The sequence below is a fragment of the Microbispora corallina genome (genome assembly GCF_016863035.1).
Lineage (GTDB): Bacteria > Actinomycetota > Actinomycetes > Streptosporangiales > Streptosporangiaceae > Microbispora > Microbispora corallina.
In genome coordinates, this window is record NZ_BOOC01000031.1 from 1 (window position 1) to 55,576 (window position 55,576).

A 55,576-nucleotide genomic window follows, 5' to 3' on the forward strand; every position below is an offset into this window, starting at 1 on the left:
GCTAGAGCCTCACAGTCGGCCGGGTGCAGGTCTCCCCCGTCACGTCCACCGTCAGTTCCACCGCGCCCGGCCGACGGCTGACGTACGAGCGGTCCACTCGACATGGATCACCGTGAGATGTGGCGGCCGCGAGTGTCGGGTTTGCCTGACTTGCGGAAGAAGTAGGTGGTGATCTGGTCGCGCCACTCCCCCGCGCAGCGAATCTGTTCGGCGAGAAGGTCCGTCACCCGGGCGTGCAGGGACGGGTCGACCAGGCCGGCGGCCTCCTCCCATCGCCGTCCGGCCTCCACCGCCTGCCCGGCACCCGCGAAATGGGTGTCGTAGATGTGCTGGATGACGGTCGATCCGCTGTGCAGCACGTGGCCGTACGGGACGTGATGGAAGAACAGCAGCAGGTCGTCGGGGCACCGGTCGAGTGACTCGTACACCTCCGACCACGCCGGCGGGTACTGGCCGCTGAAGCCGGTCCCGGTGGCGCGGGTGCGGTCCACGCCGACGCCGTCCCGGTCGGCGAAGTGGTAGGTCCCCCACGGCGTGTACTCGTATCCGTCCACGTCGGGCCCGTAATGGTGCCCGGGGCGGACCATGAATCCGACGCCCAGGGGCGCGGTGTACCGCTCGTAGGTGCGCCACGAGTCGTCCATGATGGTGTGCAGGATGTGCCGCAGCCGCTCCGTTTCTCTGGTCGCCGCAGGCTCCGTGTCCCCCGTCGCCGCCGGCGTGAAGGTGAGGTCGATCCACTCGTCGAGGATCGCCGCCGGGTCGGTCCACGGCGCCCAGGCGAGCCGGCCGAAGGCGTACAGGTTGGCCTGGGCGAGCGGGTGGCCGGTCCAGTAGGGGTCGTCGCCCACGTTGGAGACCCCGACGAGCCCTCCCCCGTTCCCGGAGACTCCCCCGGCGACGTCGGCCACGGCCGGTCCGTCGGGTCCCCAGGGGCGGAAGCCGAGCACCTCGCGCCACATCGGGGCGAGGTAGCAGACGTGCCGCTGCTGTCCGGTGTACTCCTGGGTCACCTGCAGTTCCACCGCCAGGTGGGTGGCGGGCATGGCCGCGATGACCGGTGACACCGGCTCGCGCGCCTGGAAGTCGATCGGGCCGTGCTTCACCTGAAGGATGACGTTGTCGCGGAACCGGCCGTCGAGCGGGGCGAAGTGGTCGTGCGCGGCGCGGGCCCGGTCGGTGGAGCGGTCCCGCCAGTCCTGCCGGTGGTTGTAGACGAAGGCGCGCCAGTGGACGACGCCGCCGAACGGTTCCAGCGCCTCGGCCAGCAGGTTCGCGCCGTCGGCGTGGTCGCGGCCGTACGCGAACGGGCCGGGCTGCCCCTCGGAGTCGGCTTTGACGACGTACCCGCCGAAGTCGGGGATGGTGTCGTACACGCGCTCGGTGACGTCCGCCCACCATTTGCGGACGTCCTCGTCGAGTGGGTCGGCGGACGGCAGCCGCCCGAGGGTGACGGGCGAGGCGAAGCTCACGGACAGGTGGACCCTGATCCCGTACGGGCGCAGCACGTCCGCGATGGCGGCGACGTCGCCGAGCCGGTCGGTCAGCAGGAGGGCCTCTGTGGCGTGGACGTTCACGTTGTTCACGGAGATCGCGTTCACCGCGCACGCGGCCAGCAGCCGCGCGTAGTCCCGCACTCGTGCCAGGTCGCCGCGTGGCGCGCCGTCGCGCCAGAAGAGGGATCCGCCGGCGTAGCCGCGTTCGACCTGGCCCATCACGGGGTGGATGTCGACGTTGTCCCAGTGGTCGAGCATGCGCCGCCGCATGGTGGGCGCGTGGCGTTCGGGTGGCCGCTCTTCTGTGAAGGCCCTTTCGCCGAGTCGTACGACGTGGAACAGGCCGTAGAGCAGTCCGGCGGCGTCGTCGGCGAGCACGGTTGTGACGCCGTGGCGGCGGGCGGTGAGGTATCCCTCGCCGCCGATCGTGTTTGCGGGAGGCCCGGTGGTGCTCCGGAACTCGTCCAGGACCGTCTGGGCGGGGCCGGGCAGCGGCTCGGCCGTGGTGAGCGCGAGCACCAGATCGTACGGCTCGTTCCGGGTGTGGCGATGTACGTGTCCGCCGTACCGGGCGCAGGCGCGCGCCGCCTCGTCGTGCACGGTCTCGGTCAGGAGGCCGTCGCCGAGGACGAGGGTGCGGCGCGAGCCGATGGGGCGGAACGCCTCGGGGGGCAGCCAGGCGGGGTGTGTGCCGGGTGGGTCAGGGCTGGTCATGCGGTTTCGCTGCCGGGTTTCCCTGGACGGTGAACCTTTGCGTGACTTCGGCGATGAGTGGGCGGCTGTTCAGCAGCAGTGCCGCGGCGAACATCGAGGCCAGCAGCGCCGGCGCGGCCTCGGTGGCCACCAGGGTGAGGCCGGCCGCGGCGATGAGGAGGAGGGCGTTGCCCATGGTGACCCGGGGTGAGGAGAACAGGAAGTAGGCGGCCAGGCGGGCGACGTCCCTGGCGCGGAAGGCGAACAGCGATGTGATCACGAGGGCGTTGGCGCCCCAGACGGCGGTTGCCAGCGCGATGAGGACCAGCAGGATGGCCCACCATCCGGGGACGCCGGCGGCGCCGAAGTTGACGAGTGTCGATCCGATGACGGTCAGCCAGGCCAGCGACGGGAGCCAGAGTTTCATCACGCCGCGGACGTTCATCCGGTAGCCGCGCCGGAACGCCGTGGCTGGGTGGAGATCCGTCAGGTCGAGGCGGCGGTGGTGCACCGCGTAGAGCGCGGCGGACAGCGCCGGTCCGGCGGGGAGCGTGCAGGCCGCGGCCAGCGGGAGGTTGGCGGTGTCGTGGTCGAGCAGGACGAGTCCGATGAGGCCGGGCGCGGTGGTGGCCAGGACGAGGAACTCGACCACGAGCAGGGTGTAGGCCAGGGCGGAGGCGCGGGAGAGCGGTCCCTGCCCGAACTGCCGGATCGACGTCTCGGTCATGGGGCGGCTCGGTGGTCGGGGCGGAGCGGGGCCGGGGGGACGTGGTCGGCCGCGTGGAGGGTGGCGTGGGGGGTGGCGCTGGGCATCATCGTCCTTCACTCGCCGTCGGGTGAGGCTCGGGCCGGCCGTGGGACAGGCACGGCCGGCGGGAGCCGGTCAGCCGTGCTCCTTCTTGTAGCGGTCGTAGGCGTTGTTGACGAGGTTGATGTAGGAGGACATGTTCTTCGCCTCGAGTTCCTTGACGTAGGCGTCCCATTCGTCGAAGCTCCGCTTGCCCAGGATGAATTCGAGGGTGTTCTGGGTGGCGTGGTCCTTCAGTGGGGTCTGCCACAGCGCGGCCTGTTCGCGTTCCTCGTCGTTGAGCGGGTGCGGGGGCGCGACGGGCATCGCCTTTCTCGCGTTCATCGTCTTCTGCCATTCGATCTCCTCGTCGGAGAAGGTCGACTGGAGCAGTTCGGTGCTGCCGCCGTAGGCGAAGACGCCGTTGGAGAAGCCGAAGTCCTTCTGCAGGTGCTTGGGTGCGCCGGGGTTGAGGCCGACGAAGTCGACGTCCTTGGCCAGGTGGAACTTGCCGGACGCGTCCTTGGTGTACGTGGTCCCTTCGACTCCCCATTTGGCGAACACCTGGCCCTCGTCGGAGTACCAGAGCCAGTCGATGAACTGCATCATGGCGACGAAGTTCTTGCTGTCGCGGGCCTTCTTGGAGATCATGATGCCGTTCTCCAGGCGGGTGTCGTTGGAGTCGGCCTTGATGGGCCCGAGCGGCCCGACGGGTACCGGGATCTTGACGATCGTGGCCTTGGGGTTCGCCTTCTTCAGGGGCGGGCGGTACTCGTTGACCAGTGTCTGGGCGTTGCCGCTGATGACGAAGGACTTGCCGGAGACGAGCTTCTGGATCGCCTGGTCGTCCTGCTGCGTGAAGCTCTCGGGGTCGAGGAGCTTCTCCCCCACCAGGGTGTGGAGGAACTGCAGCATCTGCTTGTACTGGTCCATCGCGCCGGTGAAGGCGAACTTCTGGGCGGCGGGGTCCCAGGTGATGCCGGTGGTGAAGCCCCAGCCGCCGCGGGCGCCGCTGCCCAGGCCGAAGACCTGGTTCAGCATGGCGCCGCCGGGGGTGGGGATGGACCACCGGTCGGAGTAGGGGTAGGAGTCGGGGTACTCCTCTTTCATCGCCTTGAGCATGCTGTGCACGTCGTCCCAGGTCTGCGGGACCTCCAGCCCGAGCTTGTCGAGGACGTCCGAGCGGACCTCCAGGGTGTAGTCCGCCCAGTAGTCCTCGTGGAGGCCGGGGAGCAGGTAGAAGCGGCCGTCGGCCTGCCGGAGCGTGTCCAGGTCGGGCTGGAGCTTCCACCTGGCGATCTTCTCTTTGAAGTTCGGCATCAGGTCCATGTAGTCGCTGACGGGCAGGACGGAGCCGGAGGCGACGAAGGGGACCTCCTGGCCCGGGTAGGTCTTCGGGATGATCACCGGTGCGTCGCCGGCGCCGATGAGCAGGCTGCGCTTGTTCTCGTAGTCGCTGAGCGGCACCACGTTCGGCTGGAGGGTGACGTTGGTCCGTTTCGTCAGCTCCGACCAGAACAGCCAGTCGTTCTTGATCGGGTAGAACGGGTGGTTGTTGTAGAGGATGCCGAACGAGAGCGGGGCGGTGGCTTTGAACGGCTTGCCGACGGCGTAGTCGGCCATCGCGCCGTCCCGGTTGGCGGCGAAGTCGTCGCCGTTCTTCGTGCCGCCGGAGTCGCCGCCGCTGCTGCAGGCGGCGAGTGCGAGGAAGGCTCCCACGCCGACCATCGCCTGACGCCGGTTGATCTCATACATGTACGGGGGGTCCTTTCCCTTGGGGGGACGGGCTGGGGGAAGCGGAATGAGAGGTCCGGCGTGTCATCCCTTCACCGCGCCGAGCATGACGCCCTTGACGAAGTACCTCTGGACGAAGGGGTAGACCACCAGGATCGGGATGACGGTGAGCACCATCGTCACGGACTTGATGTTGGTGGCCACGGTCAGGTCGGTGGCGTCGGCGCCGACGGACGTGCCCGTGGTGGCGCCGGCGATGAGGTTGCGCAGGTAGACGGTCACGGGGAACAGGTCGCTCTGGCTGAGGTAGAGGAAGGCCGTGAACCAGGAGTTCCAGAACGACACGGCGTAGAACAGGACCATCGTGGCGAGGACCGCTTTCGACAGCGGCAGGACGATCCGGAGCAGGATGCCGTAGGTGCTCATGCCGTCGATCGCGGCGGCCTCCTCCAGTTCGGTGGGCAGGCCTTCGAAGAACGCCTTCATCACGAGGAGGTTGAAGACGCTGATCGCGTTCGGCAGCACGATGGCCCAGATGCTGTCCTTCAGCCCGAGGCTGGAGATGAGGATGTAGTTGGGGATGAGGCCGCCGGTGAAGAACATGGTGAAGACCGCGACCCCGATCAGGAACGTGCGGCCCTTGAGGTGTTTCTTCGACAGGACGTACGCGTAGCACGTGGTCATGACCATGGCGATGGCCGTGGCGACGACGGTGTAGACCACCGTGTTGCGGTAGTTGATCCAGAACGTCGGGTCGGAGGCCACGTACTCGTACGTGCGGAAGGTGAACCCGACGGGGACGAGGTTGACCTTGCCGGAGCGGATGGCGAACTCGTCGCTGAGGGACCGGGCGACGATGTTGACGAAGGGGTACAGGGTCACGACCGCGACGCCGGTCAGGATGATCGCGTTGACGATCCGGAACACGCGGTGGCCCCGGGTCGTGCCGACGTTCACCACAGGCTCGTCCCCACCGTGCGCCGGGAGATCAGGTTCGCCGACATGACGAGGGCCAGCCCGATCACGGCCTCGAACAGGCCGATCGCGGCGGCGTAGCTGAAGCTGTTGGAGACGATGCCCATCCGGTAGAGGTACGTGGAGATCACGTCGGCGGTGGGATACGTCAGCGGGTTGTAGAGCAGCAGGATCTTCTCGAATCCGACGGCCATGAACGTGCCGATGTTGAGGATCAGGAGGGTGACCGCGGTCGGCCGGATGCCGGGTAGGGTCACGTGCCAGACCTGCCGCCACCGGCTCGCGCCGTCGATCCGGGCCGCCTCGTACAGCTGCTCGTCGATCGTGGTGAGCGCGGCGAGGTAGATGATGGTCCCCCAGCCGACCGTCTGCCACATCTCCGAGGAGACGTAGATGGTTCGGAACCACCCCGCCTCCTGCAGGAACGCGATGGGGTCGGTGCCCATGGCCCGCAGGAGCTGGTTGACCGGCCCGTCCACCGACAGCAGCTCCATGACGAGTCCGGCCACGACCACCATCGACAGGAAGTGCGGCAGGTAGGACACCGACTGGACGAGCCGTTTGATCCTCCGGCCGCGCAGCTCGTTGATCAGCAGGGCGAGCACGATCGGCGTGGGGAAGCAGAACAGCAGGGTCAGCACGCCGAGGACCACGGTGTTGGTGAACACCTGCCAGAACGACGGGTCGTTCAGGAACATCCTCACGTAGCGCAGCCCGACCCATTCCTCGCCGAGCACGCTGCCGCCGGGCTCGAACTTCCGGAAGGCGATGACGTTCCCGATCATCGGGAGGTATCGGAAGACCAGGAAGAACAGCAGCGGGAGGACGGCAAGCGAGTAGAGCTGCCAGTCGCGGCGCAGCGCCTGGCGCCAGGTGCGGCGCGGCGGGCGCCGCGCACGGGAGGGGCCGGGTCGCGCGCGTCCGGGATCCCCGGCGTCCGGTGACACGTCGATCGTTCTGGTCGTGCTCATCCTTCTGTGCCTCCGGTGCCCTCCGGCGGATCACGCCGACGGCCGCGGCCACCGCTCGTGACCGGCCCCGCGCCCGGGGCCGAGAGGGGCTGCGGCGCCGCCGTGTCACCCACGCCGACCGGAGGAGAGGGTGACGCGACAAAAAGTTTCGGTGATCCTCAGTAATATTGCGGAAATATAGGCTCACGCCAGAGTCCCGTCAAGGCCGTAGTCAGCCGCCTTTACTCCGGAGTTGAATAAAGCACGCCCGGCCTGGTCTCGGCTTATGTCCGGCCCGGTTCGGTGCTAGAGTTTCGCGAAAATTTCGGAAACAACGAGTGGAACGCGGAACGATGACACCCCCTTCTCCAGCCCGCGGCCCTCGCCCTGCCACCATCGCGTCCATCGCCGCCGAGCTCGGCGTGTCGGTGACCACGGTCTCCAAGGTCCTCAACGGCCGTCCCGACGTGGCCCCCGCCACCCGCAAGCATGTGGAGGCCGGCCTCGCCCGCCACCAGTACCACCGCCGCCTCCGGCGCAGGCCGCTCAAGGGGCATGTCGACCTCGTCTTCCATCAGATGAACTCCATGTGGTCGATGGAGATCATCCGCGGGGTCGACGCCGTCGCCACAGCCGCGCGGATCGAGGTCGTCCTGTCCCAGCTGAAAGGGGCGCACCGGCCGCCGGAGGAGTGGCTGGACGGCGTGCTCGATCACCGGCCTCTCGGCGTGCTGTTCGTCCTGTGCGGCCCGTCCCCGCCGCAGCAGCAGAAGCTGCGGCGGGCGCAGATCCCGTTCGTCGTCGTCGACACCGACGGCGAGATCGCCGAGTCGGTGCCGGTGGTCGGGTCGAACAACTGGGACGGCGGGCTGCTCGCCACCCGCCACCTCCTGGAGCTGGGTCACCGCCGCGTCGCGGTCGTCTCCGGCCCGAAGGACGTGCTGTGCAGCAGGGCGCGGGTCGCCGGGTTTCGGGTCGCCCATGACGAGGCCGGGCTGGTCGTCGACCCGGACCTGGTCAGGTACGGCAACTTCTACGTCGACGCCGGATACGAGCACGCCATGGACCTGCTGACGCGCCCGGACCGGCCGACCGCGATCTTCGCCGGGTCGGACCTGCAGGCGCTCGGCGTCCTGCGCGCGGCCCGGCGGCTCGGGCTCGACGTCCCCGGGGAACTGTCGGTGGTCGGCTACGACAACGTGCCGGTCGCCGACTGGGTCGAGCCCGCCCTCACCACGGTGGACCAGCCGCTGTGCGACATGGCGACGGTCGCGACCCAGATGCTGCTCGACCTGGCCCGCGGCGTGGAGCCGGCCACGAGCCGGATCGACCTCGCGAACGAGCTCGTCGTCCGCAAGAGCACCGCACCCCCCGGCTGAGGAGCACGGTGAACACTTCCTCCCGCCATACGGGCGGGTCCCACTGCTCGGGGTTGTAGTCCCCTTACGCGAGGCCGCCGACGCGGTCCCGGAAGGCCCGCATGCGAGGGTCTGCCACTCGGGTCGTCACCGCGTTCACGACGAGTCAGACGCCGGCGGCGGCATCCTGCCGGGTTCCCGCCGCCGCGTCGGCGGGGACGTCGGGCAGGCACATGGTGATGCCCTGCGGCACGACCTTGATCGTCACTTTCGTGACCCGCTTGCGGGCGCCGCCGTCGAGCTCGTACTCCATGGGCTCGGACAGTTTCACGGTGATCTTCCGGGCACGGGTGATGCGGACGAACGGAGACTTCTCGGCCTTTCCGGCGCTCATGCGGCCGAGCGTGCGGGCCCACTGGATGGGGCCGTCGGCGGTGGTCACGCCCACCTCCAGCCAGCCGTCGTCGAACCGGGCGTCCTCGAACACGTCGATCCCGCCCGTGACGGTGCCGACGTTGCCGACCAGGACGCAGCTCGCGTCGCCCTCGAACCAGTCGGTGTCGTCGATCTTGATGGTCATGGGCGCCGCCGCGCCGCCGACGTGCCGGAGCCCGGTCCAGAAGTACGACAGGCGGCCGAGGCGGTCCTTGAGGCCGCGGTCGGCGTCGGCGATCATCTCGGCGTCGAAGCCGACACCGGCCATGACCGCGAAGTGCTCGCCGTTGATCTTCCCGAGGTCGATCTTCGTACGGCGGCCCTCGAAGCCGATCCGGACGGCTTCGGCGATGTCCTCGGGGATGGACAGGTTGCGGGCGAGCAGGTTAGCGGTGCCGGCCGGGACGACGGCCACGGTGGCGTCGGTGCCGGCGAGCGCGTCGACGCAGCGCTGGACCGAGCCGTCGCCGCCCCAGACGAAGAACAGGTCGGCGCCCTTGTCGAGGGCCTCCTTGGCCTTCTTGGGGGCCTTCTTGCTCTTGGGGACCTCATACCAGAGCAGGTCTTCGATGTCGTATCCCGTGATCACCTTGCGCAGCTCGTCGAGCCCGCCGCCGAGGGTCTTCTTGCGGTGGGCGATGACGGCCACGCGAGGCCGCTTGCCGGGTTTGTGTGCGGCGTCCTTGCCGGGGGCGGCGTCGGTCGCGGCCTCGGCCGTGTGGCCGGCGGCCGGGTCAGCCGTGGCGCCGCCCTTGGCGCCGGTCTGTCGATCAGCCGATTTCACCATGGGCCCACCGCTACCCGATCTCGGCGCGGTTAGGCCCCCGCTCACCGGTCCCTCTCCTCCCCCCGATCCGGGCCGCCGGGCCCCGCCTCCATTCCGTCTCCCCGGCGCGCTCCCCCGGCCCGCCGGTTGTCAGGACAGGTCGTAGTCGAGGGTGTAGTGGTGGCCGTCGTCGGTGATCGTGATCTGCCCCTCCCCTCGCAGGCCGGCCAGCTCGCCCGTGCCGGACGTGGCGACGATCTCCCAGCGCATCCACGGCTTGCCGTCGTCGCCGCCCGCGCTGTGCTGCAGGACGAACGTGCCGGTCCGGCCGCCGAGCGTCCCCTCGACGTGTTCGATGCCGACGTAGGCCGCCGGGCCGGCGGACGTGGTGACGGTGAGGATCTCGGTGGCGCTGGTGCCGTTCAGGTCGCCGGTGAAGGCCTTGCTGATGCGCACGCGGGCGACGGTGGCGCCGGGCTTCTCGTCGGAGGCGACCTCGTCCCAGCCGGTGATGTCGAAGGTTCCGGAAGCGTGATGGGTCATGACCTGAGCGTGCCGTACGTTCCTGTCACCTTCCGTCAGGTACGGCGGGCGCATCGCCCAGGGCGGCCGCCATGGTGACGACGTCCTGGTATTCCCGGATGTGGATCACCTTCCCGTCGCGGACGCGCAGCACGGTGACGAACGCCGCGGCGGCCCGGCGGCCGGCGGGCAGGACGGTGCCGGCGAGCGTGTACTCCGCGACGATCACCTCGGGGTCGGCGGTCTGGTGGACGACGACGTCGCGGAACTCCTCGAACCGGACGGGCAGGGCGGCGCGGGCGGGTCGCGCGAAGGCCTCGAACGCGGCGCGGCCCTCGATGCGCCGGGGACGCCCCGGTGGGCTGAACGGCCATTCGACGACCACGTCGTCGTGCAGGTGGTCGTAGGCCATGTCGCCGGGCGCGTGGTCGAGAACGGAGCGCTGCCAGCGCTCGAACGTCTCGCGTGCGGTGGGCGTCATGCCGTCGTCCTCTCCCGGGAGTGGGCGGGGTGCCGTATAGTCGGAGTCGTGACTCCGCTTAGAAGATACGGAGTAGCTACTCCGTTTGTCAATGGCTGAGGGCCGGGCGCTGCGCGCGGACGCGCGGCGCAACCGGGCGAGGATCCTGGAGGCGGCGGAGGCCGTCTTCGCCGCCCAGGGCGTGTCGGCCTCGACGGAGGACGTGGCGCGCCGGGCGGGCGTCGGCATCGGCACGGTCTTCCGGCACTTCCCCACCAAGGAATCGCTGGTCGAGGAGGTCTTCCTCGGCCGGGTGCGCATGCTCGCGGACAAGGCGGCGGCGCTGTCGGAGGCCGACGCGGGGACGGCGTTCTTCCGCTTCTTCGCGTACGCCGTCGAGCAGGCGGCCACCCAGAACGCGTATGCCGACGTGCTCGCGGAGGCTGCGGCGACGGGCGGCACGGGCGGCGAGGAGGGGGCCGCGCCGTCGGCGGTGGGCCGGGAGCTGGCGGCGGCCCTGGCGGAGCTGCTCGCGCGGGCGCAGCGCGCGGGAGCCGTACGGGCGGACATGGGGGTGGCGGAGCTGGTCGCCCTGCTCATCGGAGCGTCGCGGGCGGCCGAGCACGTGGGTCCGGAGGTGCGGCGGCACACGCTCGACATCGTGTTCGACGGCCTGCGCCCGCATGAATGACGGGGGCGTGAGCGGGAGAAGAAAGTTTGGGCGAATGCCCCCAACCCGGCGACCTAACTCCGTTTCATGACAGATGATCGGACGTATGGTTTCTCCTCGGCCGGTGGCGCCGGCGATGTCCGGCGGATCTGACGCGGCGCTCCCCCGGGGATGCTGACCTCGCCGTTCCCCTCCGAGGACGGGCGGAGGGCGGCTCAACGGCTGTTCGGGTCGGGGGCGACGGCGCCGCGGCGGGCACGGGCCTTCGTCCGCTGCCAGCTGGGGCGGTGGGAGATGCCGCACCTGGCCGACACGGCGGAGCTGCTGGTGTCGGAGCTGGTGACCAACGCGATCCACGCCACGAACACGGCGGCCGGCCCTCCGGTCGCCTCGTCGATGTTCCCGGTGGCGCTGCGGACGGTCGCCCTGCGCCTGCGGGTCTCCCGCGGCCCGCGCCGCCTGGTCATCGAGGTGTGGGACGGCGGGGAGGGCGAGCCGGTCCCCGCGCGGGGCGGCGCGCTGGACGAGCGTGGCCGGGGCCTCGCCCTCGTGGAGAACCTGGCGGAGAGGTGGGGCCACTTCAACGCCCCCGACCGCGGCAAGATCGTGTGGTGCGAGCTGTCCGTCAGCCGTCCCGCGCCCCTCCCCTCCCCCGGCGTCCGCGATCCTGAAGAACCCGGTCCTGAAGAACCAGGTCCCGGCGCGCCCGGTCCGCGCCGCGGTCCGGTACGGCCGGCCGCCACCACCGCCACCACCGCCACGGACGCGGTTCCGGAGACCGCGGCCGCCGGGCGGATGGCGGATCCCGTCGCAGCGCCGCCGCCGACCGGAAACCGCGAGGAGGGCGAGACGCCGGGGGCGCTGCCGCGGCGGGTCCGCAGCCGCCCGAGAGCCGAACGGGCCGAAGGCCCGGACGCGGCGACGCTGCTGCGCGTGCTGGAGGGCCTGCGCGCGCTCGAGTGACGCCCTCCGCCGTACGGGTCGGGCCGGGGGAACGTGTCAGGGGACGACGGTGACCGGCCACCGGCCGGCGCGCACCAGCCGCACCGCGACCGAGCCGATGAAGCGGTGGCCCGCCTGCGCGGAGGCGCCGACCACGACGGCGTCGGCGCGCAGTTCGTCGGCCACCCGGGTCAGGACGGCCGAGGGCTCCCCCTGCTCGGTGCGGAAGGCGTAGGGCACGTGGGTGTCGGACTCGGCGGCGAACCGCTCCACCCTCTCCCGCAGTTCGGTCGCGTACTCCTCGCCCGCCTCGATGGCCGACACAGTGGCGGCCGGCAGCAGAGTGGTCACCGCGCCGAGACCGGTGACGTGCACGAGGACGACCTTGGAGCCCTGCCGGCGGGCCAGCCCCCAGGCGTACGCGGTGGCGCGCAGGGAGGTGTCGGAGCCGTCGATGCCCACGACGATCACTTGGGGGCCGTCGGTGCCGATCTCGAAGGCGCTCATGTCTGTGAGCCTACGACCACAGGGTTCGGCCGTCGTCACGCCCCGGGAGGTGAGGGCGGTGCGCCCGGCCGGGGAGCGCCGGTGGGCCCGGCGCGGGTTAGAGGGGCCGGGCGGACGGGGAGTCCAATAACCAGTTGCGGAAATGTCGGGGGCGTTCGTTAGGGTCTCGGTTCGTGGCTGACCAACCCATGATTTTCGCTCGCGGCCTGGTCAAACGCTTCGGGGACTTCACCGCCGTCGACGGGATCGACCTGGAGGTGGCGCCGGGCGAGGCCTTCGGCTTCCTGGGGCCCAACGGGGCCGGGAAGTCCTCGACCATGCGCATGATCGGGTGCGTGTCCGTGCCCACGGCCGGTGAGCTGAGGATCCTGGGCATGGATCCCGTACGGGACGGCACCCGGATCAGGGCGCGGCTCGGGGTGTGCCCCCAGCTGGACAACCTGGACCCGGACCTGACCGTCCGGGAGAACCTGACGACCTACGCGCGCTATTTCGGGCTGTCGCGGGCGGAAAGCCGCAGGCGGGCCGATGAGCTGCTGGAGTTCGTGCAGCTGAGCGACCGGGCGGGCGGCAAGGTGGAGCCGCTGTCGGGCGGGATGAAGCGGCGGCTGACGATCGCGCGGGCGATGGTCAACGAGCCCGACGTCGTGCTGCTGGACGAGCCGACCACCGGTCTCGACCCGCAGGCGCGTCACCTGCTGTGGGAGCGGCTGTTCCGGCTCAAGCAGCGCGGCACGACGCTCGTGCTGACGACGCACTACATGGACGAGGCCGAGCAGTTGTGCGACCGCCTCGTGGTCATGGACGGCGGGCGGATCGTCGCCGAGGGGTCGCCCCGCGCGCTCATCGAGACCTACTCCACCCCCGAGGTGCTCGAGCTGCGCTTCCCGGACGGGCTCGACGCCAATCCGCAGTACGCGGCCAGGCTCGAGGGGGTCGGCAAGCGGGTCGACCCGCTGCCCGACCGGGTGCTCGTGTACGTCGAGGACGGCGACGTGGCGCTGGCCGAGGTGCACCGGCGGGGGCTGACACCGTCCAGCGCGCTGGTGCGCCGCTCGACGCTGGAGGACGTGTTCCTGCACCTGACCGGCCGGACGTTGGTGGACTGACATGGTGGTGGCGAGAGGCTCGCTGCACCCCACACTGGCGGTGCTGGGGCGGCATCTGACCTTGTACCGGCGTCTGTGGCAGGCGTCGGTGTTCTCCTCGTTCGTCCTGCCGGTGCTGTTCCTGCTGAGCATCGGAATCGGGGTCGGCGGCTACGTCGGCACGGTGCAGGGGGTCGACTACCTGTCGTGGATCGTGCCGGGCGTGCTGGCGTCCACGGCGTTCCAGCTGGCGATGGGTGAGTCCACCTACTCGGTGCTGGGCGACTTCAAGTGGGTGCGCGCCTACCACGCGATGCGGGCGACGCCGGTGCAGCCGGTGGACATGGTGCGCGGCCACCTGCTCTACCTGATCTTCCGGGTGGAGGCGTCGGTCCTGGCGTTCCTGCTGGTGGTGGTGTTCTTCGGCGGGCTGCACTCGCCGTGGGCGCTGGTGACGCCGCTGGTGTGCGCGCTGCTGACCGCGGCGACGGCCGCGCCGGTGATGGCGTTCGCCGCCCGGATCGACCACGACAGCTACTTCGCGATGCTGTTCCGTTTCGTGCTGATCCCTTCGACGCTGTTCGCCGGGGTGTTCTTCCCGGTGGAGCAGCTCACGTTCGGGCTGCGCCTGCTGGCGTACGCGTCCCCGTTGTGGCACGCGGTCGAGCTGTGCCGGGCGGCGACCCTCGGCCGTTCCCCCGCCTGGCCGGTTCCCGTGCACGTCGGTTACCTGCTGCTGTGGGCCGCCCTCGGGCTGTTCCTCGCGGTGCGGTCCTTCCGCCGGAGGCTCGAAGACTGATGATGACGACACTCGTGGTCTCCCGGGTCTCCCCCAATCGGGTCGGCGCCGTGGTCAACCGCAATGTGGGGGCGCTGCGCTCGGGGCCCGCGTACTGGATCGTGCTGGTGTCGGGCTTCTTCGAGCCGCTGCTGTACCTGCTGTCGATCGGCGTCGGAGTCGGCGCCCTGGTCGGGAACCTCACGGTCGGCGGGCGGACGATGGAGTACGCCTCGTTCGTCGCCCCGGCCATGCTCGCGGTGTCGGCCATGTCGGGCGCGCTGTCGGAGACGACGTTCAACTTCTTCTTCAAGCTGAAGTACATGAAGACGTTCGAGGCGGTGCTGGCGACGCCGGTGCGGCCCATCGAGATCGCGGTCGGCGAGCTGATCTGGGCGATCGTCCGCGGCTCGGTCTACACGGCGATCTTCCTGGTCGTGATGGTGGCGCTGGGCCTGACGTCGCCGGTGGGGGCGCTGGCGGCGTTCCCGGCGACGGTGCTGGTGGGTCTCGGCTTCGGCGGCGTCGGCATGGCGATCAGCACGCTGATGCGCGGCTGGCAGGACTTCGACCTGCTCAGCACCGGCCAGTTCGCGTTGTTCCTGTTCTCCGGGACGTTCTCCCCCGTGCAGAACTACCCGGCCGGGCTGGAGATCCTCATCCAGGTGACGCCGCTGTACCACGCGGTCGAACTGGTGCGCGGCCTGTGCATCGGAGTGATCGAGCCGTCGATGCTCGTCCACGTGGCGTACCTGGCCGCGATGGCGGTGGGCGGGCTCTGGTTCGCGGCCCGCCGCCTGGAGAAGACCCTCTGCGAGTGACGGCCGTCCCGGTCCGCCGGCACCACAAGCCCTGACACCGCATCGTCTGACCCCCGCGTGCGATGACCCCGCATACGAAGGGGACGGCCGGGGGCGTGGGCGGCCTGCCTGGTACACGCGCTTGGTACACGCGCTTGGTACACGCCCGCGAACGAGCGCCAGTGCCGTGACGGCTTCCTGCGCCGGAGCCGGGAGGTGCTGCGGCCGGAGCCGGGAGGTGCTGCGGCCGGAGCCGGGAGGTGCTGCGGCCGGAGCACCGCCCACGGCACACCCAGACACGCACACCCAGACGCAGGCCGATCGCACGCCCGGTGGCGATGGGCACGCCCCCCCGCGCCGCCAGCCGCACAGGCCTGGCGCACGCCCGGTGGCACGACGCGAGGGGGGCATACTGCGAGACATGTACGAGGAGCGGACCTCGCGGGTGCCCGGAGCGGTGGTGTGGCGGCGCACCTCCGACACCGCAGCCACCTCCGACACCGCAGCCACCTCCGACACCGCAGCCACCTCCGACACCGCAGCCACCTCCGACACCGCCGGAGACGCCCGGGTGCTGCCCGACGGCTGCATGGACCTGATCTGGGTCTCCGGCGAGCTGCTCGTGGCCGGGCCCGACACCGTGGCCCATCTGGTCCCCCACCAGCGGGACGTGCGGTACGTCGGGTTGCGCTTCGCGCCCGGGACCGCGCCGGCGCTTCTCGGCGTGCCGGCTGTCGAGCTGCGCGACCGGCGGGTCCCGCTCGACGACCTGTGGCCGTCCGCGGAGGCACGGCGGCTGCGGGAGCGGGCCGGAGAGGCGGCCGATCCCGCGGCCGCACTGGAGGACGCCGTCCTCCCGCGCCTCGCCGCCGAGGGCCGCGGCACGGTCGTCAGGGGTGAGCCGACCCTCGTGGACGCGGTCATGGCCGGAGTGCGGGACGGCCGGTCGGTCCGGGAGACCGCGGCGGACGCCGGGCTGAGCGAGCGGCACCTCCACCGGCGGTGCCTCGACGCGTTCGGGTACGGGCCGAGGACGCTCGGCCGGATCCTGCGGCTGAACCGCGCCCTCGACCTCGCTCGCGGCGGCACGCCCTTCGCGGACGTGGCCGCCGTCACCGGGTACGCGGATCAGGCCCATCTGTCCCGTGAGGTCAGGTCGCTGACCGGTGTCCCGCTCTCAGTCCTCCTCGCCGCTCCCTGACCCGGCCCGGCGGGCGGGCGGTTCAGGAGGCAGGCGGTTTAGGAGGGCAGCGGGGCGAACAGGTCGACGCCGTTGCCGTCGGGATCGTGGACGACGGCGTAGCGCTGGCCCCAGAACGCGTCCCACGGTTCGTGGTGGCCGTCGTACCCCGCTTCCACGAGGGACGCGTAGAGGCGGTCGACGTCCTGCGGGCTGTCGCACCGGAAGGCGAGGCCCACCCGGGCGCTGCCGGTGGGCGGGGTCCACGCGGGGTCGAAGCTGTGGATGGTCTCGATGGTGTCCCACGACAGCCGCAGACCGCCCGGCAGCCCGGCCTCGACGTGCGGCTCGGTGTCGGCCTCGGCGGGGACGTCCAGGCCGAGGCGGCGGTAGAACGCGAGGGATTTCGCCATGTCGGCCACGATCAGGCCGATGACGGAGAACTCGATAGCCATGCCCGCCACCGTAGGGCCCTCCGCTGGGACGCGTCTTGAACGTATCGGACACACCGAACCGGCGGACGAGATCACTCGGCGATGTCGGGGATGTCCTCGACGGCGAAGGGGGTGACGGTCACGACGGCGGCGACGGGGATCGGGCCGTAGATGTGCGGGAACGCCTCGCTCATGCCGTCCGGCACCTCGAACCTGACCGGGGCGCCGAGCCGGTCGACGTCGATGTGCAACAGGACGAGGGGCTCGGCGACGTCGCGGTAGAAGCGGCGGGCGACGCCGAAGGCCTGCTCGAGGTCGGCGGAGGCGTGGATGAAGCCCTCCTCCTCCAGGGTCCGGCCCAGCGTGGACACCCGGTACTCGCCGGCCCGGACGGCCTCGGCCCAGTCGCCGGCGAGGGCGAGATGGAAGATCATGGGTCGAGCCTACGGCCCGGCCGGATGGAGGCGAGCGCGCGGGCCACCACGTCGCGGGCCCGTTCACGCGACTCGGGGCGGGCCTCCACCACGTCCTCCAGCCACAGGCCGGACAGCAGGGTGGTCACGAAGCGGACCTCGGAGCGGCCGCTGGGGTAGCCCGCCCGTTCGAGGACGTGCTCGACGATGTCGTCGCACCCGTCGGTCCAGGCGCGCGCGATGCTCTGCAGGGCGGGGTCGCGGCCGGCCTGCAGGTAGAGCTCCCACAGGCCGAGCTGGCGCGGCCGGTCGAAGGCGTACGCCTCGGCGAGGACGTCGGCCAGCGCGTCGAGCGCCCCGGGCGGCAGCGTCTCCAGCGAGGCGCGCATCTGGGTGAGCTCCCGCTCGACGAGCAGCGCGAACGCCGAGGCCAGCAGGTCGTCGCGGCAGGAGAAGTAGTAGGAGGTGGCGGCGAGCGGCAGCCCGGCCCGCTGGGCGACCGCGCGGTGGGTGACGGCCGCGAAGCCGCCCTCCCCCATGAGGTCGACGGCGGCGTCCAGCAGGGCCTCGCGGCGGCGCACCGCGCGTTCCTGCGGCCGTCGCCGGGTGCCCCGCTCGCGCTCGGCGTCCCCGACGGACCGCGAGGCCGCCCCCGCAAGCCCCTCCGACACCGGCTGCCTGACCGAGGGCGTGACCGAGGCCGACGGCGGCTGCGGGGCCGGGGGCGAGGCCGACGGCGACGCCGGCTGCGGGGCCGGCTGCCTGACCGGGGGCGTGAGCTGGGTGGTCCGGTGCTGGTCCGGCACGAGCTGGTCCTCCGCTCCGTCCATCTGCGCGTCACCCCTGCCGGTACGGCCGGGTGGTTGGCCGCCGCCCAGCTGTGATCGCCCGGCGGTTTGCCCCACCTTCGGGTCAAACGCCGCCGAGGTCAAACGACACCGTTCACCGTTCAGTGCGAGCCGGCCAGGTTGAGGACGACCACCCCGCAGATGATCAGGACGATGCCGGCGGCCTTCGTGATGTTCATGCTCTCACCGAGGAACACCGTGCCGATCATGGCGATGGCGGCCGTGCCGATGCCCGCCCAGACCGCGTACGCGATGCCGACGGGCATCTTCAGCTTGAGGGCCCAGGCCAGCAGGACGAACGAGGCGATGTATCCGATGGCGACGACGACGGTCCAGCCCAGGCGGCTGAGCCCGTCGCTCAGCTTGAGGGCGGAGGTGGCCATGACCTCGGAGGCGATCGCGGCGACGAGCAAGAGCCAGGCCATGGGGACCTCCCGTTAAACGGTACGCTTGTCCCACTTTAGATGGCTCCCCTTCTTCCGGCGAGAGGACCCCCGACCAGGCGCTCCAGGATCGTGGCAGCTCACTCGGGAGGTCGTGCCGCCATCCACACTCCCGCATCCGCTGCACGAACTCCTCGTTACTCGCTGCGGTGAGCGGATCGGCTTGAGCTTGTACCCTCGGCGTCCCCGTGAAGCTTGCCCGTCACCCGCTGCACACGCTCGTGGCCGGAGTCGATCTCCCGCACCTGGCGCTGCGGCCCAGGCCGGGAGACCCGTTCCGCCACAGGAGGCAGAGGCGCAGCCCTGCTGTGAGACCCGACGCCTCTCATCGCGATGCGTCTCCAATCGTCGGCGATGCGCCTTCTACAAGCGGGGGCAGGCCAAGTACGCCGGAAAGGGCTAATAGGGCTGGCCAGGGCAGTTCAAGGGGTCTGGCCTGGGTGCTGGTTCGAGCTTGGGGATGTACGTGGAGGACGACGGGTGCTCATGGACAATGAGCCGCCCGAGTCCTGGCCGTGGAGCAGCGCAGGTCCTATTTATTCCTTAATGTTCGCTTCTTCCCTATCTGGAAATGAGCAGGTGTAAGGCGAGGGAGGGAGGGGTGGGATGCGGATCGTTGTGGACCTCACCCGCTGCCAGGGCTATGCGCAGTGCGTGTTCCTCGCGCCGCAGGTGTTCCACCTGCATGGGGAGGAGGCGCTGCTGTATGACCCGGCCGTTCCCGACGATCAGTTGGAGCGCGTGCGCCAGGCCGCGGCGGCCTGCCCGGTCCAGGCCATCCTCCTCGGCGAGGAGGTGAGCGCGGGTGGCCAGTGACCTGCGGGAGGGCCGGATCGTCATCGTCGGCGCGTCGCTGGCCGGGCTGCGGGCCGCCGAGGCGCTGCGCGAGGAGGGTTTCACCGGCTCGCTGACCGTGGTGGGGGATGAGCCCTATCCGCCCTATGACAGGCCGCCGCTGTCCAAACAGGTGCTGCTTGGCCTGGCGGCGGCGGACGCCACCGGGCTGCCGATGAGGCGCGACCCGGACGCCCACTGGCGGCTCGGGGTGCGGGCCACCGGTCTGGATCCCCTCGGAAAACGGGTGATGCTGGCCGACGGCGAGTCGCTGCCCTTCGACCGGCTGCTGATCGCGACCGGGACCCGGGCGCGGCCCTGGCCCAACCCGGAGGAGGCCGCTCTTGACGGGGTGTTCACCCTGCGCACCTGCGTTGACGCCGGACGGCTGGCCGAGCGGCTGGCCGCCACGCCGCGGCGGGTGCTGGTGATCGGCGGCGGCTTCACCGGCTCGGAGATCGCCTCGGCCTGCCGGGAACGGGGCCTGGAGGTCACAGTCACCGAGCGCGGGCCCGCACCCCTGGTGGGCGCGCTCGGCGGCACCTTGTCGAAGCTCGCCGCTGGAATGCAGCGAAACCACGGCGTGGACCTGCGCTGCGGGGCGACGGTCACCGCCCTACGCGGAGACGCGAACGGCCGGTTCACGGGTGCGGACCTGTCCGACGGCAGCCACCTCGACGCGGACGTGTGCGTCGTCGCGCTGGGGGCGGTCCGCAACGTCGAATGGCTGGCCGACTCCGGGCTGGCAGCGGGCCCGCGCGGGATCGCCTGCGACGCCGGGTGCCGGGCCTTCGACATGTACGGGATCGTCAGCGACGACGTCTTCGTCGCCGGTGACGTTTCCCGCTTCCCTCATCCGCTGTTCGAGTACCAGATGCTCTCGTTGGAGCACTGGGGCAACGCGGTCGCACAGGCCGAGGTGGCGGCCTACAACATGGTCAATCCGGGGCCGCTGCGGCGTCCCCACCTTGCGCTGCCGACGTTCTGGTCGAGCCAGTTCGGGCTCAACATCAAGTCGGTGGGCGTCCCCGCCTTCTCCGACCAGATCGTCCTTGCGCAGGGCTCGCTGGAGGAGCGCCGTCTGGCTGTGGTGTACGGCTACCGAGGCCGGGTCACCGCCGCGGTCACCGTCAACATGGCCAAGTCGCTCGAGTACTACCAGCACCTGATCGAGACCGCCGCCCCGTTCCCGCCGGCGCCCGGCGCGGCGGACCGTCCGGCCGCAGCCGAGCTCACGCTTCCCTCCGATGTGCCAGATCCGAAGGGCCTTTCGCACAGTCCCACCGTCGCGCTCACCGGTCACCTTCCCGACCGCCGGCTGACCGTGGTGCGGCCTGACTGACCCTTCCGCCCGTCCACGAGGAGCCGAGACCATGACTGCCGACACCCTGCTGGGACAGATCACCGACTACGCCAACCGCCCCAACCCCTACCCCCTGTACGCGGAACTGCGCGAAGCCGGTCCCGTGGTGCGGCAGGCAGACGGCAGCTACCTCATCGGCACCTACCACGAGATCACCGCCCTGCTCCACGACCCGCGGATCAGCGCCGATCCCCGCAGCCGTCCGACTGCCCCCGTCGACCTGCCTGAGGAGGCGCCGCAGCCTCCCTTCCTGCGGCTCGACGACCCCGAGCACCACAGGCTGCGCACCCTGTGCATGCGACCGTTCGGTCCCCCGCACAGCTCCGGCCGGATCGATGCCATGCGCGCCCAGATCACCGAACTCACCGAAGAACTGATCAAAGGGCGCCAAGGCCGCACCCGGATCGACATCGTCGACGACTTCGCCTACCCGCTGCCCGTCACGGTGATCTGCCGGCTGCTCGGCGTCCCGCGCGAAGACGAGCCGCTGTTCCGGCAATGGTCCGACGCGATCGTCGCCTCCGCCGACGTCACACCCGAGGAGGACACCACCGAGCGAGACAGGGCCGGCCGGCAGGCCCGGATCGAGATGGGCCGGTACCTGGTGGACCTTGCCGAGCAGCGTCGCGGCCATCCCGGTGACGACATGCTGTCCGCCTTCATCAACGAACCGGACCCGGCCATGCGGCTCACCCGCGAGGAACTGGCGGAAACCGCCATCCTGCTGCTCATCGCCGGACACGAGACCACGGTCAACCTGATCACCAACGGGGTCCTCACGCTGCTGCGCCACCCCGATCAGCTCGACCGGCTGCGCCGCGACCCCGGCCTGCTGCCCGGAGCGGTGGAGGAACTGCTGCGCTACGAGCCCCCGGTGCACATGCGCGAGCGCACCCCCCTCGCCGACGTCGACGTCGCCGGCTTCCGTATCCCCAAAGGCGCGCCCCTGGTGCTCGTGCTCGCCTCAGGCAGTCGCGACCCCAAACGGTTCCACGAGCCTGACCGGTTCGACCCCACCCGCCCGGACAACCAGCATCTCGGCTTCGGCAGCGGCATACACCTGTGCTTTGGCGCACCACTCGCACGGATCGAAGCCCACACCGCACTCGGCGCGCTGATCCCCCTCCTCGGCACCGCAACCTTGGCCCAGGACCCGCCCCCCTACCGTCGCAACGCCATGCTGCGCGGACCCCGCCATCTCCCCATCGAGGTGCAACCACTCGCCTGACCATCGGCGCGAGCCGGCTGCCGATGGCCGCCGAGCCGCCGCGGCGGCTGTATGGGCTTCCTGGCCGTGTGATCGCCGTTCCAGGCGAGCCCGCCATTGCCTCCCGCTGCTTGCCCTGGCGGGTCACGCGCCGGGCCAGCTCCACCACCTGGCGCTTGCGATTGCGTTGGCCGCGAGTCACGCGGCCGTGCGCTGCGCCGTCGTCGACGACCCCGATCGCCTCCGCCCGGCGCTCGGCCCGGCGCAGCTTCGCCAAGGTCCGGCCGATCCGTCAGCGCAGCACCCCGCCCAGATCGGCCGCGTTGGCGACCCGCGTCCGCCGCGCCTCGACGGCTGCGGAACGGCGGGGACACTTGGCGTAGGGGTCGAATGCGTGTTCTACTGATCTCCATGCGTCGCGACGCGTCCCCCGGCCCGGCGGCCGGTCCCCTGGTGCGGCCTGCGCAGCAGCAGGCGCTGCTCGACCAGAGCCCCACCCGCCCGCGGATCGAACGGCAGGCGGTCACCCGGGTGTTCGACGGCATCACCTGCTATGAGGTGCCCGCCCGTACGGCGATCGACCACGTCCCCGAGGCCGCCGAGCTGCCGTTCCGGTGGGCGGCGAGCCCCTACCGCGGGTGCGAGTCCGGCTGCCGATACTGCGCGGGCCGCCGGGGCCACCGCTACCTCGGCCTCGACCCTGCCGAAGACTTCGCGACGAGCATCGTGGTGAAGACCACCCTGGCCGACCGGCTGCGCCGTGAGCTGGCCTCGCCCCGATGGGCGGGCGAGCCGGTCGCGCTCGGGGTGGCCGGCGACTGCTACCAGCCGGCCGAGGAGACCTACCGGCTGATGCCGGGGGTGATCCGGGCGCTGGCCGACGCGGCCAACCCGTTCACCGTGCTCACCAAGAGCCCGCTCGTCCTGCGCGACCTCGACCTGTTACGCGACGCCGCGAAGGTGACCGAGGTCGGGGTGCTGGTCTCGGTGGGCTTCGTGGACGACCGCGTACGGCGGGCGGTCGAGCCGGGCGCCGCGAGCCCGCAGCGGCGCCTGGAGGTGTGCGCCGCCCTCAACGACGGGGGTATCCCCTGCGGGGTGCTGATGGCCCCGATCCTGCCGCTGATCACCGACTCGGCCGACCACCTTCAGGCGACGGTCCGGCGGGCCGCCGAGGCGGGGGCGGTCAGCGTCACGCCCGTCGTGCTGCGGCTGCCCTCGGGGGCCCGCGAGACGTACCTGGCCTGGCTGGAGCGGGAGCACCCGGGCCTGGTCCCCCGCTACCAGGCGCTGTACGGCAAGGGGCAGGTGGCCGAGGAGGGCTACCGGCGCCGGGTGGCCGAGCAGGTGCGGGCGCTGGCCGAGGCGTACGGCATCGGGCGCTCGGCCCGCCGCTGGCGCCGCCGCCGCACGCCCACCCGCCAGCTCGCCCTGGTCTGAACCCCCGCCGGCGACGGACTTGCGTGCCGCTCGCAGTTAACTTATAACTTGAGTAGGAAGTTTCCTTCAAGAACTCTCGCAAGAGGAGGTTGCACGATGCTCCTGACGTCGATCGACCCCTTCGTCCAGGAGTTCGAGCGCCAGTTCGACCGGCTGGCCCGTTCGGCCTTCGGTGCGACCGACAGCGGCCGCGGGGTCATGCCCCTGGACGGGATCCGCCGCAAGGACGAGGTCGTGCTCCGCTTCGACCTGCCGGGCGTCGACCCCGGCAGCGTCGAGGTGACCGTGGACCGCGGCGTACTGAGCGTGACGGCCCGCCGCGAGGAGGAGCTCGCCGCCGACGACCGGATGTTCGTCAGGGAACGGCTGATGGGCCAGTTCACCCGCCGCGTCTACCTGTCGGAGCACCTCGACAGCGAGCGGATCGAGGCCGACTACGCCAACGGCGTGCTCACCCTGCGCATCCCCGTCCTGGAGCAGGCCAAGCCACGCAAGATCGAGATCCGCGGCGGTGACCGCAAGGCCATCCGCGCCTGACCGGCCTTCGTCCCTCGGCACCGCCGAAGTCACGGGCCGGCGCCCCCACGGCGCCGGCCCGCCGTCGTACCCAGGACCCGATTGGAGGTGACGAGTGCTTCCCCTGCCCATCGACGACGAGCACGCGCCGCTGTACTCGGTCGGCCAGGTGGCCGACATGCTGGAGGTGCAGCAGGCGTTCCTGCGGCGGCTCGACGAGTTCGCGGTCGTGCGGCCCCACCGGTCCGCCGGAGGGCAGCGCCGCTACTCCCGCCACGACATCGGCCGGGTCCGGTACGTCGTGGGCCTCGTCGGCGAGGGCATGACGCTGAACGCCGTCCGCCGCATCCTGGAGCTGGAGCAGGAGGTGCGGCGCCTCAACGCGGAACTCGACGAGGCCCGCCGGTTCCTCGCCGGCCCGAGCGCAGACCCGAGCGCAGACCCGAGCGCAGACCCGAGCGCAGACCCCCGTCGAGACTCCGGCACGGACTCCGGCACAGGTCGCACATCCGACTGACGCCGGCCGACACGCCCCGGGGACGAGGCCGGCCGCGGCGGGGGGCTGGAAAACCGGTCGACCCGCGGGAGAGCCGGCCGGTAGCGTCCCCGGCGTGAACGTCCTCAGCGATGCCGACCTCGACCGTTTCGTCGCCGAGGGGTACCTCAAGCTCGAGGAGGCCTTTCCCCGGGCCGTCGGCGACCGCATCCGCCGTTCCCTGTGGGAGCGGATGGGGCTGTCCCCCGATCGGCCGGAGGAGTGGACGCGGCCGGTGGTCTGGACTCTCGACGACACCGGGGAGGGCCCGTTCGGCGAGGCGATGGGCAGCCCGCGGCTGGCGGCCGCGCTGGACCGGATCGCCGGCGGCTGGGTCCCGCGCGGCGCTCCCGGCATGACGCCCGTCCGCTTCCCCCACCCCGACGACTCCGGCGACACCGGCTGGCACATCGACCAGAACGACCCCGGCCCCGAGGGCCGCTGGGGCGTCGTCACCGCCCGGCCGCACACGCTGCTCCTGCTGTTCCTGTACTCCGAGGTCGGGCCCGACGACGCCCCCACCCGCATCCGCGTCGGGTCCCACCTCGACGCCGCCCGCGTGTTGGAGCCGTACGGCGAGAAGGGCCTGGAGTTCTTCGCCTCCGGGCCTCTCCTGGACGAGGCCAGCGCCCACCGTCCCCTCGCGTACGCCACCGGGCTCCCGGGTGACGCGTTCCTGTGCCACCCGTTCCTGGTCCACGCCGCCCAGCGGCACCGCGGGACCCGGCCGCGGTTCATGTCCCAGATGCCGATCTTCCTGTCCCGGCCGCTGACCGCCGCGGACCCGACGCCGCTCGGCCGCGCCGTACGGGCGGCGTTGAGCGGCTGACGGGCGGCCGACGGCGCCAGGCCCCGGCGGTCTCAGAGCGCGGTCTGAGAGCGCGGTCTCAGTCTCACGACCGGGTGAGCGTCCCGGTCACCACGGTGGCGTTCAGCTCGTCGGAACGGGCCAGGCGCGGCACCAGCCAGGCGGCCGCGACGGCCTCCAGGGCGGCCGGCGCCTGGCGCTCGCTCGTCTCCAGCAGCAGGCTGCCGCCGGGGGCCAGCCACGCCGGGGCTTCGGCGATCACCCGCCGCACCACGGCCAGGCCGTCCGTCCCGCCGTCGAGCGCGACGTGCGGCTCGTGCTCGCGGGCCTCGGCCGGCAGCAGCCGGATCTCCCCGGTCGGCACGTACGGCGCGCAGGCGACCACCACGCCGGCTCGTCCGCGCAGGCGGGCGGGCAGCGGCGCGTACAGGTCGCCCTCGTGGACGTGGCCGCCCAGCGCGGCCAGGTTGCGGCGGGCGCAGCGGACGGCGGCGGGGTCCACGTCGACCGCGTGAAGCTCGACCCCTCCGACGGCGGCGGCGATCGCCGCGCCGATCGCGCCGGTCCCGCAGCACAGGTCGACGACGACGGCGCCGGGCCGGGCCAGGGCCTCCGCCTCGGCGACCAGGAACTCGGTGCGGCGGCGGGGGACGAACACCCCGGGATCCACGCTCACGCGCAGGCCGTGGAACTCGGCCCAGCCGAGGACCTGTTCGAGCGGCAGGCCGGCGGCCCGCCGTTCCACCATGGCGGCGACGTCATCGGGGGTGCGTGCGGTGGCGACGATGAGCTCGGCCTCGTCCTCGGCGAACACGCAGCCCGCGGCGCGGAGCCTGTCGACGACGGCGGTGAGGGGGCGAGGGGATGGGGAAAGCGACATGAGAGCCTTTCGGAAACGCCGAAGGATGCTCTCCCGGTCCCCTTATGCCTGGAGGACCGTGCGGTCGTGAGAGGAGAGCACCCGACCTGCCAAAGCGGTAATGGGTCTCACCTCCCTAGGCCGACGCGTCCGGACCGACGTCCGGCGACGGCAACAGTACCAGCGACCGGAAAAGGCCGTCGCCGTCGGGGGTGACCTCCAGTGCGCGGGTGCCCTCCCGCCGGCGCAGCAGGCCCCGCTCCAGCAGTCCGTCGAGCAGCGCGTCGCCCAGGACGCCGCCCAGGTGGGGGCGGTTCTCGCTCCAGTCGAGACAGGGGTAGGCGAGGCGGCGCCGTCCCGCGGCGAGGCCGCCCAGGTCGACGCCGAGGCGGGCGAAGGCGTCCGGAGCCGCGGCCAGCACCTCGACCCGGTCGCCGGCGGCGGCGATCGCGCCCGCGGCGGCGAGGTGGTCGAACACGGCCACCCCGAGCCGCCCGGCGAGGTGGCCGTAGCAGGCGCGGGCCAGCGTGATGGGCGACAGCGGCGCCTCCACCGGCTCCGGCGCCGTCTCCTCCCCCGCGGTCAGCGCGCGCAGGGCCGCGAGGACCCGCCGTACGCCCTCTCCGCGCAGCGCGTAGACGGCCTGCCGGCTCTGGCGGGTGACCGAGACGAGCCCCGCCTCGCGGAGGACGGCCAGGTGGTTGCCGAGCCGCGACCCGGACACGCCGAGCGAGACGGCCAGCTCCGACGCCGTACGGGGAGCGGCGGCCAGCAGGTCGAGCGCGGCCAGGCGCAGCGGGTCGGCCAGCCCCTGCGCGCGGGCGGCCATCTCCTCCGCGGTCGGGCCGCGGCCCGTGTGCGCCACGCGGCCATCGTACAGGCCGCGCTGAATCATGATCGCGGCCGGTCGCGATGCGCGGTGAGGATCCGTTCGATGGCGTCGGCGGCGTAGGCGAACTCCTCGTCGGCGTCGAGGTGGTCGAACCGCCCGGCGGCCTCGGAGGCGGCGAAGCCGAGGATGAAGGTGGACAACAGGCGCTCGGCGCGGACGGCCTCCTCCTCGGGCAGCCCGGCCTCGCGCAGCGCGGCGTGGGCGGCGTCGCGGGGGACGCGGGCCGCCGGGGTGACGGCCGGGCGCTGGAACAGCAGGGGGAACAGGTCGGGATGCGCCCGTGCGAGCGCCCGGATGCCGGCGGCCAGAGCGGTCAGCCGCTCGCGCCAGGGCAGGGCCGGGTCGGGCGTGGGGATCGCTCCGAGCAGGCGCTCCACCAGGCCGTCGAGCAGGCCGCGTTTGTCGCCGACGTGCCGGTACAGCGCCATCGGGGTCACCCCGAGCCGTTCGGCGACCGCGCGCATGGTCACCGCGGGCAGGCCCCGTTCGGCGGCCAGACCCCAGGTGGCGTCGACGATCTCGGCTCTGCTCAGCCCTCTTCGGCCCATTGACGCACTCCCCTTCCTCCCACCAAAGTATACATTGTAGATATACGTCGTATACTTCAGGGGTGACCATGCTGGAGGCCACGGGGCTGCGCAAGCGGTTCGGCGCGGTGACCGCGCTCGACGGCTTCGACCTGGCCGTGACCGCGGGGGAGATCTGCGGGCTCATCGGCCACAACGGCGCAGGGAAGACCACGTTCGCCCGGATCGCGAGCGGGCTGGACCGGCCCGACGCCGGGCGGGTGCTGATCGGCGGCGCCGACGCCCGTACGGCGCGGGGACGGGTGGGCTGGGCCCCGCAGGAGACCGCGCTCTACCCCACCGCCACCGTGCGGGAGAACATGCGGCTGTTCGGCGGCCTGGCCGGGCTGCGCCGCCGGCGGCTGCGCGCGGAGATCGACGAGCTGGCCGACGCGCTCGGCCTGCGGGAGGTGCTCGACCGCCCGGCCGGGCGGCTGTCGGGCGGGCAGCAGCGGCGTGCCCAGACCGCGACCGCGCTGCTCAACCGTCCGCCGGTGCTGCTGCTCGACGAGCCCACCGTCGGGGCGGACCCGGACACCCGCCTGGACCTGCTCGCCGTCGTGCGCGCGCGGGCCGCCGAGGGCGCCGCGGTCTGCTACACCACGCACTACCTGCCGGAGCTGGTCGAGTTGGACGCCACGCTCGCCGTCGCCGCCGCAGGCCGGGTGATCGCACGCGGCTCCCGGGCCGCCCTGCTGGCCGGGCTGCCCGGTAGGGCCGTCCTCCGCTTCGACGGCCCGCCGCCCGCCGCCCTCACACCGGCCCCCGGCGAGCACAGCGACGGCGAGCACAGCGACGGCGAGCACAGCGACGGCGAGCACAGCGTGGTCGTCACCGCCGAGCGTCCCGCTGAGGCAGCCGCGCGGGTGCTGGCCGGACTCGGACCGGACGCCGCGCGGCTGCGCGGCGTCGACATCGCCGAGCCGACGCTCGACGACCTCTACCGTCACCTCGCCACCCGGGAGGCCCGCAGTGCTGCGTGACACCGCCGTCGTCGCCCGCCACACCGTCGTCCTGCTGGCCCGCGACCCCGGCACCCTCGTCGCGTACGCCGTGATGTCGGCGGTCCTCATGGTGGTCGTCCACCCGATCTACGAGCGGCTGGCCGTGCCGGGGACCTCGGGCGTGCTCAACGCCGCCGGCGGCACCGCGGTGATGTTCACCCTGCTCGCCCTCGACGTGGCCGGGGAGCAACTGCTGGCCGAGCGTGACTGGCACACCTGGGCCCGCCTGCGCGCCTGCGCCGCCGGGCCGGCCGCCATCCTCGCCGGCAAGGCGCTGCCGCTGCTCGCGCTGTTCGTGGTCTTCCAGGGGCTGCTCTTCGCCGAGGCGGCCTGGTGGTTCGGCCTCGACCTGGCCGCGGGCGGGTGGAGGCTGCCGGTGCTCTGGCTGGCCTGGTCGTCGTGCGTCACCGCCGTCGGGCTCGCGCTCGGCGCGTGGCTGCGCAGCCGCGGCCGGCTCGGCGCGGTCGCCGACATCGGTGCCATGATCATGATGGGGCTCAGCGGCGCCCTGGTCCCGCTGGACGGGCTGCCCGGGTGGGTCGCGGACCTCGCCCCCGCCACCCCCGGCTACTGGGCGGTGCGCGGATTCCAGTCCGCCGTCTCGGTGTCGGCGTCCGGCGCGTACGCGCACGCCGTCGCCGTCCTGACGGCCGTCGCAGTGGTGGCGGGGACCGCCGCCGTGGTGCGCGTCCTGCTTCCCGGACGGAGCCGGGCCTGACGTCGCGGTCACCATTCAGGAATGCGTGATTAGTCGATGCGGGGGCGGGTAGGCGCGGCGTGTCCAGGAAGGAGGACACCCATGCCCCCTCACGCTCCCCACACGAAGGATCGCGGTACGGCCACGGAGACCGCCGGGGTCGCGCTGCTCGGCCCGCTCACCGAGAGCGTCCGCCGGCTGCTGTCCACCGCCGGAGCGCTGGACGAGACGGCCGTGCGGCGGCCGTCGCTGCTGCCCGGGTGGACCCGCGCGCACGTCCTGGCCCACATCGCCGGGGCGGCCGAGTCGCGGGTGCGGCTGCTGGTCGCGGCGCGAACCGGGCTGCCGATCCCCCAGTACGCCGGTGAGGACGAGCGGACCGGGCAGATCGAGCGCGACGCCGCCCTGCCCGCCCCGGCACTCGCCGACAGGCTGCGGGCGGCGACAGGCGCGGCCCTCACCGCGATCCGCGACCACCCGCCCGGCGCCTGGGACCGCGAGGTCACCTGGCTGGGCGGCTCGCGTGGCCCCGCCCACCGCGTCCCGCCGAGCCTGCTGCGCGAGCTCGAGATCCACCACGTCGACCTCGACGCCTGCTACACCCCCGGCGACTGGCCCGGGTGGTACGCCGCCTGGGAGTGCCGCCGCGTGGCCCGCGACTTCGCCGGCCGGGATCCGGCCGACCGCCCGAGGGTGCGCGTCGCCGCCACCGACGACGACCTGTCCGTCGCCTTCGGGGAGGGGCCGCTGGTCACCGGCACCTGCCGGGCGCTGCTGGCCTGGCTGACCGGCCGCTCCCCCGGGACCGGCCTCACCGTCGCCCCCGCCGGCGCTCTGCCGGAGGTGCCGCGATGGCGCGGATGACCCCGGCGGGGCAGGACGCCCCCGCGACGGCCGCGATCGTGCGGCGGCTGCTGGCCGCGCAGGCCGTCACCGGCTTCGGCGACGGGCTCTGGTTCAGCCTGTGGGCCATCTTCTTCACCCGGATCCAGGGCATCCCCGCCGAGGCCATGGGCATCGCGGTCGGGCTCGGCGGGGCCGCCGGGCTGCTCGCCGCCACCCCCGTCGGCGTGCTCGCCGACCGCCGCGGCCCCCGCGAGGTGCTCGTCGTCGTCATCGTGCTGCGCGGCCTGTGCATGGCCGCCTACGTCCTCGTCCACGACTTCTGGACGCTGCTGCTCGTGCAGTCGCTGTTCTCCGCCGTGCAGAGCTCCGGATCGGGCGTGCGGGTGACGCTCGTGTACGGGCTCGTCCCCGGGGACCGGCGGCTGCGCACGCTGGCCCAGTCACGCGTCGTGCAGCACATCGCCTACGCCGCCGGCGCGGGAGCGGCCGCGCTCGTCCTGGCCGTCGGCGGCCGGCCCGTCTTCGTGGCGGCCGTGCTGCTGAACGCCGCGACGTTCCTGGCGGCCGCCGCCATCACCGTGACCGTGCCCGGCGTGCCTCCGGTGCCCGCCGAGCGCCGCCGCGCCGGCACCCAGGCCGTCCGCGACCTGCCGTACGTCGCCGTCATGGGGTCGACCACGCTGCTCGCGCTGTGCTGGGCGCTGCTGTCCACCGGGCTGCCGCTGTGGATCGCCGGCGACACCTCCGCGCCGCTGTGGGCCGCAGCCCTCGCCGTCGTGCTCAGCTCCGCCGCCATCGCACTGTTCCAGGTCCGGGTGAGCCGCCGCGGGGCGGACGTCCCGGGGGCCGTGCGCTCGGCCCGCGTGTCCGGGCTGGCGCTGGCCGCCTGCTGCGCGGTCTTCGCCCTGGCGGCCTGGCCCGGCTCCCCGCTCGTCGCGCTGGCGGTCGTCCTGGCGGGAGTGGGGGTCCACGTCGTCGGGGAGCTGTACTACGTGGCCGCCCAGTGGGGGCTGTCACTCGGGCTGATGGCCCGCGACGCCGAGGGGCAGTACCAGGGCGTGACCGCGACCACCGAGGCGGCGACCGTCGCGCTCGGCCCCGCCGTGGTGACCACCCTGCTCACCGGCCTCCACGCGGTGGGCTGGCTGGTGCTGGCGGCGATCCTGCTGGCCGCGGTCGCGCCCGTCGGGCCGCTGGCGCGCCGCGCGCTGCGCGACCCCTACCGCGTGGGCGCCCGCCCTTCCGAGCCCGCGGAAGGCGGGGTCACGGCCACGCCCTGACCCCGCCGCCCGCGGCCTGGCGTCAGGCTCCCAGGCCTGACTCGTCGACCACCGGCCGTACCTCGACGCCCTGGTAGCGGGCCTCGGGCATGAGCCCGGCCAGCTCGGCGGCCCGCTCGTCGCCGGCGCAGTCGACCACGTAGAAGCCGGCCAGGTACTCCTTGGCCTCCAGGAACGGCCCGTCGGTCACGGCCGGCACCTGGTCCTTGACGCGGATCACCCGGCTGTCGGACGGACCGGCCAGCGCAGCGAAGCCGACGAGCTCCCCCGTCTCCCTGAGCTTCTGCTGGAACGGCTCGTGGGCGTTCATCATCGCCTCGAGCTCCTCCTGGGGCAGCGCGTCCATCAGCGCGGGGTTGTTATGGATGATGAGCAGGTATTTCACGCCTTCTCCTCACGGTTGTGACGCCCGCGGCGCCCCTCACCGATGGCCGGAGCGGTCGCTCCGTCTGGACACCGCCGGCACTGCTCCCCACGCACGGCGAGCAGTCCCGGCGCAGGCACCGTAGGACAGCATCCGAGCGCCGCGCCAGCGGAACGCGCGATGCAGCCCGCCGGGAGCGCCAGAACCGCCCTCACCGGTCCGGATGCAATGCATTCGCATTGTAAAAGAGGTGTGAGAGGCTGTGCGATGCGGTCGCATGGCGACCGGTCGGAGGACGGGAGGACATGCCGAAAGTCGTGGACCACGAGGCGCGCAGGTCGCGTCTCGTCGACGCCGTCTGGGCCCTGGCCGTCCGCGACGGTCTCGAAGGCGTGAGCCTGCGCAAGGTCGCGGCCGAGGCGGGCGTGTCGATGGGGCAGGTGCAGCACTACTACCCCTCGATGGAGGAGCTCGTCCGCGACGCCCTCCGCCGGGCCGTACAGGCGGTCGACGCCCGCGTCGCGCAGACCATCGGGGCGATCGGCGCGGCGACCCCCGAGGACGTGCTCCGCACGTGCCTGCGCGCACTCATCGGGTTGGACGCCGAGGGGACCCGGCTCCTCCGGTTCTCCCTCGCCGTCCTGGGCCGCACCATGTCCGACCCGGAGATGACGCGAGTCCTCGCCCCACCGGACGAGCACCTGCTGTCCTTCACCGCCGACCTGATCGCCGCCGCCCGCGCCGCACGCGGGAACGCGGGCGACGGCGAACGGGACGACCGGATGGAGGCCGACATCTGCTGGACGCTGGCCACCGCCCTCGGCGTCGACGTCGCCGTCGGGCAGCGCTCCGCCGAGGGCGCCGCGGCCGTGCTCGACCACCACCTCGACCGCCTGCTGGGCGGATAGCCGCCGGTTCATGACGTGGTGCTCAGGCTCCGGCGGGGACGTCGACGCCCTCCAGCAGGAAGCCGAGGATCGGCTCGGTCTGGCGGGGCAGCAGGTGCCCCGCCTCCGGGAGGAGTCGTACGTCGGCGCCGGGGACGGCGCGCCCCAGCCGCCGCGCGGTGTCATGGGAGTCGAGCATCGCGTCCCGCCCGCCCGCGACCACGAGCATCGGCGCCGCGACGCCGGCCAGCGCCTCGTCGCCGAAGACCGGCAGCCGGTCGCGGCGCGGCCGGAAGTGCCGGTGGACGAGCAGCACGAACGCGCCGTACTCGCGCCCCGCGGCCTCCGGCCGTACGGCGACCGGGCCGAGGGCCAGGCGCAGGAGGCGGCGGCGCCCCCACCGCCCGAACGGCAGCAGCGCCGGCGCCGCCAGCAGCACGCCGATCTTCTGACGGCCGACCCCGCCGGGGCTGAGCAGCGCCAGCCGGGTCACCCGGCCAGGGCGGCGGATCGCGTGGTCGAGCGCCAGCCACGCCCCCAGCGATACCGCGACCACGGCCGTGCGCGCCAGCCCCAGCCCGTCCAGCACGTCGTCGAACCACTGCGCGTACGCGTCCGAGCCGAGCGGCGGGCGCGACGGCGCGCTCAGGCCCGGCTCGCCGATCACGTCCACCGCGTGGACGCGCAGACGCGACGACCAGGCCGCGACGTCCGGCATCCACATCGCGCTGTTGGCGCCCGAGCCGTGCAGGAGCACCACGGGCGGCCCCTCCGGCGGCCCGCAGGCGACGGCGAACGTCTCCCCCTGCCGCGTCGGGATCCGCAGGTGCTCGCTCGGCACCGGCCAGCGCTCCAGGAACGCCCGGTAGCCCTCCCGCACCGCGCGGGCGCCCTCGTCCGATCGGTAGACGCCGGTCATCGCCGGTCCTCCAGCAGCGTCGTCACGATCCTGAACAGGTCGGCGCTGACGGTGAGGCCCCCGATGACGATGATCTTCAGGACGGCGCGCTCCTCGTCGTAGATCGACTCCACGCGCAGCCGCTCGTCGCCGTCGTGGGGAGCCGCGACGACCGCCATGAGCGTGTTGGTCAGCCGGCTCATCTCCTCCCGGCTGATCGCGTCCACCTGGACGACGCTCGACACCTCGGCGTGCCGCGCGCGCCGCGCCCTCTCGGCCGCCGGCGGCGCGACCGGGTGACCGGTGAACGCCTCCAGGTCCTCCCGCGCGATCCGGTACTGCTTGCCGATGCGGACGGCCTTGAGCCTGCCGTCGCGTACGTATCCGCGCACGGTCTTGACGTGCAGGCCCAGCAGGTTCGCCACCTGCTCCACCGAGTACGGCTGATGCGGCACGGCACTCCTCCAACGCTCGCCGTCATACCGCAACCTACCGTATCGCTCCCTGTTTGCAGTTCGATAGGGAATTATAGGGAAGGATCGCACGTCTCCCAGATCCGCCGAGACACCGCTAGCGGGTCGTCGGCGTCATGAGGGTCGTCGTCCCAGATCCGCGTACGGCGGCGGTCGAGGTCGTAGCGGGGCCAGCCGGGGTCGCCGGTCGCCGCGAACGCGGCCCAGGACGCGCGGACCCGGGCGGACAGCGGGGCGAAACCGGCGGGCGGCGGCGAGCCGAGGACCCGCGCGGCGAAGCGGCTGCCGCCGTCGCCGAACACGAACGGCACGTCCACCCCGTGACCCGCCCCCGCCGGGCCGCGCCAGGCGAAGTCGTACAGCCAGGTGCGCCCGCCCGCGCGCGCGTGCGCCTCCGCCGTGCGCAGGCTCGGCATCCGCACCAGCGCGTCGGACAGCATCGCGAGGACCGCCTCGCCTCCCAGGGCCTCCCGGTACGCGGCGGCGGCCCCGTCGCCGAGCCGGAGCGCGGCGGCCACGGCCTCCGGCGGCGTCGAGGGATCGGGCAGCGGGCCGTGGCCGAGGTACTCCTCGTGGGTGAATCCGCAGATCAGGTCCACCTCGCGTGCGGCCAGGACGGCCTGCCACGGCGCTCCCGTCACCAGGTCTCCGTCCACGACCGGGCCGAACGCGGTCATCGGCCCGGCGTCGCCGGCCAGCGGGGCGTCCTGGACCGCGAGGATCGCCTCCGGCGGCAGCGCCGCCAGCCCCTCCCACGTGGGCGGGACGCCGGCCGCCGCCGCGACGGCGGCGGTGACCGCCTCGGCCTCGGCGGCCCCGCGCAGGCCGGCGGGCACGCTCTGAGCGATCACCCTGCGCACCAGGCCCGCGGCCGCCGGGGCTCCGGCGAGCAGCACCGCCGACGCCGCGCCCGCCGACTGGCCGGCCACCGTCACCCGCCCGGGATCGCCGCCGAAGGCCGCGACGTTCCGCCGCACCCATTCCAGGGCGGCGATCTGGTCGCGCAGCCCCCGGTTGTCCGGGACGCCCGGGATGTGGCCGAAGCCCTCGAAGCCGACCCGGTAGTTGACGGTCACCACCACCACTCCCGAGGCGGCAAGCGTGGCCCCGTCGTACTGCGGCATGCCCGAGGACCCGTGCTTCCACAGCCCCCCGTACAGCCAGACGACGACGGGAAGCCCGGCGGCGCCCAGGCCGGGCGTCCAGAGGTTCAGCGTCAGGCAGTCGAGGCCGTCTTCCGGCCGCCAGACCGGCGGAACCCCGGGCCGGGGCGGAAGCTGGGGCGGCGCCGTTCCGAACGCGGCGCACTCGCGCACGCCGTCCCACGCCGCCGCCGGCGCCGGCGGCCGGAAGCGCAGCGGACCCTCCGGCGGCGCCGCGAACGGTATGCCCTTGAACGAGACGACGCCGCCCAGGTCCTGTCCCCGGACCCGCCCGGTCTCGGTCGTCACCACGGTGTCGATCACGCGTCCGAGCGTAGGGCCCGCTCCGCGGGAACGAGCGACGCGACCCGTATCATGACCACATGTTCCATCGCAAACCGATCGAAGAGCGCATCGCCGAGCGGGTGGCCAAGCGGCCGCCGCTCAAGGAGGGCAAGCACTTCGAGCACCGCCCGGCGCTGATCGTGTTCTGTGTCGTCATCGCCCTGGTGGCCCTGAAGATCGTCGGCGCCTTCGCCCTCATGGAGTGGGGACTGCGGTAGCGGCCCCGGCCACTCAGACCCGCCGGTAGGCCTCGATCGTCTCCCCGCCGGCGAACGCGCGGGTGCCTTCAGGCGCGAAGCGCACCGGGCCGAACGGTCCGTCGAACAGCGGGACGCCCGAACCGATCACCAACGGGTGCCGCTTGACGACCAGGCGGTCGATCTCGGGAAGCAGCGCCGCCGCCAGCTTCCCTCCCCCGCACAGCCAGATCCCGGCGCCGTCCTCCTTCTTCAGGCGCTGGACGAACGGCACCGGATCCTCCGCGACGACCGGCACCGCCGGATCCGCCTGCGACAGCGTGCGGGAGAACACGTACTGCCGCAGATGCGCGTACGGGCTGGTCACACCGACCGACAGGGCGGGCTCGTAGGTGGCCCGGCCCATCAGCACCGTGTCGAAACACCGGTTGGGCACGCCGTCCAGGCCCAGCGGCCCGCGGGCGTGGACCGGCATGGTCTCCGGGTACTCGGCCAGGATCGCCGACCGGATCTCCCCCTCGAAGGGGAAGAAGCCGAAGCTCCCGTCAGGGGCGGCGATGTACCCGTCGAGGGTGGCGGCGACAAGGTAGGTCAGTTCTCGCACTACGACTCCTCATAAGCACTACACTTGAAGTGGTGCGAACGTAGTACTACATCTGGAGTGGCGTCAAGGAGGTTCCATGCGCCAGAACGCGGCCCGTCGCGCCGCCCTGCTGGACGCGGCGATCGAGGTGCTGGCACGGGAGGGGTCGCGGGGGCTGACCTTCCGCGCCGTCGACGCCGAGGCGGGCGTGCCCACGGGGACGGCGTCGAACTACTTCGGCGACCGCGACGACCTGCTGACCCAGGCGGGCGGCCGGGTCTACGAACGGCTGCGGCCGGACGCGGCCGGAATCACGGCGGCCATGGAGGGACCGCGAGACCGCGACCGGGTGATCGAGCTGATGCGCGACCTGGTGGCCCGCGTGACGGAGTTCCGCTCGGGCTACCTGGCGCTGGTGGAGCTGCGACTGGAGGCCACCCGGCGGCCGCGGCTGCGGGAGGTGCTGACCGGCGTCATCGGCGCCGACCTTCAGGGCAACGTCGAGTTCCACCTGGGAACCGGGCTGCCCGGCGACGCCACCACCGTCGTGCTGCTCTACCTGGCCCTCAACTGGCTGATCCTGGAACGACTGACGCTCCCCGAGGTGATCCCCGGGGAGCGTGTGGACGAGCTGGTCGCCGAGGCCGTCCGGAGAATCGTGCCCGGCTGAGCCGTCAGGACTCCAGGGCGCTGCCCTTCTTCCACTGCTTGTACGGCATCTGCCAGAAACCCCAGCCGTTGTTCCACTCGAGGATCCGGCTGGTTCCGACGATCTTCACGACGTCGCCCCGGTGGAAGTGGTCGTAGAACCACTTGGCCTGGTCGGGCCGGGCGTTCACGCAGCCGTGGCTGACGTTGGCGATGCCCTGGGAGCCGACCGACCACGGCGCACTGTGCACGTACTCGCCGCTGTTGGAGATGCGCACGGCGTGGTTGACGACCTCCTTGTAGTACCCGGGGTCGCCCTCCTTCTTGCCCGGGGAGATCATCGTGACCGGGTTGCCGCGTTCCATGGTCAGGTGGACGCCGCTGGTGGTCGTGTACTCGCGGGTGGTGCCCTTGCCCGCGCTGATCTTCATGGTCTGCACGGTCTTGCCGTCACGCTTGACGACCATCATGTGGGTCTTCGTGTTGACCGAGCTGACCCAGGCCGCGCCGATGTTGATCGTCGTGCTGTGGTCCTCGACGCCGTACATGTCGCGCCCGGCGTGCACGCCCTCCAGATGCGCGACGAACTTCACCTTCTGGTGGGCCGGCCAGTACTTGGCCGTCCGGTAGATGGCGAGTTTGTCGTTGATCCACCGCCACGCGCCCGGCACCGGCTTCTCCGCCTGCACCTCAAGAGCCTGCTCCACCGCGGCCTTGTCCTGGACGTTCTGGTTGAACGTCACCATGATCGGCATGCCGACGCCCACGGTCTCCCCCTTGAGGCCGGGGGTGACGTCCGCCACCGCCAGCTTGAGCTTGGGGGTGAGCGTGCTGAACCGGCTGCTCGCCGTCGCCGGGCCGCCGTCGCCGGACGCCTTGGCCGACACCGTGTACTTGGCGGACGGCTTCAGCGGCTTCTTGGAGGTCCACTTCGTGTGGGCGGCGTCGAACTCCCCCTCGACCTGCTCGCCGTCCGCCTCGACCGTGACCTCCTGCAGCGAGCCGTTGGACGCGGTGACGACCACGGTCTTGTCGGGCCGCACCTTCGCGGTCCCCGACGCAGGACTGATCTTGATGACCGGCGTCGGGACCGCCGGCTTGTCGCCCCCGGCGCCGCCCCCCGGCGACCCGGGCGCGTCCGACCCGCCGGAGCACGCCGACAGCGCCGCGACCATGGCGACGGCGACACCGGCGATCGGCAATCTCGAACGAACGTCAGTCCTCAGCACAACCTCTCCCCCATGGGCGCAAAGGGCACCCTAAGACCTTATTCGCGGTTGCCTCTTATATGTGCAATTTCCCCAGGAGTCGGATCACGATTCGGTAGCGGGCAGGGGACATCTGCGTATGGAGAGGGTAAGGTTCGCGTAAAACTCGATCAAGAGTTTAGTCAGCGGGCGCACCCGCGAGTGCCTGCACCTCTCCGTACGACGGCAGGCCGCCGGGCGTGTCCCCGCCCTCGGCGACGGCCCTCGCGGCGGCGACCGCCGCCCCCAATGCCGCCCTGAACAGCAGCGATCCGGTGCTGATCCGGCGAACGCCGAGGGCCGCCAGCCCCGCCACCGTGTGCCTGCCGGGCAGGAACAACACGTTCAGCGGCAGCGCCACCGCCTCCACGATCACCCGGATGTCCGGCTCCTCCGCGACGCCGGGGACGAAGACCCCGTCCGCCCCCGCATCGGCGAAGGCCCGGACGCGGGCGACGGTTTCGGACAGTCCCCCGGCATTGAGCCAGAAGGTGTCCGTACGGGCGTTGACGAACAGGCCGGGCACCGCGACCTTGATCGCGGCGATCGCCGCGCACCTGCCGTCGGGGCCGGACAGCGTCCCGTCGGGGAGTCCGTCCTCGATGTTGACCCCCGCCGCGCCCGCAGACGCCACCTCCGCCGCGAACGCGGCCACCTCCTCCGGGCTGTCGCCGAAGCCGCCCTCGATGTCGACCGTGAAGGGCACGGGCAGGCCGCCCAGCCGGCGTGCCAGGGCGAGGGTCTCCTCCCGTGTGCCGCCCGCCGCGTCCGGCTTGCCGGCCGCCGCGGCGACCCCGAGGCTGGTCGTCCCCACGGCGGCGAACCCGGCCGCGGCCAGCGCGGCGGCCGAGGCGTGGTCCCAGGCGTTGGGCAGCACCAGCGGCCGGTCGCCGTGGTGCAGCGCCAGGAAACGGGCGAACCGATCAGTCTGATCGATGGTCATGGGCATTCCTCCAACTCCAGGCGGGCGGGCACGCGCAGGTTCGGCGACGGCTCGTAGGTCACCGCGGTCTCGGCCGGGGTCCGCCCCAGCGCCGCCGACACGACCCCCGCGGCCAGTGCGAGGGCGATCCGCTCCCCCGGGCACGCCCGCGGGCCGCTCCCGAACCCCAGATGTCCCGCCCCGTCGCGTGCGGGGAGCCCGTCCGCGCCGAACCGTCCGGGGTCGAACCGGTCCGGGTCGCGGAACACCGCCGGATCCCGGTTGGCCGCCGCCAGGTCCAGCACAAGCACGGCCCCGGACGGCACGGCCACACCGCCCACCGTGGCGTCCTGCGCCGCCACCCGCCGCGTGAGCCGTACGGGCGGGTCGTGGCGCATCGTCTCGGCCAGCAGAGCCTCGACCGCCGGAGCCTCGACCGCCGGTTCCTTGAACGGCGCCGCCTCTCCCGGCGGGCGCAGGACGGCGGCCAGCGTGTTCCCGATCAGCCCGGCGGTGGCGTCGCACGCCTGGACGAGCAGCCCGGCCACCGCGGCCAGCCGTTCCCGGTCTGGCCCGCCAAGCAGACGCGCGAGGGAGGCCACGGCCGCGTCGGCGGCGGCGTTCCGCTCCCCGCCGGGGTGGTAGGCGGCGGCGATCGCCGTCACCGCGGCGACGGCCTCCTCCCGCCGTACGGCCGGGACGCCCAGGCGGACGGCGAGCACCCCGACCGGGACCCGGCGGGCCAGCAGCGCCATCACGTCGACGCGACCCGGGCGGGCCAGGGCCTCCTCGGCCTCGGCCCGCGCCTGGCCGCCCAGCTCCGCCGGGTCGAGGGGCGCGAGCAGCGCCACCGCGCGGGAGCGGCGGCGGGCGTGCTCGGCGCCGTTGCTGAACCTGCTCACCGCCCCCCGCAGCCAGGCCATGCCGCCGCCCTCGTGGCCGCCCTCGTGGCCGTCCTCGTCGCCGGGCGGGACGGCGGGAACCTGAAAGAGAGGGTCGGCCAGCACGTCCCGCACGTCGGCGTGCCGGACCACCCTCCACGTGCCGTCCTCCAGGACGGGCGGATGATGTCTCACGCCGACGACGCTAGGCGCGCGACCGTTCGTCCCCGGTCGAACCGTGCCCGGACCGGCACCCGCGTTCTGACGGCGGCTTTTCGGACGTGCGCGGTGCCGCGACCTGGTCGCCCGCAGAAAGGTTGGGTCTTCTCAGCCGCCGATCGCCGGGTTATCACAGGGCCGGGACGGTGGTGTGATCTCCCCGGCGCCGCGTCCCTCCGCTCGCGAACAGCAGTGAACCACCGTGAACCGCAGTGAACAACCGTGAATCGCCGTGAACCGCTGCGGCCGATCGCGAACCACTGCGAAGCGCCCTGAACCACCGGGATGCCCCGCGACCGCCCGCGAACCCCCGCGGACCGGCCCCGGCGTGAGCCGGGGACGCGGCACGTGTACGCCCGGCACCACCGCTCCCGGCCACGGAGCCCGACCTGCATGGAGGACGACATGCGACCACTACGGAACGTGCTCACACGGTTACTCGTCATGCTCGCGCTCGTCGCCGCCGGTCTCGCCGTACCGGCGGGGGCCGGGGCGGCCGTGCCCGACCGCTGGGGCTTCGCCTTCGTGGACACCACGGCCGGCATTCCCGACCCGGCCCGTCAGGCGGGCAGCTGGCCGCCCGGGTTCTCCGTCCAGGTCTCCCCGGGCGGCGTCGGGGAGGTGCTGGTGAAGTTCCCCCAGATCGCCCTCTCCACGGGCGGCGTCGTCCACGTCACGGCCGCCGCCGCGGCGCCCATCTGGTGCCAGGCCGAGAAGTGGTGGGCCGCCGGGGCGGACGAGATCGTCGCCGTCCGGTGCCACAAGTACGGCGGCGTCCCGACGTTCACGCCGTTCTCCATCGTCTTCTCCTCCAGCAGCGGCCCGCTGCCCGCGCCGAAAGCGTTCGGGTACGTCTTCTGGGACGGCTCCGCGGTCGCCTGGCAGTACAACTCCGCCCTCGCCGTCAACACCGTGACGCCCACCTCCACCGGCGTGTGGACCGTCCTGCTGCCCGGCCTCGGGTCCTCGACGTACGCCGGGAACATCCAGGTCACAGCGGTGAACTCCAGCGTCCCGGCCCGCTGCAAGGCGGCGGCCTGGTCGCCCTCGCCGGGCGCGCAGAAGATCCAGGTGCGCTGCCACGACGCGACCGCCACTCCGCTCGACACCGGGTGGACCCTGACCTACCAGCGGGAACGGGCGATCACGGGGGCCGCCATCCCGCCGAAGAACTTCGCCTACACCTTCGACAACACCCCCGCCAACCCCGGCCCGTACGCGCCGGTCCCTCCGGGGGTCAACTACAACTCCCAGTCGGGGGTCAACACCGTCCAGACGGCGGGGACGGGCGAGCGGCTCGTGCTGTTCCCCTCGGTCGGCGTGCTGCCCGACGACGTCCAGGTCACGGCCTACGGACCCGGCCCGGAGTTCTGCACCCTGCTGACCCGCTGGGGCACCTCGGGCGGCGCCGCCGTGGTCCGCGACGTCGCCTGCTGGAAGGCCGGGGTTCTGGTCGACCAGCCCTCCATGGTGACCTACACCTCGTCCCTGTGACCGTCGACGTCCCTGTGACCGTCGCCTCCCGGACGTCGATTTCGCGAACTGTCGTACGTCGGTGAGACGGTGGACCAGAGCACCGAGAGCACCGGCAGGGGCCGGCGGGACACGCCGCCGGCCCCCCGGGGCGCCGCGAGAGGAGGCGAGGCCGGTCTGGACGGGACGGGTGGGCAGGTCGAGGCGGCCGTCGGCGCCGCCTTCCGTGAGGAGTGGGGGCAGGTCGTGGCCACCCTGATCCGGGTGACCGGAGACTGGGATCTCGCCGAGGAGTGCGCGCAGGACGCCTTCGCGCTCGCGCTCGAACGGTGGGGCCGCGACGGCGTCCCTCGCCGCCCCGGCGCCTGGCTCACCACCACCGCCCGCAACCGGGCGATCGACCGTCTGCGCCGCGACGCGGTCGGCGCGGCGAAGTTGCGGGAGGTGGCGCTCATGGACCGCGCGGACGACCCGATCCCCCTGCCCACACAAGGCGAGGACGCCGGGAGCCCCGAGAACGACGGCGTCGGGGACGACCGGCTGCGGCTCATCTTCACCTGCTGTCACCCGGCGCTGCCGTTCGAGGCCCGGATCGCGCTCACCCTGCGCACCCTGGCCGGGCTCACGACCGCCGAGATCGCGCGGGCGTTCCTCGTGCCCGAGCCGACGATGGCGCAGCGGATCGTCCGGGCCAAGCGCAAGATCCGCAACGCCGGCATCCCCTACCGGGTGCCGCCGGCCCACCTGCTGCCCGATCGCATGGCGGCGGTGCTCGCCGTGCTGTACCTGCTGTTCAACGAGGGCTACTCGGCGAGCGGCGGCGCCGACCTGGTGCGCCGCGGGCTGTGCGCCGAGGCCGTCCGCCTGGCCCGCGTGCTGGCCGGGCTGATGCCCGACGAGCCGGAGGCGACCGGCCTGCTCGCGCTCATGCTCCTGCACGACGCCCGGCGTGAGAGCCGGGTCGACGCGGCCGGCGACCTCGTCCTGCTGGAGGACCAGGACCGATCCCGCTGGGACCGCGTGGCGATCGACGAGGGGCTCGCCCTGCTGGAGGGTGCCCTGCGGCGGGGCAGGCCCGGGCCGTACCAGCTCCAGGCGGCCATCGCGGCCTGCCACGTCGCCGCGCCGGACGCCGCCTCCACCGACTGGCCGCAGATCGCGGCCCTGTACGGCCGGCTGGCCGGCCTGGTCCCGTCGGCGGTGGTCGAGCTCAACCGCGCGGTCGCCGTCGGCATGGCTGAGGGCCCGGCCGCCGGGCTCGCGCTCGTCGAACGGCTGGCGCGCTCGGGCGGGCTCGACGGCTACCACCTGCTGCCCGCCACCCGGGCGGACCTGCTCCGCCGGCTCGACCGGCCGGCCGAGGCCGCGGCGGCCTACCGCGACGCCCTCGCGCTGGCCCCGACCGAGACCGAACGGCGCTACCTCGCCCGCCGCCTCGCCGAGGTCTCCTCCTCGTAGCCCGGCGCCGCGTCGCACCGCCCGGGCCGGCTGTCCGGTTGAGGCGGTCTCTGATCCGCTCCGGCGGCGCGGGCGCGCTCTCGTCCGGCCCCGTGCCGGGAACCGCTCCGCACAGCGGGCGTTCCACCGCGTTCCACCGCCGTTCCACCGGTCGCGGGCGCGGCGTGGAACGGGTGGAACGCCATTCACGTCGATGGATCGCCGTGCGGATGTGCATAGGGAGTGAACATGGCGGTATCCCGGAGGAACTTCCTCGCGCTGGCCGGCGCCGGCGTGCTGGCCGCCGCGGTGGACGCGGGCGGCCTGCTGAGCCCGGTCCTGGTCACGCCGGCGGACGCCGATGCGGCGCCGGCGGTGAACGGCCGGGGTCTGTTCGGTGGGACCACGACGCTCGACAAGACGGTGCGCACCAACCAGCGTCAGGACACGGTGACGTGGACCGATTACGTGACCCTGCGTGAGGACGCCGGCGAGCCGCACCTGCTGCGGATCGACCCCGAGGTGGGCGTGTTCTACGCGCCGCCGACGCGCGTGCTGGACGCGTTCGTCCAGGTCACCGACATGCAGATCGTGGACGACAAGTCGCCCGCGCGGGTGGAGTTCACCGACCGGTGGGCCGACCTGGGCAGCACCATCAACAAGGTGACGGATTCGGCGTATCGCCCGCAGGAGATGCTGTCCACCCACATCGTCGAGGCGATGGTCAGAGCCGTCCGCGACGTGCGGTTCGGCCCGATGACAGGGCTGCCGTTCAGCTTCACCATCGCCACCGGCGACATGGTCGACAACGCGCAGTACAACGAGACCCGGTGGTACATCGACCTGCTCGACGGCGGCCACCAGATCAGCCCGGAGTCCGGGCAGCCCGGCCGGGAGCAGGACGGCGTCTCCGGCAACTTCAACGGCCACGACCGGCACTACTGGTCACCGGAGGGGCTCAACAACCGGGGCACGGACTTCTACCGGTTCACGTACAACTTCCCGATCGTCCAGGGGCTGCTGGCCGCCGCGCGCCGGCCGTTCACCTCCACCGGTCTCGGCATGCCCTGGTACGCCGTGATGGGCAACCACGACGGGGAGATCCAGGGCAACTACCCGGTGAACCCGACCTTCGTCGAGGGCGAGCTCGGGAATCTCCGCGACATCTCCGGCCTGGCCACCGACAGCAGAAAGGCGTGGATCAGCCAGGCGACCAGCGGCGAGGTGACCTTCCCCGCCGACACCGACGACCCGGGACCACTCAACATGTTCGTGGACAACCTGCAGTTCCTGCCGGTGGCCGCGGACTCACGCCGGCGGATTCTCAACCACCACGACTTCGCCGCGGAGCACTGGAACACGACGGGCAGCCCGCTCGGTCACGGGTTCCGGCATCCCGACGGGACCAACATCTACCTCACCGACTACGCGTTCGAGTCGACGACGGGCAGCCCGATCAGGTACATCGTGCTGGACACGCTCAACTACGACGCCGGGGCCAACGGGCGAATCCCCGGCGACCAGTTCAACCGGCTGGAGGCTCAGCTCAAGGCCAACAGCTCCTTCTACTACGACGGCAACGGTGCGCCGGTGCGCCAGGCCGGCGTGCAGGACAAGCTGTTCGTCGTCTTCGCCCACCACACCTTGAGGACACTGAACAACAACGCGGCGAACGAAGTCGACTGGTTCGAGCCCGACTTCTACTTCGGCAAGTCGGTGGAACAGCTGCTGCTGCGCTACCCCAACGTGATCATGTACGTCTGCGGTCACACCCACACCAACGAGATCGTCCCGCACATGCGAGGGATCACCACCTCGCTCCAGAACCATGTGCCGGGCGTCGGCGGGTTCTGGGAGGTGGCCACCGCTTCGCACATCGACTGGCCGGTGCAGAGCCGGCTGTTCGAGATCGCCGCCGGCCGGGACAAGATTTCCATCTTCACGACGATCATCGACATCGCGGCGCCGGTGGCGTACGGCGGGGACCTGTCCACGCCCACGGCGCTCGCGTCGCTGGCCAGAGAACTGGCCGCCAACGACCCCACCGAACGCCCGCATCCGCGCACCGGCGACGAGGGCGACCGCAACACCGTCCTGACGCTTCCGGCGCCTTTCTTCATCGGCACTCCGGATGTGTGGGGCACGTCGGTCACGGCGGTGGCGAACACCGCGGGGAACCTCGAGGTCTTCGGCACCAAGTCGGACGAGACGATCTGGTGGTTGCACGGCACGGGACTCGGCTCGTGGGCGAACTGGGCGCAGTTCCCGATCTGGGGCACGCTGCACGCGGTGGCCGCGGAGGCCGACAAGGACGGCCTGGTGGAGCTGTTCGGGGCGAACACCGATCAGTTCGGCCGGGTCTGGCGCACCGCGCAGGCGGCCAACGGCACATGGTCGAGCTGGGTCTCCATGGGTGACGTCAACGCCCGGTCCATCGCGGTGGCCCGCTGGGCGGGCGGAGGTCTGGAGGTCTTCGTCACCACGCCCGGCGGCGACGTCTGGCACATCTGGCAGCAGTCCGCCGGCGGGCCCTGGGGCACCTGGTCGACCGGGTTCGGGAAGCTGTCCGTCGCGTTCGTCCAGGTCGCCGCGGTCGCCGACAAGAACGGGATGATCCATGTGTTCGCCCTCGACGACAAGGGCACGTTGTGGCACCGAAGCCCCGTCGCGGGCGTCTGGGCCAACTGGGCGACGCTGGCCATCCCGTCGGGCCAGCGGTTCACGAAGATCGCCACGGCCGTGACCGGCGACGGACGGATCGCGTTGTTCGCCCTCGACCACGACCGGCGCGCCTGGCGCACCTACCAGCAGTCGCCGGGCGGCGACACGTGGGGCACGTGGCAGCTGTTCGACGCCGGCCAGACCCGGATGACGCAACTGGCCGCCCGCAGGGACGGCGCGGGCCAGATCCGCCTGTTCGGTGTCGACCACGCCGGCCAGCTCTGGCACCGCCAGCAGACGGCCGCGAACGCGGACGTCTGGAACGCGTGGGTGGCGTTCTCCACCCCCGGCGCCCTACGGCCCGACATTCCGATTGTGCCCGGCACGTCGAACACCCGGGAGCGCCTCATCATGCCGAACCTGATCGGTCAGACGCAGGACGTCGCGCAGAGCCTCATCCTCGAAACGGGCCTGAAGATCGGCACGGTCATCCAGGAGCTCAGCGTCCAACCGGTGGGCACCGTGTCCAGCCAGTCTCCGGCCCAGCCGGGCGAGGTGGCGTTCGAGGGCGACACGGTGAACCTCGCGATGTCGCTGGGCGGGGTCGAGGTGCCCGACCTGTACAAGCTGGACCCGGCCGTCGCGGAGGGCGAGCTGAGAGGCCTCGGGCTGGTGCCGTCCCGGGACAAGGACACGCTGACCTCCGATTCCGAGGAGATAAAGAAGGTCGTGTCCCAGAGGATCCCGGCCGGCAGGCTGGTCGCGGCCGGCGCCACCGTGCACTACTCGGTCGGGAAGGCCGACAACCGATGACCGCCGGCACCACAGTGCAGACGCTGGGGCCGGCCCGGGTGCGCCTCGACGCCGAGGTGCCCTGGGCGGCGCTCCAGCCGGTGCTGCGGGAGACGTGTACCGCGGCGTCGCCCGGGACGGTGGGCCTCGCCGGGTTCCGCGCCGGCCGGGTGCCGTTCCACCCGATCGACGAGCGTGCGGGCGCGCCGACGCTCCCCCAGGCGGTGGAGGCCGCCCTGCTCGACCTCGTGGCGACGGCGGCCCGCGAACACGGGCTCGATCCGCTGGGCCGCTTCGACGTCGAGATCGTCGACTGCGGCGAGGGCGAGCCGCTGCGGTTCGCCGCGGTGCTCGACGTCCGGCCGGAGATCGCGATCCCGGACTTCTCGTCCCTGGTGATCCGGGTGGATCCGGTCGCGGTGTCCGAGGACGAGATCAGGGCGTGCCTCGACGGGCTGCGCGAGCACATGGCCACGCGGGAAGAGGCCGACCGGCTGTCAGGTGACGAGGACGGGCTCCGCGCCGCACTCACCGAGCGGCTGTACCAGGCGAAGGACGCCGCCCGGCTGCGCGCCGCCCGCGACGAAGCCCTGAGGCGGCTCACCGAGGCCGCGGCGGTACCCGCGCCCGAGGGGCTGGTACGCGACGAGGTCGAACACCGCCGGCAGTGGATGCTCGCCGAGCTCCACCTGCTCGGCACGTCCCTGGCCGACCAGCTCGCCGCCACCGCCACCGCCACGACCGCGGAACAGCTCGACGCGGACCTCGTCGCGGCCACGACCCAACGCGTACGCAGCCAGCTCCTGCTCGACGCCGTGGCGGACGCCGAACGGCTGAGCGTGTCGGCCGCCGAACTGGCGGAGGCGGTCGCGCGCCGCGGCCACGCTCAGGTGACGGACGTCCGCAGGGACAAGGCACTCACTCTCGTCATGCGACGCGTGACGCTCATCGACCCTGCGTAGACGGCTCACCGCTCACGCGGTGGCGCAGGCCGCCTGGGCCGGCACCACGTCGAGGCGGCTCCGTACCTGAGCCGCCGCGTCGGGTTCGAGTTCGTGGAGGACGGCCAGGACGAGTCGCCGTGCCTGGTGGGCGGCGTCGGCGTCGCCGGCGCGCTGCCGGCTGTCGGCGAGGTTCGCCTGGGTGGTGACCTCCATGAAGCGGTCGCCGAGCCGGCGCCACAGGGCGAGCGCCTGCTGGTAGCAGCGCTCGCCCTCCTGCGTGTCGTGTGTCCTGAAGTGCAGGCCGCCGAGGACGTCCCAGGCGGCCGCGGCTCCTGGGAGGTCGTCGATGGTGAGGAAGGTGTCCAGCGCTTCCCGGCAGTAGGCGAGGCCGGTCGCAGGGTCGCCGAGCAGGCCGTGGTACTCGCCGATCGTGGTGGCGGTGTACGCCTGGCCGAGTGTGTGCCCAATGGACTGGTAGAGCTGGAGGGCGTGTTCGCAGTGGGTCAGGGCCAGGCGGATGTCGCCACGGCGTTCGGCGACGACGCCGAGGTTGCGGTGGGTCGCGGCCAGCGCGACCTTGTTGCCGACGTGGTCGAACAGGCGCAGCGCCGTGCGGGTGTGGTGTTCCGCTTCGGCGAGGTCGCCCAGGGTGTCGTGGATCTTGGCGAGGGCGCTGTGGGCGTGGGCCTGTCCGGCTTCGTCGCCGAGGCCTCGCGCGGCGCGCAGGGCGGCGCGTTGGACGCGCTGGTTGTCCCGCCAGTACCCCCCGGTGCACAGGAACGGGCCCAGAGCCCAGGCGAGTTGCCAGGTGTGCCGGTCGAACCCGTCCGGTGGGCGGGCCACGACGGCGAGCAGCACGTCCCGTTCGGAGGCGAACCAGGCCTGGGCCGCCCGCAGATCGGCCAGAGGCTGTGCGGTGACGCCGGGCGCCGGTGGAGACAGCTCGATCGGATCCCGTCCGCGTGCGAGCAGCAGGGTGGCCGCGTGCGCCGTGTGCAGGTGGTGGTCCAGGAACCGCCGCCGCGCCGCGGCCTGCTGCTCGTCGCCGTCGTGCCCGTGTGCCTGTTCGACGGCGTAGGCGCGGAGCAGTTCGTGCATGCCGAAGCGGCCGGACCTGGTCTCGGTGAGCAGGTGCGCGCGGGTCAGCTCGGCCAGCAGCGGCTGGACCTCCCGTATCCGCAGGCCCGCCAGACTGGCCGCCGCGGGTGGGGCGATGTCGGGTCCTGGGCACAGTCCCAGCAGCCGGAACAGCCGTGCCGCCGGGGCGCTGAGGGCGTGGTAGGACCAGGAGAACACGGCCCGGATGTTGGTCGCCGGGTCGGCGCCGTCGAAGGGGTCGAGGGTGGCGGCGGCGTCACGCAACTGCGCCGCGAGGTCGGCCAGCGGGAGGGCGGGGGCCATCGCGGCGCGGGCGGCGGCGACGGCCAGGGCCAGGGGCAGCCGGGCGCAGCGGGCGACGATGTCCTCGACGGCCTGTGGCTCGGCGTCGACCCGTTGCGCACCGAGGCGGTGGGCGAGAAGCTGCCGCGCCTCGCCGAAGGAAGGCAGGCCGAGAGTCAGCGGGTGCGCCGCCTCGGCGGCGACCAGCCCGGGCAGTTGGTTGCGGCTGGTCACCACGACCAGGCTCCCGGGGGTGCCGGGCAGCAGCGTCCGGACCTGCCGCTCGTCGCGGGCGTTGTCGGCCACGACGAGGACCCGCTTGCCGGCCAGTACGCTGCGGTACAGGCCGGCCCGCGCCTGCGCCGAGGCGGGAACCTGGTCGCCCGGCACGCCGAGGGCGTCGAGGAATCCGTCCACCGCTTCGACCGGGTCCATCACGACGCCCCCGGGGTCGAAGCCGCGCAGGTCCACATACAGCTGACCGTCCGGGAACCGTTCCGCCACGTGGTGCGCCCAGTGGACGGCCAGCGCCGTCTTGCCCACCCCTGCGGTGCCGGAGACCACCAGGACGGTCGCCGTCCGCGCCGGCTCCGGGCCCTGGCCGCCGGGGTACGGCGGTGTGTGGCGGTGCAGCCAGGCCAACTCCTCGTCCCGTCCGGTGAAGGCCCCGACCGCGCGGGGGAGCTGGGCAGGGACGACCCGTAACCGCCCGGCCGGTTGCGCCTGCACCACGGGCGGCGCCGAGTCGAGTGCCGGATCCTGCCGCAGGATGGCCGCCTCGAGAGCGCGCAGCTCAGAGCTCGGCTCGATGCCCAGCTCGTCGCCCAGCAGCTGCCGCAGCCGGTGGTAGACGGCCAGCGCCGCGGCCTGCCTGCCGCTCCGGTACAGCGCCAGCATCAGCAGCCGATGCACGTGTTCCCGGAACGGGGACCGCGCGATCAGCTCCTCCAACTCGGCCACCAGCGCGACGTGGTCCCCGAGCGCCAGCCGGGCTTCGGCGAGCCGCTCGACGGCGTCCAACCGGATCTCGTCGAGCCGCTGCGCCTGATTACGCAGCCAGGCGACCTCGGTCACGTCGAACAGCGACGGCCCCCGCCACAGCCGCAGGGCCGCCGTCAGCCGAGCCGCCCTGCCGGCGAGGTCGCCGTCGTGCCCGCCCGGACGCAGGAGCCGGCCGGCCTGGCCGGCGTCGACCGCCTCCACCGGCAGGTCCAGCAGGTACCCCGGCGGCCGGGCCACGATCGTGTGACGTCCCCGCAACGCCTGCCGCAGGAACGAGATGTGCCGCTGCAGGGTGTTCGCCGCCGTCGCCGGCGGGTCGTCCCCCCACACCGCGCCGATGAGCCGTTCCGCGCTGACCACTTCACCCGGCTGCAACGCGAGGACAGCCAGCACCGACTTGCGACGCAACCCCGTGAACGGGTACGGCGCACCGCCCACCGTGACATCAACCGGGCCGAGGAGACGGACCCGCACATCGTCCGCGTTCACCGGTTCGCCGCATTCGCCGGTATGTCACCGGCTTGTCGAGCGCACCCCGCCAACGCCGGCATCTGTCGCCCCCAGCTCCCGTTCTTCCCAGCCCACCACGCGCCCCCTCGGCTGGGTCACCTCCAAAATACGGCGGGGCCATCCGAATGGTTCGCCGTTTCAGTGGCGTTTCAGGGACATTCCAGTGCCGGCTGCGAGCCTCGCTCAGGTGAGCCTTTCAGGGCCTTCAACGGCCGAGCCGTCGGCGCTGGTGTCCCGCGGCATGCAAGCGTTATGGAGCGACGGCGATCCGCACCGCAGCCGGCAGATCTTCGACGCGGCCTACCGGCAGGCCGAACAACGCGGCGACGGCCGCACCATGGCCGTGGCCGCGCTCGGGTGGGCGGGCCTGTGGATCAACGAACACCGCGGCATCGCCGGAGCCGCCATCATGCAGGACAGGCTCCAACGGGCGCTGGCGGCGACACCGCCGGACTCGGTGCTGGCGTTGCGTCTGCGTGCGCGCGTCGCCGCCGAATCCGACTACCGCCGGTCGGCGCACGAGTCCATCCGCGCCATCGCGGACGAAGCTCGCCGGAGCGCGGATCCGACCGCCGTCGCCGAGGCGCTCAACCTCCTGCACCACTGCCTGCTCGGGCCGGACCACGCCGCCCTGCGGACACAGGTCGCGGACGCGCTCATCGCCGAGAGCGTCCGCACCGGCCGCCGCGGCGACATGGTCATGGGCATGCTGTGGCGCACCGTGGACCTCCTGCTGGAAGGACACCCCAACGTCGGCCGGCACCTCACCGAACTGCGCGGCCTGCTGCGAGAGGGCGACTTCCCCGCGGCCGGCTACGTCGTCGCGGCCATCGACGTGATGCTCGACATCCGGGCAGGTGACTTCAGCCGTGCCGAAGCCGGAGCCGAACACTGCCTCGAACTCGGATCCGACGTGGGCGACGCGGACGCGCCGGCGTGGTACGGCGCGCATATGGTGGCCATCCGGTGGTTCCAAGGCAGGATCGCCGAACTGATTCCCCTGCTTCGGGAGCTCGTCTCCTCACCGACGATCGGTCTGGCCGACTCCTCGCACCTCGCCGCGCTCGCGGTAGCCCTTGCCGCGAACGGCGAACGCAGGGAGGCGCTCGGCGCGCTCAAACGCGTCACCGGACGCGGTCTTTCCGCCATCCCGCAATCGAGCAGCCGGCTCGCCACGATCCATGCGGTCGTCGAAGCGGCCTACCTCCTCGGCGAACAGGACGTGGCGTCCGAGGCCTGTCAGGAGCTGGAGCCTTACGCCCACCTGCCCGTCATGGCCGGCCTGGGCGTGGCGTGCTTCGGATCCGTCCGGCACGCGCTCGGCGTGGCCGCCCTGACCTGCGGCCGCGTCGACGAGGCCGTCGGCCACCTGAGTGCCGCGGTCTCCGACGACATCGCCCTGGGAAACTGGCCGGCCGCCGTACTGTCGCGGCATCGCCTGTCGGTCGCGCTCAGCCGCTGCCTCGACGACGAACGACGATCCCAGGCACGACACCAGTTCGAGGCGGCCGAGACCGAGGCCGGCCGGCTCGCGATGGAGCTGAGCGGGCCTGGTGCCGGCGACGCCCAGGCCGAGAGCCCGCCACCGGACGCGGACGACGTCACCTGCGTACGGCACGGCCGGCGCTGGCACCTCCGGTTCCAGACGCTGTCCGCGTATGTCGACCACTGTGTCGGGATGACGTACCTCGCCGTGCTGTTCGCCAACCCCGGGCAGGACATCGGCGCCGGCGAACTCACCATCGGTTTCGGGACCGGCGAGAACGCCGCGGCGGCCCGCCACGCCCACCCGACGTCGCACGCCCTGCTGGACCAGCAGGCGCTCAGCTCCTACAAGGCACGACTGGACGCCCTGCACACCGAGATCGCCCGATGCGATGCCATCGGAGACCAGCAACGGGCTGTCGAAGCCCACCGGGAGCGCGACTGGATCCTGGCGCAACTCCGGACGGCCACGGGGCTGGGCGGACGCGTGCGCTCGTTCCCGACCAGCGACGAACGCGCCCGCATAGCCGTGGGAAAGGCCATTCGACGGGCCCTTGGCCGGGTCCAGGACGCGAACCCGGCCCTCGGAGCGATCCTGATCGCCGCGGTCAAGACCGGGCACCGCTGCGTCTACACGCCGCCCCCGCGCCCACCACGCGGGAGGCCGGCCGGCACGACGACCGGCCTCCCGCGGGAGGGGCCTGCCCTACTTCTCCCGCACCGGGGGCTTGTCGCCGCCACCGCCGGGAGTCCCGCCACCGCCGGTGGTGTCGCAGGTCGAGAGCGTGATGTCCACCGTTGATCCGGGAGCCACCAGGGCGCCGCCCGTGGGGTGCTGGACCTGCACCGAGCCGGGAGATACGCAGTTGTTGGTGTACGAGACGGTGCCGGCGCTCAGCCCGGCCGCGCCGATGTACCACTGGGCCGAGCCCTGGTCCATGCCGAGCACGTTGGGCACCGTCGCCCGGCCCAGGGAGACCACCAGGTTGACCGGGCGGCCCGCCGGCCTCACGTACCACCAGTGCGGGCTCTGGTCGATGACGAGCCCGGCGGCGGTCGTGCTGGGCTGGTAGGTCACCGTACCGACCGTCAGGCCCGCGGCGACGACGGCGGCGCGCGCCGCCGCCTCGGTGGAGCCGAGGACGTACGGCACGACGCCTATCGACGTGCCGACCACGGAGGTGTCGGTGGGGACGGTGGTTCCGTCGGCGGTCACGTCGCACAGGCCGTCGGCGTTGCGGTCGCCGAGCACCAGGTGGTTGCCGGTGAGCGCGGACTGGTACAGGTACACGAACCGGCCGGCCAACCGGCTCGACTGGAACCACCAGGTGACACCGGTGGCGTGGAAGGTGTCGTTGACCTCGTCGCCGTCGAAGTCGCAGCTGGTACGGGCGTCGTCGATGGTGGTGCCGAGAACGCCCAACGTGGTGTCCGACTCGTGCATGCCGGTCTCGTTCTGCACCAGCGCCGGGGGATACTGGCATCCGCCGGTGAAGCCGACGAACAGGCCGCAGTGGGCGAAGACGTTGTGCCGCACCTGCATCCCCTCCTTGCCCGCCTTCTCGTCCGAGGGAGTGCCGCGCAGTTTCACCGCTGGTCCGTGGACGTTCCACACGGTGTTGTACTCGACGTCGAAGTACTCCCCGGCGTCCCCGCTCTCGTAGGCGTCGTCCTTGTTGGAGCCGTGGACGTCGATGGCGTGGGTGGAGGCGACCCGGCTGTGGACTCCGCCGTTGGGCAGGATCAGATTGCGGTACAGCAGGTAGCCGGTGCCGGGCTGCCAGCCGGACGCGATGGAGTGCCGGTTGTAGTCGAACGCGTTCCGCTCGATCAGCGCCCAGCCGCCGTGGCTGGTCTCGACGCCGTAGCCTGCGGCGTGGCCGCAGCAGATGTCACCGGCCGGATGCTGGTCGTGATGGATGTAGTTGTCGTGGATCCACACCGTGGTGGCGTGCTCACCGGGGGCCGGCCTCCGCAGGATGTCCGGAGAGGGGCAGGCGCCGTCGACGTCGCATTCCTTGACCTCCACCCCGGCCCCGCGCCACAGGTAGATCTCGTTGTGGTCGATCTCCACGTTGGGCTTCATCACCGTGATGCCCATGGAGTCCTGCTCACCCATGTTGTCGAACGGGTCGGTGCTCGACCCACCCCGCAGCCGGATCCCGCTGATCACCTCCTGGGAGAACGGCGGGGCCGGGTTGGCCGGTCGCGGCACCACGAACAGGCTCCCCGGCTCGGTCGTGGTGAACAGCAGCGGCCCCGCCGGGTTGACGCTGCGATCGCCCGTGATCCAGGTGTTCGGCGCGACGGTGATCCCGTCCAGACCGCTCAGGTCGAGGCTCACATCGCCGGCCACGGTCACCTTCGTGCCCGGGGTCTCGACCGCCCGGACGAACTGCCGCCGCTGCTCGATGCTGTTGTCGGTAATCCGGACGGCGGCTGGGCCGCCCTCCGGCGGAGGTTCCGGATATGTGACCGTGATGTTCGCGGTCGCCAGCGGGAACTTCCCCACCGCCGAGGTCGCCCATACCCTCCACGGCAGGTTCCGCAGTGGGGTCACGCTCTTCGAGCCGCTAAGCGTGCCGACTCCGAGCATCACCCCTTGCGCGTTGTCGTTGTTCTGCGGGGTGTCCTCGCCCACGCTGAAGGTGGCGAGGGCGTTCCACCAGCAGTCGGGACCGGCGTTCACGGTCCAGTGAATTGTCGCGCTGTCAAGCCAGCTCACCGTCGTCTTGTCGAACGACAGGGACGCCGACGACTCGTTCAGGCACCGCTGCCACTGGTCGTCCGCGGACGCCGGCTGAGCGGCGACGACCGACGTGGTCAGCATCGTGGCGGCGAGCCCGACCGCCGCCCACCACCGGCTTGTACGGCGACGGTGGACACCGCGCGGCGGCCCGGGCCGCACCCGTCTCAGATGGAACATGATCGCTCCTGTGTCTGCTCCAGCGACTGTCGCCGGGCAGACGTTCCATCCGTTCCGTCGCGAACGGGTCGTGGAACGGGGGTGGAACACCCGTTTGCGTGTCGGCACGGAGCCCGCACACGAGGGAGTGCAGCACCAACAAGGACCAGATCTGGTTCGTCAGCGCCGCCGGCCGGGTGGACGGCAACCAGTTCGTGTGGCACATCTGGAACCTCGGCAGCCAACTGTGCATGTCGGTCGCCGGCGGGAGCACCGCCAACGGCGCACTGGTCATCCAGCGCACCTGTAGCCAAGGCGACGCCGATCAGCTGTGGGTGCCGACTCCTGTCAGCAGCGGCGTGTGGGAACTCCATCCGTGGAGCGCCCTTTAGAGGGGGCTGCTGATGTGCCACCGCGCCGCGCTCGAAGAGTGCCGCGTCAGGGCGTGCGGAGGCGGTGGGTCAGGCCGGTGTGACGCCGGCCGGCCCCCCGCGTCCGCACGGCCTGGGCCAGGGCCCGGCGCGACCCGACCACGACGACGAGCTTCCTGGCCCGCGTGATGGCCGTGTAGAGCAGGTTGCGCTGCAGCATCATCCAGGCGCTGGTCGCCAGCGGGATCACCACGGCGGGGTACTCGCTGCCCTGGGAGCGGTGGATGCTGACGGCGTAGGCGTGGGCCAGCTCGTCGAGCTCGTCGAAGGAGTAGTCGACGCTCTCGTCCTCGTCGGTCAGGACGGTGAGCCTGCTCTCCTCCGGAGACATGCCGGTCACCACCCCGACCGTCCCGTTGAACACCCCTGCCGCGCCCTTGTCGTAGTTGTTGCGCAGCTGGGTCACCTTGTCGCCGACGCGGAACACCCGGCCGCCGTACCGCCGTTCGGGCATGCCCTCCCGCGACGGCGTCAGCGCCTCCTGCAGCGCGACGTTGAGCGCGCCCGCGCCCGCGGCGCCGCGGTGCATCGGGGCGAGGACCTGCACGTCGCGCCGCGGGTTGAGGCCGAACTTGGCGGGGATCCGCCGGGCCACCACGTCGACCGTCAGCGCCGCGATCTCCT

At 72.3% G+C, this 55,576-nt stretch carries 54 protein-coding genes (1 of these 54 cut by a window edge); 27 read left to right on the forward strand and 27 right to left on the reverse strand.

Annotated elements, in window-relative coordinates; all coding sequences use genetic code 11:
- Window positions 1-107: 107 nt before the first annotated feature.
- The 5 genes from Mco01_RS27065 to Mco01_RS27085 all read right to left on the reverse strand — a co-directional run bounded on the left by Mco01_RS27065 (window position 108) and on the right by Mco01_RS27085 (window position 6,656).
- Window positions 108-2,210: an alpha-glucuronidase gene (locus Mco01_RS27065; RefSeq protein ID WP_204059682.1), complete on the reverse strand. Its 2,103-nt coding sequence runs from the start codon at window positions 2,208-2,210 to the stop codon at window positions 108-110.
- A complete protein-coding gene (locus Mco01_RS27070) occupies window positions 2,197-2,916 on the reverse strand; it encodes a hypothetical protein (RefSeq protein WP_204059683.1) in 720 nt (239 codons plus the stop codon). Before Mco01_RS27070 ends, Mco01_RS27065 begins: the two co-directional genes overlap by 14 nt.
- Before the next feature lie 156 nt (window positions 2,917-3,072).
- The gene (locus Mco01_RS27075; protein WP_204059684.1) at window positions 3,073-4,731 is read right to left on the reverse strand and encodes an ABC transporter substrate-binding protein; all 1,659 of its coding nucleotides are present in this window, start codon (window positions 4,729-4,731) and stop codon (window positions 3,073-3,075) included.
- 63 nt (window positions 4,732-4,794) lie between these two features.
- Window positions 4,795-5,667, reverse strand: coding sequence for a carbohydrate ABC transporter permease (locus Mco01_RS27080; RefSeq protein ID WP_239103943.1), 873 nt, complete (start codon window positions 5,665-5,667; stop codon window positions 4,795-4,797).
- Window positions 5,664-6,656, reverse strand: coding sequence for an ABC transporter permease (locus Mco01_RS27085; RefSeq protein ID WP_204059686.1), 993 nt, complete (start codon window positions 6,654-6,656; stop codon window positions 5,664-5,666). Before Mco01_RS27085 ends, Mco01_RS27080 begins: the two co-directional genes overlap by 4 nt.
- Window positions 6,657-6,988: 332 nt before the next feature.
- Between Mco01_RS27085 and Mco01_RS27090 the strand changes: the two genes are divergently transcribed.
- Window positions 6,989-8,014: a LacI family DNA-binding transcriptional regulator gene (locus Mco01_RS27090; protein ID WP_204059687.1), complete on the forward strand. Its 1,026-nt coding sequence runs from the start codon at window positions 6,989-6,991 to the stop codon at window positions 8,012-8,014.
- Between the two features lie 145 nt (window positions 8,015-8,159).
- On the opposite strand, the gene Mco01_RS27095 is transcribed toward Mco01_RS27090, so the two are convergent.
- From Mco01_RS27095 to Mco01_RS27105, 3 genes are all read right to left on the reverse strand, one after another.
- Window positions 8,160-9,215: a diacylglycerol/lipid kinase family protein gene (locus Mco01_RS27095; RefSeq protein WP_204059688.1), complete on the reverse strand. Its 1,056-nt coding sequence runs from the start codon at window positions 9,213-9,215 to the stop codon at window positions 8,160-8,162.
- A 129-nt stretch (window positions 9,216-9,344) separates the two neighbouring features.
- Window positions 9,345-9,737 (reverse strand): DUF3224 domain-containing protein, encoded by a 393-nt coding sequence (locus tag Mco01_RS27100; RefSeq protein WP_204059689.1) that lies wholly within the window; start codon window positions 9,735-9,737, stop codon window positions 9,345-9,347.
- Window positions 9,738-9,762: 25 nt separating this feature from the next.
- Window positions 9,763-10,197, reverse strand: a complete 435-nt coding sequence (locus Mco01_RS27105; RefSeq protein WP_204059690.1) for a nuclear transport factor 2 family protein — start codon at window positions 10,195-10,197, stop codon at window positions 9,763-9,765.
- A gap of 91 nt (window positions 10,198-10,288) precedes the next feature.
- On the opposite strand from Mco01_RS27105, the gene Mco01_RS27110 reads away from it, so the two are divergent.
- Together Mco01_RS27110 and Mco01_RS27115 are read left to right on the forward strand one after the other, a co-directional pair.
- A complete protein-coding gene (locus Mco01_RS27110; protein ID WP_204059691.1) occupies window positions 10,289-10,867 on the forward strand; it encodes a helix-turn-helix domain-containing protein in 579 nt (192 codons plus the stop codon).
- Window positions 10,868-11,017: 150 nt separating this feature from the next.
- Entirely contained in the window at window positions 11,018-11,809 is a 792-nt protein-coding gene (locus Mco01_RS27115; protein ID WP_204059692.1) for an ATP-binding protein, read from the forward strand.
- Between the two features lie 36 nt (window positions 11,810-11,845).
- Here Mco01_RS27115 and Mco01_RS27120 read toward each other — a convergent pair whose 3' ends face one another.
- A complete protein-coding gene (locus tag Mco01_RS27120) occupies window positions 11,846-12,295 on the reverse strand; it encodes a universal stress protein (RefSeq protein ID WP_204059693.1) in 450 nt (149 codons plus the stop codon).
- A gap of 188 nt (window positions 12,296-12,483) precedes the next feature.
- Between Mco01_RS27120 and Mco01_RS27125 the strand changes: the two genes are divergently transcribed.
- The 4 genes from Mco01_RS27125 to Mco01_RS27140 all read left to right on the forward strand — a co-directional run bounded on the left by Mco01_RS27125 (window position 12,484) and on the right by Mco01_RS27140 (window position 16,162).
- Complete coding sequence (locus tag Mco01_RS27125) at window positions 12,484-13,404, forward strand: ABC transporter ATP-binding protein (protein WP_204059694.1); 921 nt, start codon at window positions 12,484-12,486, stop codon at window positions 13,402-13,404.
- Window position 13,405: 1 nt separating this feature from the next.
- Window positions 13,406-14,182 (forward strand): ABC transporter permease, encoded by a 777-nt coding sequence (locus Mco01_RS27130; RefSeq protein WP_204059695.1) that lies wholly within the window; start codon window positions 13,406-13,408, stop codon window positions 14,180-14,182.
- A 2-nt stretch (window positions 14,183-14,184) separates the two neighbouring features.
- Window positions 14,185-14,982 carry an ABC transporter permease gene (locus Mco01_RS27135; protein WP_204059696.1) on the forward strand — a complete coding sequence of 266 codons (798 nt, stop codon included), beginning with the start codon at window positions 14,185-14,187 and terminating at the stop codon, window positions 14,980-14,982.
- Window positions 14,983-15,382: 400 nt separating this feature from the next.
- Window positions 15,383-16,162 carry a helix-turn-helix transcriptional regulator gene (locus Mco01_RS27140; RefSeq protein WP_204059697.1) on the forward strand — a complete coding sequence of 260 codons (780 nt, stop codon included), beginning with the start codon at window positions 15,383-15,385 and terminating at the stop codon, window positions 16,160-16,162.
- 38 nt (window positions 16,163-16,200) lie between these two features.
- Here the strand turns inward: Mco01_RS27140 and Mco01_RS27145 are convergent, their stop codons facing one another.
- From Mco01_RS27145 to Mco01_RS27160, 4 genes are all read right to left on the reverse strand, one after another.
- Window positions 16,201-16,596 (reverse strand): VOC family protein, encoded by a 396-nt coding sequence (locus Mco01_RS27145; protein WP_204059698.1) that lies wholly within the window; start codon window positions 16,594-16,596, stop codon window positions 16,201-16,203.
- A 71-nt stretch (window positions 16,597-16,667) separates the two neighbouring features.
- Window positions 16,668-17,009: a DUF952 domain-containing protein gene (locus tag Mco01_RS27150; RefSeq protein ID WP_204059699.1), complete on the reverse strand. Its 342-nt coding sequence runs from the start codon at window positions 17,007-17,009 to the stop codon at window positions 16,668-16,670.
- Window positions 17,006-17,818, reverse strand: coding sequence for a TetR/AcrR family transcriptional regulator (locus Mco01_RS27155; RefSeq protein ID WP_204059700.1), 813 nt, complete (start codon window positions 17,816-17,818; stop codon window positions 17,006-17,008). Before Mco01_RS27155 ends, Mco01_RS27150 begins: the two co-directional genes overlap by 4 nt.
- A gap of 119 nt (window positions 17,819-17,937) precedes the next feature.
- Window positions 17,938-18,261 carry a DMT family transporter gene (locus tag Mco01_RS27160; RefSeq protein WP_036318984.1) on the reverse strand — a complete coding sequence of 108 codons (324 nt, stop codon included), beginning with the start codon at window positions 18,259-18,261 and terminating at the stop codon, window positions 17,938-17,940.
- A gap of 624 nt (window positions 18,262-18,885) precedes the next feature.
- On the opposite strand from Mco01_RS27160, the gene Mco01_RS27165 reads away from it, so the two are divergent.
- From Mco01_RS27165 to Mco01_RS27195, 7 genes are all read left to right on the forward strand, one after another.
- A complete protein-coding gene (locus Mco01_RS27165) occupies window positions 18,886-19,095 on the forward strand; it encodes a ferredoxin (RefSeq protein ID WP_204059701.1) in 210 nt (69 codons plus the stop codon).
- On the forward strand, window positions 19,085-20,455 hold the full coding sequence (locus tag Mco01_RS27170; protein WP_239103944.1) for an NAD(P)/FAD-dependent oxidoreductase: 1,371 nt from the start codon (window positions 19,085-19,087) through the stop codon (window positions 20,453-20,455). Before Mco01_RS27165 ends, Mco01_RS27170 begins: the two co-directional genes overlap by 11 nt.
- 31 nt (window positions 20,456-20,486) lie before the next feature.
- Window positions 20,487-21,704: a cytochrome P450 gene (locus Mco01_RS27175; protein ID WP_204059702.1), complete on the forward strand. Its 1,218-nt coding sequence runs from the start codon at window positions 20,487-20,489 to the stop codon at window positions 21,702-21,704.
- A 390-nt stretch (window positions 21,705-22,094) separates the two neighbouring features.
- A complete protein-coding gene (locus Mco01_RS27180; RefSeq protein ID WP_204059703.1) occupies window positions 22,095-23,123 on the forward strand; it encodes a radical SAM protein in 1,029 nt (342 codons plus the stop codon).
- Between the two features lie 96 nt (window positions 23,124-23,219).
- Complete coding sequence (locus Mco01_RS27185; RefSeq protein ID WP_204059704.1) at window positions 23,220-23,660, forward strand: Hsp20/alpha crystallin family protein; 441 nt, start codon at window positions 23,220-23,222, stop codon at window positions 23,658-23,660.
- Between the two features lie 94 nt (window positions 23,661-23,754).
- On the forward strand, window positions 23,755-24,156 hold the full coding sequence (locus Mco01_RS27190; protein WP_239103945.1) for a MerR family transcriptional regulator: 402 nt from the start codon (window positions 23,755-23,757) through the stop codon (window positions 24,154-24,156).
- A 94-nt stretch (window positions 24,157-24,250) separates the two neighbouring features.
- Window positions 24,251-25,003, forward strand: coding sequence for a phytanoyl-CoA dioxygenase family protein (locus Mco01_RS27195; protein WP_204059705.1), 753 nt, complete (start codon window positions 24,251-24,253; stop codon window positions 25,001-25,003).
- Between the two features lie 64 nt (window positions 25,004-25,067).
- Here the strand turns inward: Mco01_RS27195 and Mco01_RS27200 are convergent, their stop codons facing one another.
- From Mco01_RS27200 to Mco01_RS27210, 3 genes are all read right to left on the reverse strand, one after another.
- Entirely contained in the window at window positions 25,068-25,862 is a 795-nt protein-coding gene (locus tag Mco01_RS27200; protein WP_204059706.1) for a putative protein N(5)-glutamine methyltransferase, read from the reverse strand.
- A gap of 115 nt (window positions 25,863-25,977) precedes the next feature.
- On the reverse strand, window positions 25,978-26,706 hold the full coding sequence (locus tag Mco01_RS27205; RefSeq protein ID WP_204059707.1) for an ArsR/SmtB family transcription factor: 729 nt from the start codon (window positions 26,704-26,706) through the stop codon (window positions 25,978-25,980).
- Between the two features lie 26 nt (window positions 26,707-26,732).
- Window positions 26,733-27,281, reverse strand: coding sequence for a TetR/AcrR family transcriptional regulator (locus tag Mco01_RS27210; protein ID WP_204059708.1), 549 nt, complete (start codon window positions 27,279-27,281; stop codon window positions 26,733-26,735).
- 68 nt (window positions 27,282-27,349) lie between these two features.
- Between Mco01_RS27210 and Mco01_RS27215 the strand changes: the two genes are divergently transcribed.
- From Mco01_RS27215 to Mco01_RS27230, 4 genes are all read left to right on the forward strand, one after another.
- On the forward strand, window positions 27,350-28,282 hold the full coding sequence (locus Mco01_RS27215) for an ABC transporter ATP-binding protein (RefSeq protein WP_204059830.1): 933 nt from the start codon (window positions 27,350-27,352) through the stop codon (window positions 28,280-28,282).
- On the forward strand, window positions 28,272-29,021 hold the full coding sequence (locus Mco01_RS27220) for an ABC transporter permease (RefSeq protein ID WP_204059709.1): 750 nt from the start codon (window positions 28,272-28,274) through the stop codon (window positions 29,019-29,021). The genes Mco01_RS27215 and Mco01_RS27220 overlap by 11 nt, the downstream gene beginning before the upstream one ends.
- Before the next feature lie 81 nt (window positions 29,022-29,102).
- The gene (locus Mco01_RS27225) at window positions 29,103-29,864 is read left to right on the forward strand and encodes a maleylpyruvate isomerase N-terminal domain-containing protein (RefSeq protein WP_204059710.1); all 762 of its coding nucleotides are present in this window, start codon (window positions 29,103-29,105) and stop codon (window positions 29,862-29,864) included.
- Window positions 29,852-31,126 carry an MFS transporter gene (locus Mco01_RS27230; RefSeq protein WP_204059711.1) on the forward strand — a complete coding sequence of 425 codons (1,275 nt, stop codon included), beginning with the start codon at window positions 29,852-29,854 and terminating at the stop codon, window positions 31,124-31,126. The genes Mco01_RS27225 and Mco01_RS27230 overlap by 13 nt, the downstream gene beginning before the upstream one ends.
- Before the next feature lie 22 nt (window positions 31,127-31,148).
- Here Mco01_RS27230 and Mco01_RS27235 read toward each other — a convergent pair whose 3' ends face one another.
- The gene (locus Mco01_RS27235; RefSeq protein WP_204059712.1) at window positions 31,149-31,511 is read right to left on the reverse strand and encodes a YciI family protein; all 363 of its coding nucleotides are present in this window, start codon (window positions 31,509-31,511) and stop codon (window positions 31,149-31,151) included.
- A 284-nt stretch (window positions 31,512-31,795) separates the two neighbouring features.
- Here Mco01_RS27235 and Mco01_RS27240 point away from each other — a divergent pair, with 284 nt between their 5' ends.
- Window positions 31,796-32,398 (forward strand): TetR/AcrR family transcriptional regulator, encoded by a 603-nt coding sequence (locus tag Mco01_RS27240; protein ID WP_204059713.1) that lies wholly within the window; start codon window positions 31,796-31,798, stop codon window positions 32,396-32,398.
- A gap of 22 nt (window positions 32,399-32,420) precedes the next feature.
- Here the strand turns inward: Mco01_RS27240 and Mco01_RS27245 are convergent, their stop codons facing one another.
- From Mco01_RS27245 to Mco01_RS27255, 3 genes are all read right to left on the reverse strand, one after another.
- On the reverse strand, window positions 32,421-33,296 hold the full coding sequence (locus tag Mco01_RS27245) for an alpha/beta fold hydrolase (protein ID WP_204059714.1): 876 nt from the start codon (window positions 33,294-33,296) through the stop codon (window positions 32,421-32,423).
- Window positions 33,293-33,730, reverse strand: a complete 438-nt coding sequence (locus Mco01_RS27250; protein ID WP_204059715.1) for a helix-turn-helix domain-containing protein — start codon at window positions 33,728-33,730, stop codon at window positions 33,293-33,295. Before Mco01_RS27250 ends, Mco01_RS27245 begins: the two co-directional genes overlap by 4 nt.
- A 71-nt stretch (window positions 33,731-33,801) precedes the next feature.
- Window positions 33,802-35,214: a carboxylesterase/lipase family protein gene (locus Mco01_RS27255; protein ID WP_204059716.1), complete on the reverse strand. Its 1,413-nt coding sequence runs from the start codon at window positions 35,212-35,214 to the stop codon at window positions 33,802-33,804.
- A 59-nt stretch (window positions 35,215-35,273) separates the two neighbouring features.
- Between Mco01_RS27255 and Mco01_RS27260 the strand changes: the two genes are divergently transcribed.
- On the forward strand, window positions 35,274-35,453 hold the full coding sequence (locus Mco01_RS27260; RefSeq protein ID WP_204059717.1) for a hypothetical protein: 180 nt from the start codon (window positions 35,274-35,276) through the stop codon (window positions 35,451-35,453).
- 13 nt (window positions 35,454-35,466) lie between these two features.
- Here the strand turns inward: Mco01_RS27260 and Mco01_RS27265 are convergent, their stop codons facing one another.
- Entirely contained in the window at window positions 35,467-36,036 is a 570-nt protein-coding gene (locus tag Mco01_RS27265; protein WP_204059718.1) for a dihydrofolate reductase family protein, read from the reverse strand.
- Window positions 36,037-36,112: 76 nt separating this feature from the next.
- On the opposite strand from Mco01_RS27265, the gene Mco01_RS27270 reads away from it, so the two are divergent.
- On the forward strand, window positions 36,113-36,685 hold the full coding sequence (locus tag Mco01_RS27270) for a TetR/AcrR family transcriptional regulator (RefSeq protein WP_204059719.1): 573 nt from the start codon (window positions 36,113-36,115) through the stop codon (window positions 36,683-36,685).
- Window positions 36,686-36,689: 4 nt separating this feature from the next.
- On the opposite strand, the gene Mco01_RS27275 is transcribed toward Mco01_RS27270, so the two are convergent.
- From Mco01_RS27275 to Mco01_RS27285, 3 genes are all read right to left on the reverse strand, one after another.
- Window positions 36,690-37,865: a L,D-transpeptidase gene (locus Mco01_RS27275; protein ID WP_239103946.1), complete on the reverse strand. Its 1,176-nt coding sequence runs from the start codon at window positions 37,863-37,865 to the stop codon at window positions 36,690-36,692.
- 184 nt (window positions 37,866-38,049) lie between these two features.
- Complete coding sequence (locus tag Mco01_RS27280; protein ID WP_204059720.1) at window positions 38,050-38,853, reverse strand: isocitrate lyase/PEP mutase family protein; 804 nt, start codon at window positions 38,851-38,853, stop codon at window positions 38,050-38,052.
- Window positions 38,850-39,908, reverse strand: coding sequence for a cytochrome P450 (locus Mco01_RS27285; RefSeq protein WP_239103947.1), 1,059 nt, complete (start codon window positions 39,906-39,908; stop codon window positions 38,850-38,852). Before Mco01_RS27285 ends, Mco01_RS27280 begins: the two co-directional genes overlap by 4 nt.
- A 429-nt stretch (window positions 39,909-40,337) precedes the next feature.
- Here Mco01_RS27285 and Mco01_RS27290 point away from each other — a divergent pair, with 429 nt between their 5' ends.
- The 4 genes from Mco01_RS27290 to Mco01_RS27305 all read left to right on the forward strand — a co-directional run bounded on the left by Mco01_RS27290 (window position 40,338) and on the right by Mco01_RS27305 (window position 47,257).
- On the forward strand, window positions 40,338-41,426 hold the full coding sequence (locus Mco01_RS27290; RefSeq protein WP_204059721.1) for a hypothetical protein: 1,089 nt from the start codon (window positions 40,338-40,340) through the stop codon (window positions 41,424-41,426).
- Window positions 41,427-41,582: 156 nt separating this feature from the next.
- Window positions 41,583-42,863 (forward strand): RNA polymerase sigma factor, encoded by a 1,281-nt coding sequence (locus tag Mco01_RS27295; RefSeq protein ID WP_204059833.1) that lies wholly within the window; start codon window positions 41,583-41,585, stop codon window positions 42,861-42,863.
- A 228-nt stretch (window positions 42,864-43,091) separates the two neighbouring features.
- Complete coding sequence (locus Mco01_RS27300) at window positions 43,092-46,316, forward strand: TIGR03767 family metallophosphoesterase (RefSeq protein WP_204059722.1); 3,225 nt, start codon at window positions 43,092-43,094, stop codon at window positions 46,314-46,316.
- Window positions 46,313-47,257 (forward strand): trigger factor, encoded by a 945-nt coding sequence (locus Mco01_RS27305; RefSeq protein WP_204059723.1) that lies wholly within the window; start codon window positions 46,313-46,315, stop codon window positions 47,255-47,257. The genes Mco01_RS27300 and Mco01_RS27305 overlap by 4 nt, the downstream gene beginning before the upstream one ends.
- Before the next feature lie 12 nt (window positions 47,258-47,269).
- Here the strand turns inward: Mco01_RS27305 and Mco01_RS27310 are convergent, their stop codons facing one another.
- Window positions 47,270-50,110 (reverse strand): AfsR/SARP family transcriptional regulator, encoded by a 2,841-nt coding sequence (locus Mco01_RS27310; RefSeq protein ID WP_204059724.1) that lies wholly within the window; start codon window positions 50,108-50,110, stop codon window positions 47,270-47,272.
- 184 nt (window positions 50,111-50,294) lie between these two features.
- Here Mco01_RS27310 and Mco01_RS27315 point away from each other — a divergent pair, with 184 nt between their 5' ends.
- Complete coding sequence (locus Mco01_RS27315; protein ID WP_204059725.1) at window positions 50,295-52,418, forward strand: hypothetical protein; 2,124 nt, start codon at window positions 50,295-50,297, stop codon at window positions 52,416-52,418.
- On the opposite strand, the gene Mco01_RS27320 is transcribed toward Mco01_RS27315, so the two are convergent.
- Window positions 52,323-54,542: a PASTA domain-containing protein gene (locus Mco01_RS27320; RefSeq protein WP_204059726.1), complete on the reverse strand. Its 2,220-nt coding sequence runs from the start codon at window positions 54,540-54,542 to the stop codon at window positions 52,323-52,325. The genes Mco01_RS27315 and Mco01_RS27320 overlap by 96 nt on opposite strands.
- A gap of 98 nt (window positions 54,543-54,640) precedes the next feature.
- Here Mco01_RS27320 and Mco01_RS27325 point away from each other — a divergent pair, with 98 nt between their 5' ends.
- Window positions 54,641-54,913, forward strand: a complete 273-nt coding sequence (locus Mco01_RS27325; RefSeq protein WP_204059727.1) for an RICIN domain-containing protein — start codon at window positions 54,641-54,643, stop codon at window positions 54,911-54,913.
- Between the two features lie 46 nt (window positions 54,914-54,959).
- Here the strand turns inward: Mco01_RS27325 and recD2 are convergent, their stop codons facing one another.
- Window positions 54,960-55,576, reverse strand: partial view of an SF1B family DNA helicase RecD2 gene (gene recD2, locus Mco01_RS27330; protein WP_204059728.1) — the final stretch only. It continues 1,615 nt past the right edge of the window; only the last 617 of its 2,232 coding nucleotides appear in the window; its start codon lies off the right edge, out of view — the gene reads right to left on this strand; it ends in the stop codon at window positions 54,960-54,962.

Coding starts and splice junctions, on each gene's coding strand:
- Mco01_RS27065 (WP_204059682.1), bottom strand. CDS start 2,210: ATGACCAGCCCTGACCCACCCGGCACACACCCCGCCTGGCTGCCCCCC.
- Mco01_RS27070 (WP_204059683.1), bottom strand. CDS start 2,916: ATGACCGAGACGTCGATCCGGCAGTTCGGGCAGGGACCGCTCTCCCGC.
- Mco01_RS27075 (WP_204059684.1), bottom strand. CDS start 4,731: ATGTATGAGATCAACCGGCGTCAGGCGATGGTCGGCGTGGGAGCCTTC.
- Mco01_RS27085 (WP_204059686.1), bottom strand. CDS start 6,656: ATGAGCACGACCAGAACGATCGACGTGTCACCGGACGCCGGGGATCCC.
- Mco01_RS27090 (WP_204059687.1), top strand. CDS start 6,989: ATGACACCCCCTTCTCCAGCCCGCGGCCCTCGCCCTGCCACCATCGCG.
- Mco01_RS27095 (WP_204059688.1), bottom strand. CDS start 9,215: ATGGTGAAATCGGCTGATCGACAGACCGGCGCCAAGGGCGGCGCCACG.
- Mco01_RS27100 (WP_204059689.1), bottom strand. CDS start 9,737: ATGACCCATCACGCTTCCGGAACCTTCGACATCACCGGCTGGGACGAG.
- Mco01_RS27105 (WP_204059690.1), bottom strand. CDS start 10,197: ATGACGCCCACCGCACGCGAGACGTTCGAGCGCTGGCAGCGCTCCGTT.
- Mco01_RS27110 (WP_204059691.1), top strand. CDS start 10,289: ATGGCTGAGGGCCGGGCGCTGCGCGCGGACGCGCGGCGCAACCGGGCG.
- Mco01_RS27115 (WP_204059692.1), top strand. CDS start 11,018: ATGCTGACCTCGCCGTTCCCCTCCGAGGACGGGCGGAGGGCGGCTCAA.
- Mco01_RS27120 (WP_204059693.1), bottom strand. CDS start 12,295: ATGAGCGCCTTCGAGATCGGCACCGACGGCCCCCAAGTGATCGTCGTG.
- Mco01_RS27125 (WP_204059694.1), top strand. CDS start 12,484: ATGATTTTCGCTCGCGGCCTGGTCAAACGCTTCGGGGACTTCACCGCC.
- Mco01_RS27130 (WP_204059695.1), top strand. CDS start 13,406: ATGGTGGTGGCGAGAGGCTCGCTGCACCCCACACTGGCGGTGCTGGGG.
- Mco01_RS27135 (WP_204059696.1), top strand. CDS start 14,185: ATGACGACACTCGTGGTCTCCCGGGTCTCCCCCAATCGGGTCGGCGCC.
- Mco01_RS27140 (WP_204059697.1), top strand. CDS start 15,383: ATGTACGAGGAGCGGACCTCGCGGGTGCCCGGAGCGGTGGTGTGGCGG.
- Mco01_RS27145 (WP_204059698.1), bottom strand. CDS start 16,596: ATGGCTATCGAGTTCTCCGTCATCGGCCTGATCGTGGCCGACATGGCG.
- Mco01_RS27150 (WP_204059699.1), bottom strand. CDS start 17,009: ATGATCTTCCATCTCGCCCTCGCCGGCGACTGGGCCGAGGCCGTCCGG.
- Mco01_RS27155 (WP_204059700.1), bottom strand. CDS start 17,818: ATGGACGGAGCGGAGGACCAGCTCGTGCCGGACCAGCACCGGACCACC.
- Mco01_RS27160 (WP_036318984.1), bottom strand. CDS start 18,261: ATGGCCTGGCTCTTGCTCGTCGCCGCGATCGCCTCCGAGGTCATGGCC.
- Mco01_RS27165 (WP_204059701.1), top strand. CDS start 18,886: ATGCGGATCGTTGTGGACCTCACCCGCTGCCAGGGCTATGCGCAGTGC.
- Mco01_RS27175 (WP_204059702.1), top strand. CDS start 20,487: ATGACTGCCGACACCCTGCTGGGACAGATCACCGACTACGCCAACCGC.
- Mco01_RS27180 (WP_204059703.1), top strand. CDS start 22,095: ATGCGTCGCGACGCGTCCCCCGGCCCGGCGGCCGGTCCCCTGGTGCGG.
- Mco01_RS27185 (WP_204059704.1), top strand. CDS start 23,220: ATGCTCCTGACGTCGATCGACCCCTTCGTCCAGGAGTTCGAGCGCCAG.
- Mco01_RS27200 (WP_204059706.1), bottom strand. CDS start 25,862: ATGTCGCTTTCCCCATCCCCTCGCCCCCTCACCGCCGTCGTCGACAGG.
- Mco01_RS27210 (WP_204059708.1), bottom strand. CDS start 27,281: ATGGGCCGAAGAGGGCTGAGCAGAGCCGAGATCGTCGACGCCACCTGG.
- Mco01_RS27215 (WP_204059830.1), top strand. CDS start 27,350: ATGCTGGAGGCCACGGGGCTGCGCAAGCGGTTCGGCGCGGTGACCGCG.
- Mco01_RS27225 (WP_204059710.1), top strand. CDS start 29,103: ATGCCCCCTCACGCTCCCCACACGAAGGATCGCGGTACGGCCACGGAG.
- Mco01_RS27230 (WP_204059711.1), top strand. CDS start 29,852: ATGGCGCGGATGACCCCGGCGGGGCAGGACGCCCCCGCGACGGCCGCG.
- Mco01_RS27240 (WP_204059713.1), top strand. CDS start 31,796: ATGCCGAAAGTCGTGGACCACGAGGCGCGCAGGTCGCGTCTCGTCGAC.
- Mco01_RS27245 (WP_204059714.1), bottom strand. CDS start 33,296: ATGACCGGCGTCTACCGATCGGACGAGGGCGCCCGCGCGGTGCGGGAG.
- Mco01_RS27260 (WP_204059717.1), top strand. CDS start 35,274: ATGTTCCATCGCAAACCGATCGAAGAGCGCATCGCCGAGCGGGTGGCC.
- Mco01_RS27270 (WP_204059719.1), top strand. CDS start 36,113: ATGCGCCAGAACGCGGCCCGTCGCGCCGCCCTGCTGGACGCGGCGATC.
- Mco01_RS27280 (WP_204059720.1), bottom strand. CDS start 38,853: ATGACCATCGATCAGACTGATCGGTTCGCCCGTTTCCTGGCGCTGCAC.
- Mco01_RS27290 (WP_204059721.1), top strand. CDS start 40,338: ATGCGACCACTACGGAACGTGCTCACACGGTTACTCGTCATGCTCGCG.
- Mco01_RS27300 (WP_204059722.1), top strand. CDS start 43,092: ATGGCGGTATCCCGGAGGAACTTCCTCGCGCTGGCCGGCGCCGGCGTG.
- Mco01_RS27305 (WP_204059723.1), top strand. CDS start 46,313: ATGACCGCCGGCACCACAGTGCAGACGCTGGGGCCGGCCCGGGTGCGC.
- Mco01_RS27320 (WP_204059726.1), bottom strand. CDS start 54,542: ATGTTCCATCTGAGACGGGTGCGGCCCGGGCCGCCGCGCGGTGTCCAC.